Origin of the sequence: Cryobacterium adonitolivorans (assembly GCF_004402695.1) — a bacterium.
GTDB lineage: Bacteria > Actinomycetota > Actinomycetes > Actinomycetales > Microbacteriaceae > Cryobacterium > Cryobacterium adonitolivorans.
Genome location: NZ_SOFL01000029.1, coordinates 1 through 49,675, shown reverse-complemented (window position 1 = coordinate 49,675; position 49,675 = coordinate 1). Strand labels below are relative to the sequence as shown.

The window sequence follows — 49,675 nt, the reverse complement described above, 5'->3', positions numbered from 1 at the left end:
AGGGACGGTCGTTGTTGTACGACGGGCGGTCGGTGCGCGGGGCACGGTCGCCGTAGGACGGACGCTCGGTACGAGCCGGACGCTCGCTGTTGCGGTCGTTGTAGGCGGGGCGATCGGTGCGCGGGGCACGGTCCCCGTACGAGGGACGGTCGCCGCGAGCGGGACGGTCGTTGTTGTACGACGGACGGTCGTTGTTGTACGCCGGACGGTCGTTGTTGTACGCCGGACGGTCGTTGTTGTACGACGGACGGTCGTTGCGCGGGGCGCGGTCGTTGGAGGCCGGACGCTCGTTGCGGGCACCGTATGCGGGACGGTCGCCGTAGGCGGGACGGTCGGAGGAGGAGCGCTCACCGGAGCGCGCTGCGCGCTCGTCGGCGTTCCAGCGCTGCTTCTTGGGGGCGCCCTCGTCTGCGCGGTAGCCGCGGTGTCCGGGGCTCTTGCTGCCACCCTTGGGTGCGCCTTTGGGGCCGCCCTTTGAGTGGCTCGGGTCGAAGTTCTTGGCTGCGCGGCCGACGGCCGGCTTCTTGCTAGAAGGCATAGAAGTATTTCTGGGTTGTGTTGAGTACATGGCAGTAGTGCGTCGCACGGCGACGCAGCCTGAGAACCCGGGCAGTCTATGGCCGGGGCCGTTCACATACAGTGATTTTTCACCAGCGGATTACTGGGAAACCGGCCCATCCTGACTTACAAACCCATCCGCGCACACAATAAACCAGCGCGGTGTCAAGAGCCGACTTGTCTACGTTACCTGATCGAGTCCCAAATGTCACGGATCACTTTGTCCTAGGCTCGACCCATGGCCCTCACTGTGACCCGCGAGCCGCCCCGTCAGGGCGATGTCGACGCCCTGCTCACGCTCAGCGGCGAGTTCGCCGCGGCGCTGTATCCGCCGGAAAGCAACTTCCTGCTCAGCATCGACGAGCTCGAGGCTCCCGGCGTGTTGTTCTTCGTGGCACGTACGGCTGCCGGCGGGGCAGTCGGGACCGCGGCCGTTGTCCCGCTGCGCCCGGACGATTCGGGCGCGATAACCGCAGAGCTCAAGCGGATGTTCGTGCATCCAGAGGCCCGCGGCGAGGGCGTCGCCGGGCTGCTGCTCGACGCGGCGGAGGCGGCGGCGCTGGCCGGGGGCATCCGTCGGATGGTGCTGGAGACCGGACCGCTGCACGTGGCAGCCCTGGCCTTCTACCGGGCGCACGGCTACGTCGAGATCCCCCAATACGGCCAGTACGTGGGTGAAGAACTCAGCGTGTGCTTCGGCAAGGACCTCTAGCTGGAGGCTGACCCATCGCGGAGCCGCTACCCGGCCGGCGTTCCCTGAGCGACGCCGTCGAGCCACTGCGTGAAGGACTGGGCGCCCTGTTCGGTGCCGCGGGCCGGCAACAGGGCGCCGTCACGCATCGCCGTGCCCATTCGGCCGGGAAGCTTGAACTGAACGACGCGGGTTCGGATGCGCGTGGCCCGGGCGTAGGCGCGCACCATGTCGACGAGGCGCTCCTCCCTCGGGCCGCCGAGGTCTGGGACCTGCCCACGCGGTGTGCTCACGGCAATCTCAACGAGGCGCTCGGCAACTTCCCTTGCCGCTACGGGCTGTGTTCGCATGACGGGCACCAGGGTGAGGAAGCCGCGCGAGGCGCCCCCGAGGGTCTGGGCCGCGAACTCGTGGAACTGCGTGGCCCGCAGCATGGACCACGGCACGGCGCCACGTTTCACCCTCTCCTCCTGGAGGGCCTTGCCCGCGTAGTACCCGGCGCCGACCGTGCTGGCATTCACGATCGAGAGTGATACGTGGTGCCGTACCCCGGCGTCAGCCTCTGCCCGGAGCAGATTGGCCGTTGTCGTGCCGAAGAAGCGGGTGGACGCCGCAGCGGACAGGGTGGAGGTACTGACGACGTCGATGACTCCGTCGACACCCTCAAGGGCCGAGGAGAGGCCCGCTCCGGTGAGGAGGTCGAATCCGGTTGACCGGGCCAGGACCACGGGCTCGTGGCCGCGACGGCCGAGCATCTCGGTGACGTGGCGTCCGACGGTGCCGGTTCCTCCCGCTATCGCGATCTTCACGACGCCTCCTTTCCCGACCTCGCCCTGGTGGGCTCGGTCCAGGTGATGCCGCCATCCTATGCCGAAGGGGCCGGAACCTCCGGGCAGGGGGGTGCCACGCCGGATTGGGCAGGAGGCCGGGGATCGTGCAGACTCGTTCGATGCGCACTCCCGATCTCTCCCTGCGTGCCGCCGGCGGCCTGGTGAAGACCGCCATCGCACGCCCCCGCCTGCTGCAGGCGGTGAAGACAGCCGTCGCGGTGGCGATCGCCTGGAAACTCGCGCCCCTGATGCCCGGCGTCGCCGACGAATATCCCTACTACGCGCCGCTCGGGGTGATCGTTGCCAGCTTTCCGACCCTGATGGGGTCGGTCAAGAACGCCCTGCAGACCCTCGCCGGGCTCGTGATCGGCGTCGCCCTCGCTGCCGCGGTGATCATCTTCAGCGAACCCAGCGTGCTGACGGTGTCGCTCGTGGTGGGGATCGGAATGCTGTTCGGCGGCATCCGCCTGCTCGGCGCCGGACGGGACTACGTGCCGATCGCGGGACTGTTCGTGCTGATCGTGGGCGGTCCGAACGCCGACGGCTATTCCATCGGGTACGTCTCGCAGATGAGCCTGGGGATCGTGGTGGGGCTCGCGGTGAACCTCCTGGTCGCCCCGCCGCTTCGGGTGAGCGCCGCGGTGAAGGAGCTCTCCAGGCTGCGGAGTGCGCTCGGGTTGCACCTGAGTTCGGTTGCCGACGCGCTCGACGCGAGCTGGCCGCCCGAGGAGGGCGAATGGTCCAAGCAGGGTGCCACCCTGGCGAGCACCAGCACCGCCGTGCGTCGCGCGCTGGCGGAGGCGGACGAGAGCCGCCGGATCAACCCGCGGGCGCGCATCCGGCCGCATGATCTCAGCACGGACTACGACGACCTGGCGGCGCTCGAAAACGTGACCTTCTATGTGCGTGACCTCACCGACGTGCTCGCCGGGGCGGCGTGGGGTACGCCGGTGCCCGTCGAACTACCGGCCGTTCTGCGACCGGCGCTGAGTGCTACGGTACGGGCGACGGCCACCCTGGTCAACGAATGGGACAGCGGGGAACCGAGCCTGGACACCCTGCGGGCGGCCGAGGACGCCGCTGCCGCCATGACCCTGGCGATCCACGAGCACCGCGAACTGGGCGCGGAGACCATCGTCGCGGCCAGCGCGGCGAACCTTGACGTCACCAGGATGCTCGCCGCCCTGAGCCCGGGGATCACCCGCGACGCCCCGGCGAAGGCCTGACGATTAGCTGGCCGGGCCCGACCGATCTATTCTCGAGAGCACCCGCACCCAGCATTCAGGAGCATCCGTGAGAACCGGTCGCCGCATTATCGGACTAGGCTCCCGACGCTTTCTCGTTCTCTTCGTCGCTTATGCCGGCGGCATGGCCGTTGTGGCCAGCGCCCTGCTCGGCGGCCTGCACTGGAACCTGCGCCCCGTGGCCCCGGCCCAGGCCGGCGGGACTGCGAGCGAGGTCGACACCACGGCGATCGTGGGCATCCGCACCTACACGGCGCCCGGGGACGCCGTGATCGACGAAGACGTCGTCTACGCCACGCAGCCCGACGGAACCCAGCTCACCCTCGACGTCTGTTCCCCCCCGGAGGATGCGGGGTCAACCGCTGACGCGGACGGCAGCGCCGGGGAGGCTGCGACCGGCAAAGCGGCGTCGCCCGAGGAATCGGCCGCGCCGGATCCGGGGGCGATTCCTGTCGACGCCGCGTCCGCGGATCAGGCCGCTGGCGCCGCACCGGATGCGGAAACAGCCACCGAGACGCCCTCGGAAACCACTCTGCGCCCGGCCGTGCTGTCCATCCACGGTGGCAGTTGGGCCCGTGGCGACAAGGGCAACAGTGACTGGCGCAACGTCTGCGAATGGCTCGCGTCCGAGGGATTCGTGGCGTACTCGGTGAACTACAGGCTCGTGCCGGCGGTGAGCTTTCCGGCCGCCATCGAAGACCTGGGCCGCGCCGTCGAATGGATGCGCGCCAATGCCGAGCACTACGGCATCGACCCCGACCGAATCGGTGCCTTCGGCGGCTCCGCGGGCGGAAACCTGGCCACCCTGCTCGGTGCCCGCGGCAGCGGATCGCTCACCGATGGCAGCCGGGTTGCGGCGGTGGCCGAGCTCTCCGGACCCGTCGACCTGAGCTACGACGGAATCGTCGTGGCCGGGGGGTCCCCCGGGCTCGAGCAGATCGTGCTCGACTACCTGGACTGCGAATCGTTGCTGGACTGCCGGGCCGCACGGGACGCGTCAGCCGTCAGGTCGCTGGATCGAACCGATCCGCCCGTTTTCGTGGGGTCATCCACAGAGGAGTTCATTCCGCTGAGCCAGTCCACCGGCTTGGCCGCGGATCTCAACGACCTCGGCATCGTCAACCAGCTCGTCACCGTGCCGGGCAGTCTGCACTCCATCGGCATCCTCGATGCGGTCATGCGCGGCCACGTGTCAGCCTTCCTGCACGAGCACCTCGGCACCGATTGACCCGTGGCCCCGGACCCTCACGCACCCCAATACGAGTTGTTCACATCCCGAGATTCGCTCATACACAAATTCGACATCGGGATGCTTTCGCTGCATGCCCACCGTCGCAGATGTATCCGCCCCCGAGCCCGAGCACGACACCCCGGCCGCGACGGTGCCTGGCCGACTGTCAGGCGACAACGCATCGGCGGATGCGCTGGCGTTGGCCGTCGAAGCGGTTGAGGGTTGGGGGGCCTGCAGCCCCGACTACGACGCCCTGTCGAATGCCGAGGCTCTGACCGGCCAATGTCACCTCGCCAGGCTGCGGAACCTGGTCGAGACCCGGTCGGTATGGATGGCGAAGACTCTCGCGTATCGCTCCCGCCCTGAGCTGGGCCAGAAGGGTCTGGCCCAGCCACAGGGATTCCTCGCGCCGGAGGCACTGGTCCAAAAGATGACTGGGGCAACGAAGACAGACGCCCGCAAACTCGTCGACGTGGGCCGGAAGCTCGCCCTAACCGAAGCCGCCGAGGCCGAAGCGGCCGCCGCTCATGGGGCCGCCGAAGCTGGCGAGGCAGACGAGGCAGACGAGGCAGCACCAAGGTCGACCCGAACCACATGCTGGGCGGGCGCAAACCCGCCGTGCGCGTCCTCACGACCTTCACCCCGGCACAACGCATCGCCCTAGCCGCCCGCGATGGCGGCTGCCGGTGGGGCGACTGCGACAAACCACCCGCCATGACCGACGCCCACCACGTCGAACATTGGCTCCACGACCACGGCAGCACCGACCTGCGTCTGGGTATCCTGCTCTGCAATCCGCACCACCGACTGCTGCACAACCAGGGCTGGCAGATCCTCGAACGCCAGGGCCGCCATTGGCTGCGGCCACCGGCATCCGTCGACCCGGGGCAGCAGCTCGTCGAGATGCGCAGCAAGAGCCCCGCTGCGCTGGAGCAGCACCCCGTGCAACACGACCGAGACCAGCGGATTGGCGGACCAACGTGACCAGCGAGTTCAGCCTGACCTGCGGGACCAGCTTCGCAATTCAGGCCAGCTGGGCCGGCCGGACAGCCACCGGTTTGGACCGATGCGTTGCGGCCCCTTGCGGAGTGGTGGAATACTGGCGCCATTGCCGGTTGACCGGCCGACTCCCTACCGCTTGGGATGGAGAATGTACATGGCCACGACGTCGCACGGCCGCAGTGCACATCGCGTCGTGCGCGCACGCCACTTCCACGCACGCCGCCTGCGAACAGCAGTTCTTGCGGGTCTGCTTGTGCTGGGTTCTACGGTCCTCACGGCCGGCACAGCGACAGCCGCGGACGCCGCGTCCGCCCTACCAGCGGCCCCGGCCACACCCCCGCCAACCGACACGCCCACGCCCACACCCACGCCCACGCCCACGCCCACGCCCACCGATACTCCCCCTCCCGTTGAGACCCCACTTCCCACTCCAACGCCTACGCCTACGCCTACGCCTACGCCTACGCCTACGCCTACGGAGACACCTTCGGGCACACCCACGACGCCGCCGATGCTGCAACCGATCGACCCGCCTTCGGATCCAGGGGTGCCGCCAGAGCCATCTCCGCAGCCATCCACCGGGAACGCGGACCCGGTCAGCCCCAGCCCGTCAACGATGAGTGACCCGACGATCCCGGAGCCGACACCAACACCGACACCGACACCGACACCGACGCCAACCTCCCTACCCACGGACCCGGCCACGCCGCCGGCATCGCCCCCGACCTCACAAAGCGCACCGCCCTCTGGGCCAGGAAACGCGCCGCCGACATCGACGAGGCCGTTGTCCCAGGCCCCACGCCCGCCAAGTCGCCCGACGGTGCCGCCGAGAGCCAAGGCGGCTGCTCCTCCACTCGGCGCGGCCCGTGCCGCATTCGCTCTCGCGGCCGCGGAAAGCGCCCGAGCCAGTGCCCAGTCGGCCTACGACGCCGCCCGGCTCGACCTGGCGGCGACGATGGCCGACGAGGCCGCCGCGCTCACCCGGCTCGAGGAGGTCCGAGTGCTGGCCGACGCGGCCGCGCTCCGGGCGGATGTGTCGACCCGGACGTTGGCCGCCCTGGTGCGAACGATGGTTCAACACGGGTCAGGTACGGCGACGCTGGACGCCCTGCTCGGCGAGCAGGGTTCGGCGGGCCTGCTCTCCCGGCTGGGCACCGTCGAGCGGATCTCGATGCTGACGGGCAATATGAGCGAGATCCGAACCCTCGTCGACCGGGACACGCAACGTGCGGCGACCCTGAAGGCTGATCTCGCTACGGCGGAGGCGGCGGCGCTGTCATTTCCCCTGGCCGAGAAGCAGGACGCCCTCGCCACGGCCGAGGTTTCGCTCAGCCAGGCCACCGCGGCCTTCGCCTCCGCCAGCGGGAACGCCGAGGCTGCGCTGGCCACCTCAGCCCGGCCATCCGTGGACCGCGCCACCCGGGCGGCCAGCCAGCTGGCCGGCATCCTCGGCGCCCGGTTGAGCACCCAGGGCTGGGCCACCCCTGCCGTGGGAAGCGTGAATGATGGGTTCGGTCCCCGGCCTGACCTGCCGTTGCCCGGCGTCCTGCCGTTTCATTCCGGTACCGACCTCGCCGCCGCCTGCGGCTCCCCCGTGTACGCCGCCAGCGCCGGAGTCGTCGCCCAGACGGGTCTGTTAGGAAGCTACGGCAACTGGGTGTTGATCGATCACGGCGACGGGGTGACCACCGGCTATGCCCACATCGCTGACGATGCCACGCTCGTGGTAGCCGGCCAGAGCGTCACGGCCGGCCAGGTGATCGCCGGCGTGGGCAGCACCGGCGCCTCCACCGGCTGCCACCTGCACGTCGAGGTGCGGATCGACGGCACGGCTCTCGACCCTCAGCCCTTCTTCGCCGACCGCGGGATCGACCTCGGTGTCGGCTAGATCAGCGCCGTAAACGCCTGGTCCGACGGTTCTCCCGGCCGCCCTCGACCACCAGGTACAACACCGGCAACACCACCAGCGTGAGCACCGTCGAGGACACCAGGCCACCGATGACGACGAGGGCCAGCGGCTGCGAGATGAACCCGCCCTGTCCGGTGAGCCCGACCGCCATGGGCAACAGGGCGAAGATCGTGGCGAGCGCCGTCATCAGGATCGGCCGCAGCCGGCGTGACGCGCCGTGCACGAGGGCGTCGAAGACGCTTTGCCCGCGGCGCCGATACTGGTTGACCAGGTCGACGAGGACGATGGCGTTGGTGACGACGATGCCGATGAGCATCAGCACGCCGATCAACGACGCGACGCCGAGCGGGATGCCCGTGGCCACCTGCAGCGCGATCGCCCCGGTCACCGCGAACGGCACAGACACCAGCAGCAGCAGCGGCTGCAGCAACGACCGGAAGGTGGCGACCATGACGATGTAGACGATCAGGATGGCAACGAGCATCGCGATGCCCAGCTGCTGGAACGCCTCGGTCTGGTCGGCCGAGACGCCGCCGAGACTCGCGGCGGCGCCGGTGGGCAGCTCGGTGTCTGCCAGAGCGGTGTTGACTTGGGCGGTCGCGGTGCCGAGGTCGTCGCTATTGGGCGTGGCCGAGATCGTGGCCGTGCGCAGTCCCTTGGTGGTGGTGAGGGTGGACGGACCGTCGACCTGCTGCACCTCGGCGAGGCTGTCGAGCGGAACCGGTCCGGCACGAGTGGGGATCGACAGGGCGGCGAGCTCCGCCGTCGTGGCCGGTGACGACCCCGACTGCAGGTAGACCGACAGCGTGGCCTCGTCGATCACGATCGAGCCGATCGTGCTCGGCTGCATCGCCTGCGACACCAGGGTGCCCAGCGCCAGTTCGCTGAGCCCGGCGGCTGCCGCCTGGGTGCGGTCGATGGTCACGGCCACGTACGGGCGTGACGCGGCGAGGTTGCTGCTGGCCTGGGTGAGCGCATCGAGGTCCTCGACGGCCGCGAGAATGTCGTCGGATGCGGTCTGCAGATCGGCGCCGGACGCCGCCGTGATGTCGATTTCGATGTCTGACGAGCTGCCGAAGCCGCCTCCGGAGGAGATCGTGATCTCGCCGGCGTTGTCGATGCCGTCGAGTTGGTCGCGCACGTCGGCCTGGACCGCGTCGGCATCCGCGGAATCGTCGGTGGTCACCGAGTAGGTGACGGTGCTAGAGGACGACCCTCCCCCGGCGAAGGCCGCGAACGCGCTGCCACCACCGATGGCGACCTGCACGATGCTCACACCGTCGACGCCGCGGACGGCGTCTTCGACCGCGGTGGATGCGGCATCCTGGGCAGCGAGGCTGGTGCCCACCGGGAGCTCCTGGCTGACCCGGAAGGTCGACTGGCCGGTGGAGCCGAGGAAGTTGACCTTCATGAAGGGCAGCAGGGCCACGGTGCCGACCAGGACCAGGGCGGCAAGGAGCAGCGTGGCCACGTAGTGCTTGAGGGTCCAGTGGATGACCGGCAGGTAGCCCTGCTGCAGACGGCTGGGCTGTTCGCGGGCGTCACGCTCGTCGAAGCCGTCGGCATCCGGCGCGGCGTGCCTGTTGCGGGTGGCGAGCTCGGCGGTGGTCACCGGTGCGGGCGTGGGCTGGGCTGTGGCGGCTGCGGCTGGCGCTGAGACGGTGCCGGGGGACGTGGCGGTGGCGGGCGTCGTGGCGGTGGCGGCGGCTATGGCGGGCGCGCCGACGGCCTGGCCCGTCGGGGTCGGCGGGGCGGCGGGCTTCGGCGCGCGCAGAAACCAGTAGGCCAGCACTGGCACGATCGTGAGCGAGACCAGCAGCGACGCGAGCAGGGCGATGGTGACCGTGAGCGCGAACGGCCGGAAGAGCTCGCCCGTGGAGCCGCCGACGAATGAGATCGGCAGGAACACCGTGACGGTGGTGATGGTGGAGGCGGTGATGGCGCCGGCCACCTCGCGGACCGCGCGCACGATGGTCTCGGCGCGGTCGGCGCCCCAGACCAGGTGCCGCTTGATGTTCTCGATCACGACGATGGAGTCGTCGACGACCCGGCCGATCGCGATGGTGAGCGCACCAAGCGTGAGGATATTGAGCGAATAGCCCACCGCCTGCAGACCGATGAAGGTGATGAGCACCGAGGTGGGGATGGAGATCGCGGTAACCAGGGTGGCGCGCACCGACAGCAGGAAGACCAGGATCACCAGGACCGCGAAGACCAGGCCGAGGATGCCCTCCTGGGTGAGCGCGTCGATCGACTCCTGGATGAACGGGGCCTGGTCGAAGACCACGGTGATGGTGGTGCCGGGCACGGCGTCCTCGAGCTGCGGCAGGATGGCGCGCACGGCGGTCGAGACGTCGACGGTGTTCGCTGCCGGCACCTTGGTTACCGAGATGGTGAGGGCGGGTTCGCCGTCGACCCTGGAGATGCTCGTGACGGGGTTGTCGACCACCGCGACGGCGGCGACGTCGCCGATCGAGACCGGCCCGGCCGCAGCGGTCGACGGGCCGGTGGCAGCGGCGCCGCCGGCGATGAGGGGCAGCGCGGCGACGTCCTCGGCGGAGCCGAGCTTGCTGCCGGCCTGCACCGACAGGGTCGTGTCGTTCTCCGTGAGGGAACCGGCCGGGATGAGTGACCCGTTTTGCTGCAGCGCGTCCCGGATGGCGCTCGCGCTGAGACCGCGTGCGGCCAGGGCCGAAGCATCCGGTGTGATGGTGACGCGCTGGCCGATGTCGCCGACGAGGGCGGCATCGCGGACCCCGTCGATGTCGCGGATGTCGCCGAGGACGCTGCGGGTGAGCTGGTCGGCGACTGTGGCGGCGTCGCCGCCGGACACGGCCAGCGAGAGTACCGGGAAGTCGTCGATGCTGCCGCTGATCACCTGGGGGTCGAGGTCGGCGGGCAGGGTGGTCTTGATGCGGTTGATCGCTTGGCTGATCTTGGATTCGGCCTTGACCAGGTCGGTGCCGTAAGTGAACGTGGCGTTGACCAGCGACGAGTTCGTGCTACTGGTGGTGGAGGTGGTTTCCAGGCCCTCGATGCCCTGGATGGCGGTCTCGATCGGAGTGGACACGTCATCGTTGACGACCTCGGGCGAGGCGCCGGGGTAACTCGTCGAGATCAGCAGCGTCGGCAGCTGCAGCGAGGGAATCAGCTCCTGCTTGAGGCTCGTCAGCGCGAGGGAGCCGAAAATCGCCGCGACGATGGTGATGAGCGCAATGAGCGCCCGGTTCTTCATGCTCACGACCGAGAGAAAATACACCTGATCAGTATCCCATCGGGGCCGCGGCAACCGGCGGGCCGGCGGCCGCGAGATATGACGGTCGGTTTGCGGTCACACAACGTCGGCGAGGTAGCCGGTGTCGGGTAGCGGATGCCGCAGCAGCGTCTCCCAGGCCAGCGCGAGGGCGTCGAGGGCGCGCGGCATCTCGTCGGGACCGTAGCAGAACGGGATGCGCAGGAACCTCTCGAATGCCCCGTCGATGCCGAACCGCGGACCGGCCGGCAGCAACAGCCCCTGCGCGCGGGCCGCGAGGGCGAGCTGGGAGCTGACCGGCCGGCCGAGGTTGACCCATAGGGTTATGCCGCCGTCCACGTTGGGGACCTGCCAGTCGGGGAAGCGCTCGGCCAGGCCCGTCACGAGGCGGTCCCGTCCCGCCCGCAGCAGCACCCGGCGCGACTCGAGGATGTCGGGCAGCTGTCGCAGCAGCCGGGTGACGATGAGCTGCTCGAGCACCGGCGTGCCGAGGTCGTTGGCGAGGCGGGCCGCGGCCAGCTTGCGGATCAGGTTGGGGTCGGCCCGGACCCAGCCGACCCGCAGGCCACCCCAGACCGTTTTGCCCACCGACCCGACGGTGACCGCGAGGTCGGGCCGGTCCGGGTCGGCCGACGCGGCGAACGGGCCGAACTCACCGGCCCGGTCGATGTCGAGTTCGCCGATGGTCTCGTCGCTGATCAGCACGGTGCCCTGGCGGGCGGCCGCCGCCAGTACTCGTTCGCGTTGGGCAACGGGCATGCTCTGCCCGGTGGGATTCTGGAAGTCGGGCATCAGGTAGCCCAGGACCGGGTTGCTGCGGTGGATCGTCTGCAGCAACGCGGACTCGTCCCAGCCGGCGTCGGCGCCGGGTAGCGCGGCCGTGACCGACACCGGCATCAGGCGACCGCCTGCCGCCCGCAACGCCTCGTACGCGTGCGGATAGGTGGGCGTCTCGACCAGGACCCTGTCACCCCGGTTGATCAACGCCCGCGCGAGCAGGGCGATGGCGTGCTGGGCGCCGACGGTGACCATGATCTGCTCGGGCTCGGTGGGCAGCCCCCTGGCCCGGTAGCGGTCGGCGATGGCCCGGCGAAGCTTTGGCAGGCCCACCGGGTCGAAGCCAGAGCCGGTCAGGTGCGCCGGGAGGTCTGCCGCGGCGAGCGCGGCCACTTCGGCCAGGCCCGGCCAGGCGGGCAGCACCGCCTGGCCGAGATCGAGCACGCCGGCGGGCGCCGTGGCATCCGCGGCAACGGACGCCCCCGGCAGCCGGGCGACACTGCCGGAGCCCCGCACGCTGTGCAGGTAACCGGCCTCCCGCAGCTGCCGGTAGGCGGCCGTGACCGTGGTGCGGCTGAGGCCCAGCCTGGTGCCGAGGTCACGTTCGGCGGGCAGCCGGCTGTCGGTGGGGATGCGGCCGTCGAGGGTGAGCAGGCGGATGCGGTCGGCCAGCGCCCGGTAGGCGCTGCCCCCGGTGCGCCAGTCGCCCAGCAACGACTCCAGGCTGCGGGCGGTGAGCTGGCTCGACAACATGAAGCCACTCTAGGCAAATTGGCTACTTGAGTACAGGGTGCGGATGCAATTGGATTGACTCCTATGAAGCGTCGCGTGATTCAACTCATTATTGGCCTCTTCCTCTATGGAATCGGTATCGCGTTGATCGTGCGCGGCGCGATCGGCGTGGCCCCGTGGGACGTGCTGACCCAGGGCATCGACGGGCACCTGCACCTCGGTTTCGGGGTCATCACCACGATCATCAGCGGCATCGTCCTGCTGTTGTGGATTCCGCTCAAGCAGCGGCTGGGTATCGGCACCGTCCTGAACGCGGTGCTCGTGGGCCCGGCGGCGGACGTGGGACTGTGGCTGGTGCCCGAGGACCTCGCCCTCTGGCTGAGGGTGCTGCTGTTCGCGGCCGGGTTGCTGCTGCTGGCCATCGCCTCGGGCATCTACATCGGCGCGGGGCTCGGCCCCGGCCCGCGTGACGGCCTCATGACCGGGCTGCACGCCCGCACCGGCTGGCCGATCTGGGCCGTGCGCACCGGCATCGAGGGCCTGGTTCTGGCGACCGGCTGGGTGCTCGGCGGCAACGTCGGGGTAGGCACCGTGCTTTTCGCCCTCCTGGTTGGACCGCTCTGCCAGTGGACGCTGCCGCTGTTCGCCAGAAACCGGGACCGGCTATCGACGACGGCCCCTGCGCTGGATCCCGCCTGACCGCCCAGCCGCTCAGAGGGTGCGGTCGGCGTAGGCCGTCAGGGCGTCGCGTACGAACCCGGCGCCGGCCTGGCCACCGTAGTGGGCCGCGAACCTGTCGTCGGCGACGTACATCTCGCCGAGACCTCGAACGTAATCCGCTGAGGGGCGGCCGTTTTCTCGCGGGATACCCGGTACACCATCGAGCCATTCGACGTGCCGCTGGGCCAGCCGCTGGGCCTCGGCACCGTCGGGGGTGATCTGTCGCGCTGCGGCATCCTGCCAGGCGGCCTGGAGCGCGTCGGTCATGGCCTGCCACTGGGCGCGTTGCGCGGTGTTCATGCCCCGCCACCAGACGTCGCCGCTGGCATAGGCGTCGGCTCCCCAGCGTTGCTCGACCTCCTCTTTATGGGTGGTGTGGTCGAAGCCGTCGAACATTGCCTTTGCCATGAGTTGGTCCTTTCTTTCCACAGCGTTGATGGTGGTGTGCACCGACCGGATCTGTCGCTGCAGCCTCTGCTGTTCCTGCTCGAGCCAGCCCAGGTGTGCTCGGAGGGCCACCGCCTCGTCCGTCTCTCGGTCGAGCACCTCACGGATCGCCGGCAGCCCGAGGCCGAGCTCGCGCAGGAGCAGGATGCGTTGCAGCCGCACGAGCGCCCGGTCGTCGTAATAGCGGTAGCCGTTCGCGGCGATCCGGCTCGGCGGGAGCAGCCCCTCGGCGCCGTAGTGGCGCAGGGTTCGGCTCGTGGTTCCGGCCAGCCGGGCGATGTCCTGGATCGAGTGGTCCATCGGGCGGCCCTTTCGGTGGTGGCGTCGGGCGGGTGCCCGACATCGTCCACGATAATTCTTGACGTTACGTCAATGTCAACCGCGTTCGGCTGGTCAGCCGCAGAACGCCACGATGGCGTCTTCGAGGATCTCGGCGACCTGGTGGATCGACGTCTCCGTGGCCCACTCGAGCGGGGCGTGCGCTCCGGCGCCGTCGACGCCGAACAGCAGGCACGGGATGCCCGCCTCGAGCACGAGGGCTGCGTCGGTCCAGAACGGCTCACCTCGCTGCACGACCGCGTGACCGAGCACCCGCTCGGCCTGCTCGTCGAGCAGCCGCACGATGGGCCAGTTCGGGTCGGCCTGGAACGCGCCTCGGGCGACGAGCCGGATGAGGTCGTAACTGAAGTCGGCGGTGTCACGGGCCAGGTTGTCGAGCAGGCGGCGCAGCTCGGCTTCGACCGTCTCCGGGGTCTCGCCGGGCAGCGTGCGCCGCTCGATGGTGAGGGTGGCGCTCGCGGCGACGGTGGCCGCATCCGTGCCGCCGGCGATCGTGGCGACCCGCACGCTGCCGTGGCCCAGCAGCGGGTGCGCGGGCTTCTGCTCGATGCCGGTGCGGAGCTCATCAAGGCTCTGCAGCACCAGGCCGGCGTGCCGGATGGCGTCGACGCCCTGGCCGGGCATCGACCCGTGTGCCGCGCGCCCTTGCAGGGTGAGCTCGAACCAAGCGAAGCCGCGGTGGCAGACGGTGAGACTGAGCTCGCTCGGCTCCACCACGATCGCCGCGTCGGCGCTGAACCGCCGCAGCACCTCCTCGGTGCCGAGGCTGCCGAATTCTTCGTCGGCGACGAGCGTCACGAGCACATCGCCGGCCAGCGGCGTAAGGGTGGCCCGGTGCGCGGCGACCAGGACCGCGGCCAGGCCTCCCTTGGTATCGAAGGCGCCACGGCCGTGCAACCGGTCGGAATGTCGCGCGCCCGAGAACGGGTCGCCCTCGTAGCCGTCGACACCGACGGTGTCGAGGTGGGCGTTGAGCATGAGGGAGCTGCCGTCACCGGTGCCGCGCTTGATGCCGACGATCGACGGCCGGCCGGCTCGTTCCTCGAGCCGATGCACCTCGAAACCGCGTGCGGCCAGCCACCGGGCGCACCAGGCTGCGATCTCGGCCTCTCCGGCGCCGCCCGGTCCGAGGTCGGGGTTGGTGGAATCGATCGCGATCAGGCTGGCGGCCAGCGCGACGGGATCCAGGTGGCCGTCGTCTTCGGGGTCGAGGGCGCCGGGCCGGCCCGGATCGTGGGGAGGGTTCGTCGCCATTCACTGAACCTACTGCCCGATGACCCGACTCGTCAGGACCTCTCCCCGGCGGCCGGGCGGGACTCCTGTTTACCCGGGCGGCGACTTCGGCCAGAATTGACCGATGGGAGACGAAGCCGCCGTCGATTCCCCGGCAACGCCGGGGCGGGCATCCGCGAGCGCGCCGCTTCGCCTGCTGGCGGCGCTGCTGGTGTCGGCCTCGGCGGTGCTGCTGTTCGCGCTGCGGCTGCCGCTGCCCGGCTACGCGACGCTCGCGGCGGCACTGGTGGTGGCCATGCTGGTGGACCGGGCGCTGTTCCGCGACCTGCTCCTCATCGCGGTCGGGCTCCTCATCATCAGTTCAATCTCGGTCGAGGCCAACATCAGCTACCCCAACATGGCGCTGATGGGGGTGGTGCTCTCGGCCGCGGTGGCGGTGCCGTACCTCATCTCGCGGCGCGCGTTCGGGGATCGACAGGTGTGGTTCCCGATCAAGACCGGGCAGCGCTGGACCGCCCTCGAGCGCTGGTACCTGGTGGGCGTCTTGTTGCTGGGTTACCTGATTCTGCCGAGCTACTTCATCCGCTCAGGCGCCTACCTGAACTGGCCAAGCATCAGTGCGCCGGACGAGCTCGGCCGTCTCTTCGTGGGCGTGGGTTTCGTGGGGATCTGGGACGAACTGTTCTTCATCTGTACGGTTTTCGCGCTGTTCAGACGGCACTTTCCCTTCTGGACGGCGAACCTCTTGCAGATGGTGATCTTCGTCTCGTTCCTGTGGGAACTCGGCTACCGCAGCTGGGGGCCGCTGTTGACGATCCCCTTCGCCCTACTGCAGGGCTACACGTTCTCGATCACCAAGTCGCTCACCTACGTGGTCTGCGTACACCTGCTCTTCGACCTCGCGGTGTTCCTCGTGCTGGTGCACGCCCACAACCGCGACTGGCTCGCGATCTTCCTCTATTGACCGGGCTACCTTCGGGTTTGCCGTGAGGGCCTTGCCCCAAGCTGACACGCGATATATCTTGAGATGCATTGAACGCGATATATCGCGAAGGAGAAGACTATGACGCAAGAAAAATGGCTCGTCGCCCCCGGGCAGACGAAGGTCATCGATGTTGAGCTGGTTCGCTCACTCAAAGTGGGCCTGATCGGCGGAAAAGTTGACGTGATCGGCAGCGACGAACCCGGCGCGCGCATCGAGGTGCACAGCGTCTCGGGCAAGGACCTCAAGATCTCGGTGGTCGATGACACCCTCGAGATCGATCACCCCCAGTTGCGTTGGGACAACTTCATCGATGTGTTCGCCTCCTTCCGCGGCAGCGCCAAGGCCGAGGTGAGCATCACCGTGCCGCGCGATGTCGCGATGAAGTTCGGCGTGGTCACGGCCGACGCTCTCGTCACGGGGCTCCGTAGCGACGCCAAGCTCAGCACGGTCTCCGGCGACCTCGTCGTCGACGACATCGTCGGCGACCTCGAGCTCAACGGCGTGAACGGCGAGATGTCGGTGCGCAACCACACCGGCAACATCGTGGCGCACACGGTCTCCGGCGACGTCACCGCGAGCGGGGACATCGGTCGGTTCACCGTCGACGGCGTCACCAGCGCGGTGTTCCTCGATATCGACGGCGTGCCCGACCAGGTCTCCACCAATCTGGTCAGCGGCAGCCTGACCGTGCGCATCGGCGCCGACGTGCCGACCCGCTACAAGATCAACACGGTCTCCGGCACCCTGCAGCTGGACAACCAGACCATCCGCGGCACCCTCGGCAAGGGGTACGACGGCAGCACCGGCGACCTCGACGGCGCCTGGCTCGACCTGCGCGCGAACTCAGTGTCCGGGAACATCTCGGTGATACGGCGGCACGGCGCCAGCGTGAACGACGCGGGCAGCGCTGCCGGCAGCACCGACACCGCGGGCGACGGAGCGTCGTCATGACCCCGATCTTCGCCCACGGCAGCCTGCGCCTGTACCTGCTGAGCCTGCTGGCCGAGCGCCCCCGGCACGGCTACGAGCTCATCCAGGCGTTGAGCGACCGCTTCGGCGGCACCTACAGCCCCAGCGCCGGCACCATCTACCCGCGCTTGGCGAAGCTCGAGGAGGAGGGACTGGTCACCAAGACGGCCGGCGACCGCAAGACCGTGTATGAGATCACCGACGCCGGCCGCGCCGAACTCGCCGCCCGCGCCGACGACCTGGCCAACATCGAGAGCGAGGTCACCGACTCGGTGCGTCGTCTCGCCGATGAAGTCCGCAGCGGTGTCACCGAGGCGATGAAGAGCCTGCGGGCCGACCTGGCCTCGGCCGCGCGCCAGAAACCGCCTGAGCCGACCAAATCCACGGCGGATGCCCGCCCCACCGGCGACGCGAACCTGGCGCTCAGGGAGGCCGACATGGTGCTCAACGAGTTCCGGCAGCAGGTGCGCGCAGACCTGCGCCGCCAGGCCTACCGCTCGACGATGCCGGTTGAGACCGTGCCGGAACTGCGGCGCCAACTCGACGTCGTGCGCGCCAGCATCCGCGACTCGCTTAAGCGGTAACCTGCGCGGCAGCTGGGAGAGTCCGCGCGGCGCTCCGGAGCCCGGACTCCCCCGGCGGGGCCGCGCGGAACTGCGCGCCCATCAGCCGGAACGACCCGAACCCCCTGTCGGACCGTGGCTGCGCACACGCCCGGCTGATCCTGTCAATCTGCCGACAACTTGACAGGGAGGTGCATCGGAGTAGTGTCGTCCCTCGTGACACCAGAGGGGAACCCCCCAACACCTGAAGCCCGATCACCGAAACGGTGGATAATCGGCGAACCGCTTGCCAGCGAACACCTGGACGGGCAGCTGCTTCCGAAGCACCTGGCGCTCCCGATTTTCGCCAGTGACCCGCTGTCCAGCGTCGCGTACGCTCCGCAGGAACTGCTGATGATCCTGACGCTCGGCGGGCTCGCCTTCCTCAGCTTCGCGCCCTGGGTCGCGGCAGTGGTCGTGCTGCTCCTCGTGGTGGTGGTGGCCTCGTACCGCCAGCTCATCAAGGCGTACCCCAACGGTGGTGGCGACTATGAAGTCGCCTCCAAGAACCTCGGCGAGAAGGCCGGCCTCGTCGTCGCATCCGCGCTGCTCGTGGACTACGTGATGACCGTCGTGGTCTCGGTGTCCAGCGGGGTGGACAACATCATCTCGGCGCTGCCCGGGCTGGCACCGCTGCGCGTGGAACTGGCCGTCGTTTTCGTGATCGTGCTCGCCGCCGTCAACCTGCGCGGGGTCGCCGAGTCGAGCAAGGCCTTCGCCCTGCCCACCTACCTGTTCATCGGCAGCGTGATGCTGATGATCGTCGTGGGCCTGGGCCGCGTGGCCCTAGGCGACGCGCCGGTAGCCGAATCGGCGGGATTCGAGGTAGAGGCCCACAACCTCGCCCAGACGGCGTTCATCCTGCTGCTGCTCCGCTCCTTCGCCAGCGGTTGCAGCGCCCTGACCGGTGTGGAGGCCATCGCCAACGGCGTGCCGGCCTTCAAGCGCCCCAAGATCAAGAACGCCCAGATCACCCTGACCCTAATGGGCGGCATCGCCATTGTGCTGTTCGTGGGGCTCACCGCGCTGGCGCTGTTCTCCGAGGTGCACTACGCGGAGAACCCCTGCGACCTGATCGGCTGGGCGGAGTGCGCGACCCAGCCCCAGCGCAGCCTGATCGCCCAGATCGCCGCGGCCACCTTCGGCAACAACTCGCTGATGTTCTTCATCCTGCAGGGTGCAACGGCCCTGATTCTGCTGCTGGCCGCGAACACGGCGTTCAACGGGTTCCCGCTGCTCGGCAGCGTGCTGGCCCGCGACTCCTACGCCCCCAAGTCGCTGAGCACCCGCGGCGACCGCCTGATCTACTCGAACGGCGTGGTGCTGCTCGCGCTGGCCGCCATCGTGATCATCGTGATCTACCAGGCCAACCTCACGGTGCTGATCCAGCTCTACATCATCGGCGTTTTCGTGTCGTTCACCATCGGGCAGACCGGCATGGTGAAGCACTGGCTGACCCTGTTGAAGACGGATCCGCCCAACCGGGGCTCCATCATCCGAAGCCTCTCGATCAACGGTTTCGGCGCCCTGCTCACCGGCGTGGTGTTGATCGTCGTCACGATCACCAAGTTCACCCACGGTGCCTGGTTGGTGTTCCTGATGATGCCGATCCTGTTCGTGTTGATGCTCGGCGTCAACCGGTACTACCGCGACGTGGCCAAGGAGATCGAGGTCGACCCGATTACGACGTTCGGTTCGCAGGGCGACCACGCCATCGTGCTCGTGGGCAAGATGCAGAAGCCCGTGCTCAAGGCACTGGACTACGCCATCGCCGCCCGGCACGTGAGCCTCGAGGCCGTGCACGTGTCGATCGACGAGGAGGAGACCGAGAACCTCATCATCGACTGGGCAAAGCAGAACATCCAGGTGCCGCTGAACATCGTGGCCTCGCCGTACCGCGACATCAGCTGGCCGCTGATCTGCTACATCAAGGACCGCCGTGAGGAGTACGGCTCTGAGGTCGTCACCGTGTACACGCCGATCTACATCGTCGGGCACTGGTGGGAATCGTTGCTGCACAACCACAAGGCCCGCCGGCTGCGCCAGAAGCTGATGCTCGTGCACGGCGTGACCATTGCGCTGGTGCCGTGGCTGCTGGACTCCTCGGAGCTCATCTACGGACGCCGGTCCCGGCCGATCCCCGGCCAGGAGCGCCGCGGCGAGCCCGTGCGTTCACACCCGATCCCGCGCAAGCCCCTCGCACCGGCGGCCGTCGACACGACGAGCGTCGCAGTGCAGACAGAGGTTGCCGGCCCCAGGTCGAGCCCGGCCAGCCCGCCGATGAAGCCGCGGGCCCGGCCGGTCAACCCGAACCGGCGCAAGCGCCGGTAGCTGTTTCCGTCTCGTTGGACGAGCTTGTCGAAACTCCGTCGCGAACGCGGTCGGGTCGCGGGATCTCGACAAGCTCGATCACCGGTGGGGTTGCGACTGGTCTTAGAGCAGGGCGAGAACCTGCCGGGCGATGATCCGGCCGGCCCGTCTGGCACCGATGGTGCTCGCCTGCGGCCCGTAGCCGGCCAGGAAGATGCGCGGATCCGTCCAGGACGAGCCGGCACCGACCACGAGTCCGCCCGCCTTCTCACGCAGCTTGAGCGGTGCCAGGTGGCGCAGCTCAGGCCGGAACCCGGTCGCCCAGATGATCGCATCCGCTTCGGTGACGGAGCCGTCGGCCCAGCGCACCCCGGTCTCCTCGAGCCCGACGAACATCGGCCGTTCCACCAGGGTGCCCCTGTCAATGCCGCCCTGGATGCGTCGGGTGACGGGCACGCCGGTGCCGCGAACGATGCTCGGCAGCGCACGGCCGTTGCGGGCCGCTTCGTCCTGCATGGCCACCGCGGCAGACGCCCCCTCGAGATCGAGATGCTCGGTGCGCACCCAGTCGACCGGTCGCCGCGAGGCCCAGGTCAGGCTGGCCGCCACACCCTCCAGCTCGAGCATGAAGCCGATCGCGGAGGTGCCGCCGCCGACGACCACGACCCGCTGGCCGGCGAACTCGGCGGCATCCCGGAACCCGGTGGTGTGCAGCTGGCGGCCGGCGAAAAGCCCGGCGCCGGGGTAGTGCGGCACAAAGGGCGCGCCCCAGGTGCCGGTGGCGTTGACGAGCAACCCGGCGAGGGTCTCCCGCTCGCCGTGGGCCTGGGACATCGTCCGGACGACGAGGTCGGCACGCCTGTTGAACACCGACTGGACCGAGACCGGGCGCACGACGTTCAGTTCGAAGTGCTCCTCGAAGCGACGGTAGTACTCGCTCACAACGTCCCGCGCCGGGCGGGAGCGGTCGGCGGTCTCGAAGCTCAGGCCGAGCTCTGACAGGCCTGGGAGGTCGTTGACCCGGTGCGCGGCGCCGAGGCGCAGGGACTCCCAGCGGTACTGCCACGCCCCGCCGGCGACCGCACCGCGGTCGAAAATCACGAAGTCCCGACCCGCCGCGAGCCCGAATCGCTTGAGATGGTACGCCACGGAGAGGCCGGCCTGGCCGGAACCGATGATCACCACCGGCACAGCCGTGGCGTTCACCATGCGTCCTCATCCCCTGGGTTCTGACCGCGGAACCGCGTCATCGGGGCTACAGGCCCACCATGCTAAACTAGCGGCTAGATTTCACTATTCCGTTCGGCAACTCCCGGGTGACTCATCACTCACCCGGCCTGGCATCGTTAGGGGGTCACGCATGGGGCGCGGCCGTCAAAAAGCAAAGCACACCAAGGTCGCCCGCGAGCTGAAGTACTTCAGCCCGGACACCAACTACAACGCGCTCGAACGCGAGCTCACCGGGCATCCGGTGACCGACCCGCGGCTCGATGAGGACCTGGCCAAGTGGCCGGAGTACGAAGCGAACAAGACGACGTCGGACGAGTCGGACGACTACGTCGACCACTACGACACCGAAGACGAGAAGAAGCGCGCCTAGCCCGCCTCTCGATCAGCCGCGCACGTTCTCGTGCGCGGCTGTCGTTTTGGCGCGCCCGTCGACCGGTTCCCGGGCAACTCTCAGCGTCCGATCCGCCCCGAATGCAACGCCATCGGGGCGGTCCGTTGTCGTGCGCGCTTGACGGGTTGGACGGGGCTACGCTGCGTAGCCGCCGACGAGGCGCACGGCCCCGCCGTTGACGCCCTTGGCTCCCTGTTCGAAGCCAGTGAGGTCGTGCGGAGCCATCGAGACGCGGCCGGCGACCCAGGACGGGATTCCCTCGTTCTGCAGGCGGGCGATCACGGAGGACGCGGCGTGTGCCGCGACGACGGCGAACATGCCCACGCCGAGGTTCCAGGTGCCTTCCGCGCTCTCCAGCGTGGTGCCGGCCATGTCGCCGAGCACCCTGAAGACCGGAGCGGGCGACCAAGTGGACCGGTCGACCTCGACCCAGCTGCCCACGGGCAGCACCCGGGCCAGGTTGGCGGCGATGCCGCCGCCCGTCACGTGGCTGAGCGAGTGTACGACGCCGGCCAGTTCGGGGTCGGCCAGCACGCTGAGCAGCGGGCCGGTGTACAGGCGGGTGGGCTCCAGGAGGGCCTCGCCGACGACTCCACCGAGCTCGGCGGAGGTGTCGGTGTAGCCGATGCCGCGCTCGCTAAGGATGTGCCGCACGAGCGAGAATCCGTTGGAGTGCAGGCCGGAGGAGGCCATCGCGATGACGACGTCACCGGATTGGACGCGCTCGGCGCCGAGGACCTGGTCGGCCTCGACGACACCCGTCGCGGCTCCGGCCACGTCGTAGTCGTCCGGCCCGAGCAGCCCGGGGTGCTCCGCAGTCTCGCCGCCGACGAGGGCGGTGCCGGTGGCGGCGCAGGCCTTGGCTATGCCCTCGACGATCGACGCGATGCGCTCGGGAAAAACCTTGCCGCAGGCGATGTAGTCGGTCATGAACAGCGGGCGCGCGCCGACGACGATGATGTCGTCGACGACCATGCCCACCAGGTCCTGGCCGATGGTGTCGTGCTTGTCGAGCGCCTGGGCGATTGCGACCTTGGTGCCGACGCCATCCGTGGACGTGGCCAGCAGCGGGCGCGTGTAGCCGGTGAGGAACGACACGTCGTAGAGGCCGGCGAAGCCGCCGAAGCCGCCGAGCACCTCGGGACCGTGGGTGGCAGAGACAGCCTTTTTCATCAGGGACACCGCGAGGTCACCCGCCTGGGTGTCGACTCCGGCGGCGGCGTAGGTTGCGTTGCTCATTCTGGTCTTCCGGGATCGCCGAACGGGACCTGACCGTGTTCGATGAGCACGGTGACGCGCTCCGGTTCAGGGGTGAGCACGTTCTCGAACTCGGCGTCGGGACCTGGATCGCATCCGTCGGAGGTGGCGAAGTCGCGCTCGAGGAGGTTCTTGCCCAGGTGCTGGGTCTCGGGCAGCTTGATCGGGTACACGCCGGTGAAGCAGGCGGTGCACAGGCTCTCCCGCGGCTGCTCGGTGGAGGCGATCATGCCGTCCTCCGAGAGGTAGCCGAGCGAGTCTGCGCCGATGGCCTGCCGCACTTCGTCGACGCCGAGGCCGGTGGCGATCAGCTCGGCGCGGGAGGCGAAGTCGATACCATAGAAGCACGGCCAAGTGATGGGCGGGCTGGAGATGCGCACGTGCACCTCGGCGGCGCCGGCCTCGCGCAGCATACTGACCAGGGCACGCTGGGTGTTTCCGCGCACGATCGAGTCGTCGACGACGATCAGGCGCTTGCCCTTGATCACGGCCTTGAGCGGGTTGAGCTTGAGCTTGATGCCGCGCTGACGGATGGTCTCCGACGGCTGGATGAAGGTGCGCCCCACATAGGTGTTCTTCACAAGGCCCTGGCCGAACGGAATACCGGATGCCTGCGCGTAGCCGATCGCCGCGGGGGTGCCGGATTCGGGTGTGGGGATGACGAGGTCGGCTTCGACGGGGTACTCCGCGGCGAGCTGCCGGCCCATCTCGACCCGGGCCTCGTGCACGCCGCGCCCGGCGATGGTGGTGTCCGGCCGGGCCAGGTAGACGTACTCGAACACGCAGCCGGCGCGCTTCACCTCGGCGAAGTGCTGGGTACGCAAGCCGTTCTCGTCGATGATGATCAGCTCACCGGGTTCTACCTCGCGCACGAAGCTGGCGCCCACGATGTCGAGGGCAGCGGTCTCGGAGGCGACGACCCAGCCGCGCTCGAGCCGGCCGAGCACCAGCGGGCGCACGCCCTGCGGGTCGCGGGCGGCGTAGAGGGTGGTTTCGTCCATGAAGACCAGGCAGAATGCGCCGCGCAGGCGCGGCAGCACCTCCATGGCGGTGGCTTCGAGGGTGTGGTCGAGATCGCCGGTGAGCAGGGCGGTGATCACGGCGGTGTCTGTGGTGTTGCCGCGGGCGAGTTCGCCGTCGACCTTGGGGTAGCGCTCGCGCACCAGCTCGAGCAGCTCGGCGGTGTTGGTGAGGTTGCCGTTGTGGCCGAGCGCGACGGTGCCTGCTGCGGTGCGGCCGAGGGTGGGCTGGGCGTTCTGCCAGCTCGACGAGCCCGTCGTTGAGTAGCGGGTGTGACCCACCGCGAGGTGGCCGAGCAGGGTGCCCAGCGAGGCCTCGTTGAAGACCTGGGAGACCAGGCCCATGTCCTTGTAGATGAGGATCTTCGAGCCGTCGCTGGTCGCGATGCCCGCCGATTCCTGGCCGCGATGCTGCAGGGCGTAGAGCCCGAAGTAGCTGAGTTTTGCTACCTCTTCGCCCGGGGCCCAGACACCGAAGACTCCGCAGGCGTCCTGCGGACCCTTCTCGCCAGGAAGAAGATCATGATTCAGACGTCCGTCGCCACCGGGCAAGCCGCAGCCCCTTTACTTGGAATTCTCGTTGGAAGGTTGGGGGTCGGATCCAGGATCCGGAGCCTCGAGGGCGCGTGTTGAGATCGCGTCAAGTCTATCGACGACAACCGTGGTTGCGGAGCGCCCGACGATTCGATCGAGCACAATCGCGACGAGGCAACCGACCGCGACTCCGATCGTTACGCCGCCCAGCAGCAGGAATCCGAAGACCTGGGCCGGGTCGAAGTCGGCGTTGCGCGGGTAGGTCACCGTGAGCAGCAGGGCCAGAAGAGCGCCCGAGACGGCGCCGACGATCATGAAGCTGGTGTACTTCGGCGACCGACGCAGGACGAGCGTTTCCTCCGCGACGACGGTCTCGGAGGGCTCGATGGGCACCGGGGTGCCGGCGAGGACGGGCTGGTCGGGCAGGGCCGCGGCTGGCGGAACAGTGCCGGACGCTCGCGTCTCGGCGTCACCGTACTGATCTGCGGAGCTCACCTTCCTATTGTCGCACGCGCCATCCGACAGACTGGGCCGGTGAACGATTTCAGCAGCACCCACCGGATCGCCGTGCTCGGCAGCGCCAACATGGACCTCGTGGTGCGGCAACCCCGCCTGCCCAAGCCGGGCGAGACCATCTTCGGCAGCGGCTTCAGCACGGTGCCGGGCGGAAAGGGGCTCAACCAGGCCGTTGCCGCAGCCAGGCAGGGCGGCGACATCGAGTTCATCGGCGCAATCGGCGCGGATGCCTGCGGCCGTGACCTGAGGGACCTCGTGGCAGACGAAGGCATCGGTGCGGCCGGCCTGGCCGAGGTATCGGCGCCGACCGGCACCGCGCACATCTCGGTCGTGGACTCCGGCGAGAACTCGATCGTGGTGGTATCCGGAGCCAATGCCACCGTGACCACGCTCACGCCCAACCAGGAGAACCTCATCCGCACCGCTGAATTCCTCGTCATGCAGTGCGAGTTGCCGGTGCAAGCGCTCCTGGCCGGCATCGAGGTGGCTAGGGCTCACGGCGTTTTCACGGTGCTCACCCCGGCTCCCGTGGTGTCGCTGCCCGAGGGCTTCCTGGCCTCGGTGGACCTGGTGGTGCCCAACCAGCTCGAGGCCGCCGAGTTCACGGGCGAGCGCGACCCGGTCCGGGCCGCCGAAGTGCTCAGCACCGGTGGCACCTGGGCGATCGTGACGCTGGGTGCCGAGGGCTGTGTCGTCGCCTACGACGGCACCGTGCTCGGCCTGGCACCCGCACGGCCCGTCGCGGCCGTGGACACCACGGCCGCCGGCGACACCTTCGTGGGCGCCCTGGTGGCCCGGTTGGCCTCCGCCGATCTGGTCGCCGGGGTGGGCCGCGGCATTTCCGAGAAACGGATGATCGATGCCGTGCGCTGGGCCACGGTGGCGTCATCGATCTCGGTGACACGGCACGGCGCCACGAGCTCGATGCCGTCGCTGGAAGAGGTCGCCGCCATCCTGGCCTGACGGCCTCGCTCGATCTACCGGTCTAGGGGAACAGCGGCAGCTCCGCGCTGAGGTCGGCGCGCTGCCCGGAGGCATGGATGCGGCCGGAGGCGAGGCCGTCGCTCCAGGCCAGGGTGCCGGTGGCCAGGCGGAGCCAGGTGGCAACATCCGTCTCGACCACGTTGGGCGGGGTGCCGCGGGTGTGCCGGGGGCCGGCGATGCACTGTGTGGCGCCGAACGGAGGAACCCGTACCTCGACGGTGTTGCCCTCGGCCTGCTCGGCGAGCAGTTGCAGGGTGTAGCGCACCGCGAGCGCCCGCGTGTCGCGAGTCGCGCCCGCCTCGTCGGCCAGGTACGCCTTCACTGCGGTCCTGCCCAACCCGTCATCGATTCTCGCTCGCGCCATACTCCCAGTCTGCCGTCTCTGGCGCCCGTTCTGTGACCTGCGCGGTCGCGGCGGGTGCACGCCATCGTGTTCGCCGGGTAGCCTGATCCGGTGAGAATATTGGTCCTCGGTTCCGGTGCCCGCGAGCACGCCATCGTCACTGCCCTCCTGCGTGAGGAGCCGCGACCCCACGTGATCGCCGCGCCGGGCAATGCCGGCATCGCCGCGGATGTTCCCGTGGTCGATCTCGACCCCACCGACTCCGACGTGGTGACGAACTTCGCCCAGGAGCACAACATCGACCTCGTCGTGGTGGGCCCAGAGGCACCGCTGGTGGCCGGCGTCGCCGATGCCCTGCGCACCCGCGGCATTCCCGTGTTCGGCCCGGGCCAGGCCGCCGCCGCCCTCGAGGGCAGCAAGACCTTCGCCAAGCGCATCATGGACGAGGCCGGCGTGCCCACCGGCCGTGCCGTGCGGGCCGGCAACCTCGCTGAGGCGCAGGGCGCGCTCGACGAATACGGCGCTCCCTACGTGGTCAAGGCCGACGGCCTGGCCGCCGGCAAGGGCGTGCTCGTCACCAGCGACCGCGACGACGCCCTCGCCCACGCTGTGCGTTGGCTGCAGCACGGCGCCGTGCTCGTGGAGGAATTCCTCTCCGGCCAGGAGGTTTCCCTCTTCTTCCTCAGCGACGGCCACACCGTGCTGCCGCTCTCCCCCGCCCAGGACTACAAACGACTGGCCGACAACGACGAAGGCCCCAACACCGGCGGCATGGGCGCCTACTCGCCGCTGCCCTGGCTCGACGCCGGCTTCGGCACCGAGGCCGCGTTCGTCGATGAGGTCATCGAGACGATCGCGCTGCCCACGGTGCGCCAGCTCGCCGCAGAGGACACCCCCTTCATCGGGCTGCTCTACTGCGGGCTGATCCTCACGGATGCGGGCATCCGGGTGATCGAATTCAACGCACGCTTCGGCGACCCGGAGACCCAGGTGGTGCTGCCGCGCCTGGTGACGCCACTTTCCGGCCTGTTGCTGGCCGCGTCGACCGGCGAGCTGGCCGGGCTGCCCCGCCCGGAGTTCTCCGCCGACGCCGCCGTGACCGTGGTGATCGCCAGCGAGAACTACCCGGAGACCCCCGTGACGGGACGCCCGATCACCGGGCTGGCCGACGCCGCGAAGGTGCCCGGCGTCACCATCGCGCACGCCGCGACCGCCCTGGACGGTTCCGCGCTGGTGGCCACCGGAGGCCGGGTGCTCAGCGTCGTGGCCGTTGGCGCCGACTTCAGCCAGGCCCGCGCGCGTGCCTACGAGGCCATTGAATTGATCGGGCTCGAGGGTTCCCAGCACCGGGGAGACATCGCCGCCAAGGTCGCGAACTGAGAGAAAAGCCCCAACCGCCGCGGCGGGAAGGGGCAAAGCTCACGGTTCGCGAGGATGGGAGAATGAGGGCGTGACTTTCGACAAGAACCTCGCCCCGACATCCTCCCCCACCACGCTGCAGCTCGACGGCTGGCAGCACGTGTATTCGGGCAAGGTGCGCGACCTCTATGTGCCGGCCGGCGCGTCCGACCTCGCCTCCGCCGACCGGGTGCTCGTCGTGGCGAGCGACCGGGTGAGCGCGTTCGACCACGTGCTCGAGCCGGGCATCCCCGGCAAGGGCGAACTGCTCACCACCCTGAGCCTGTGGTGGTTCGACCAGCTCGACGGTGTGCCCAACCACCTCGTGCCCGACCACCGGATCGATGCGACGAGCCTGATCCCCGCCGCCGTCGCCGGCCGGGCGATGCTCTGCAAGACCCTGGACATGTACCCGATCGAGTGCGTCGTGCGCGGCTACCTCACCGGTTCCGGCTGGCTCGAGTACGTCGCCAGCCAGACGGTCTGCGGCATCCCGCTGCCCGCCGAACTGCAGAACGGCGACAGGCTGCCCGCACCGATCTACACCCCGGCCTGGAAGGCCCCGATGGGCGAGCACGACGAGAACATCTCGTTCGAGCGCACCGTGGAGCTCGTGGGGGCCGACGTGGCCGCTGAGCTGCGGGATGCGTCACTGGAGATCTTCAACCGGGCATCCGTGATCGCGGAGACCGCCGGTGTGATCCTGGCCGACACCAAGTTCGAGTTCGGTGCCGACCGCGCCACCGGCCTGCTCACCCTCGGCGACGAGGTGCTCACCAGCGACTCCAGCCGGTACTGGGATGCGGCGCGATGGCTGGACGGTGCCACCCCCGGTGAGCGCATGGCGAGTTTCGACAAGCAGATCGTGCGCGACTGGCTGGCCGCGAACTGGGACCAGACCGGCACCCCGCCCGAGCTGCCCGCCGAGATCGTGGCGCAGACTGCGGCCCGGTACCGGGAACTGCTCGGCCTGCTGGCAGCCGCGTAGCGGCGTCAGCAGGCGGCGAGTTGCCCCGGTGCGGTCGAGTTGCCCCCGCGGAACGGGGCAACTCGTCCGGAGGTGGGCAACTCGGCGTTAGTGACCGCCGCGGAGCGGGTCAGCCGGCGGAGCGGGATCCGCGGGCGGCGCGCTTGGCTCGGCGGGTGAGGCCGTGCACCGTGGCCTGGAATTCCTTGACGCTCAGGGGACGCCCTGGCAGCTTGGGTCGCGGCTTCTCTGGCATCCGCAGCCCATCGAGCACGAGGGAGAGCTGCCGGCGCCACTGGCCGGTGTAACCGCCGCCGAGGGTGCCCAGCGAGCCGATCATGGTGACGAGCACGGCCAGGTCCATCGAGTCGACGTCCGGGCGCAGGTCGCCGTCCTTCTTGGCTTGCAGCACGAGGGAGGCGATGAAGCTTTCGAACTCGACCGACGGCCGCGCCGTGGGATCGATGGTGGCCATCCGCTTGAGGATCGGCGGCAGCGACGGGTCGGCGACGAGCCATTCGGCGAGGCGTTCGGTGTAGAGCACCACGCCCGCCCAGGCCGACGGTGCCGCCTCGATCTCCCCGCGCACGGCGAACAGCTCGGCGAGGGCGATGTCATACAGGGCCCGCACCAGGTCGTCGCGGGTGGGAAAGTTGCGGTACAGGGTGGCGACGCCCACGTCGGCGCGGCGGGCGATCTCCTCGAGCGAGGCGTCGACGCCGTTCTCGGCGATCATGCTCCGGGATTCGTCGATGAGGCGCTCCCGGTTCTGCCGGGCGTCGCGGCGTCGCGGTTGAGACGCGTCCTGCGGGGGCCGGGCAGAGGTAGTCATGGGTTGATTCTAGATCCCATTCCTGCGAGGTCGCGGAGGGAAGCCTCCCCGGCCTATTGCACTCCAGGCCGGCATGGGCGGGTGCCGGCGTCGCCCTGGCGTGTCGGGCCCGGTGCTGGCCGGCGATGTTGCGCGTGCGCTCCCCAGCCCGCACAATTCACAGGAAGACAACCGGTGCACCATGCGCCCGGCGGAAAGGAACCCGTGTCAGTCGAGAACAACACCCGCGACCTCGAGCCTGAGATCGTGACCGATTTTCGGGAGCGGATGAGCTACGGCGGCTACCTGGACCTAGGCACCTTGCTCTCGGCGCAGATGCCCGTGAGCACACCGGAAAACCACGACGAGCTGCTCTTCATCATCCAGCACCAGACCACTGAGCTCTGGTTGAAGCTGGTGCTGCACGAACTGCGCGCCGCCGCGGAGCACCTGCGGCACGATCGCTTGCCGCCGGCGCTCAAGGGCATCGCGAGGGTCAAGCACATTCAGCGCACCCTCACCGAGCAATGGTCGGTGCTCGCGACGCTGACCCCCACCGAATACGCCCAGTTCCGGGACTTCCTCGGCAGCTCATCCGGGTTCCAGTCTTATCAGTACCGGGCGGTGGAGTTCGTGCTCGGCAACAAGCATCCGCGGATGCTCGAGGTGTTCGCAGACGACCCTGACGCACTCGCCCTACTCACCGAGGTCTACCAGGCGCCGAGCATCTACGACGAGTTCCTGCGTTACCTGCACCGGCAGGGCTTCGACATCCCCGCCACCGTGCTCGAACGCGACGTCACCGAGGCGTGGGTGCTGCACCCCGAGCTGGTGCATACCTTCCGTGGCATATACGAGAACGAGACCGAGAACTGGAATGTCTACGAGGCCTGCGAGGAGCTCGTCGACGTCGAGGACAACTTCCAGCTCTGGCGATTCCGCCACCTGAAGACCGTGCAACGCATCATCGGCATGAAGCCCGGCACCGGCGGCTCCAGCGGCGCCGGGTTCCTGCAGAAGGCGCTCGAACTCACCTTCTTCCCCGAGCTGTACGCCGTTCGCACCGAGGTGGGCCGGTGACGGCAATACTGCCCGGGTTCCTGGACGCGCACGTGCACCTGGCGTTGATCGACCCGGCACGGCTGGCCGGCGGCGGCATCGGCCGGGTGCTCGACCTCGGCGGCTGGACGCCCGCCGGTGACCCCGAGGGCCGTGCGCCCAACGGGACTGCCGGGTTTCCCGAGACGCGGTTCGCCGGCCAGTTCCTCGGTGCCCCCGGCGGCTACCCGAGCCGGCAGTCCTGGGCGCCCGCCGGCAGCTCCTGCCCCGTGGCGTCGCCGGCCGAGGCTGGCGGCGCCGTGCAACGCCAGGCCGCGGCCGGCGCCTCGGTGATCAAGGTGACGCTGAACTCGGCGGCTGGTCCGGTGCTCGCGGCCGACACTCTCGCGGCCATCGTGGCGGCGGCACACGAACGGATGCTGCCCGTCGCCGCCCACACCGAGGGCCCCGACCAGGCCGCGGCCGCTTTCATCGCCGGGGTCGACCTGCTCGCGCACACCCCGTTCAGCGAGGCCCTGCCGATCGAGCTGCTCGGCGCGATGGCCGGCCGGATCACCTGGATCAGCACGCTGGACATCCACGGCTGGGGCGCACCGACGGCGGCGTTCGCCGTGGCCTGCGACAACCTGGCCCGGTTCCACCTCGTGGGCGGCCGGGTGCTCTACGGCACCGACCTCGGCAACGGGCCGCTGCCGGTCGGGCTCAACCGGCGGGAAATCGAGGCGCTGCTGGCCTGCGGCCTCTCCCCCGACGACGTGCTCGCCGCGCTCACCGCCGACTTCCCTGGCCGGCCGGACGCCGCCGGGCCCGCCACCACGGGGCAGGTTACCGTTATACCCGGCGACCGCCCCGCCGACCCGCACGATCTGGCCGGTTTCACCGACTGGCTGCTCTCCGCCCATTCACTGCCCGCCCACTCACTGCCCGCCCACGCACTGCCCGCCCACTCACTGCCCACCCGCGCACTGCCCGCCCGCGCGCTCACCCGGCCCAACCTCGAGGACCTCCGATCATGACCCAGCACGACACCAGCGTTGCCGAGGGCCTCGACGCCCACCTCGCGTTCGCCCGGCGGATGGACCGCATCGACGGCCTCGGCCACTACCGTCGCCGGTTCGTGGGCCTCGACACCGCCGCCACCCCAGCCCCGGACGCACCCTCGATCGTCTACCTCGACGGCAACTCCCTGGGCCGCCCTACCATCGCCAGCGTCGAGCGCATCACCGACTTCCTCGGCACCGCCTGGGGCAGCCGGCTGATCCGTGGCTGGGACGACGAGTGGATGGCGTTGCCGCTGACCATCGGCGACGCACTGGGCAAGGCCGCCCTGGGCGCAGCCCCCGGCCAGGTGTACATCGGCGACTCCACCACCGTCACCCTCTACAAGCTCGCCCGCGCCGCCGTCGACTCACTGCCGGAGCGCAGCGAGATCGTGCTCGACACCGACAACTTCCCCACCGACCGGTACGTGCTCGCCGGCATCGCCGCCGAACGCGGCCTCACCCTGCGCTGGATCGAATCGGGCACCACCGGCGGCGTCACCGTCGACCAGGTGCGCGCCGAGGTGGGCCCGCAGACCGCACTCGTCGTGCTCAGCCACGTGGCCTACCGCTCCGGCTACCTCGCCGATGTGCCCGCCATCACCGCCGTCGCGCATGAGGCCGGCGCCCTGGTGCTCTGGGACCTCTGCCACTCGGCTGGCTCCGTGCCGGTGAACCTCGACCTCGATGGCGTCGACCTGGCCGTGGGCTGCAGCTACAAGTACCTCAACGGCGGCCCGGGCGCCCCCGCGTTCGGCTATGTGCGCGCCGAGCTGCAGCCCGACCTGTCCCAGCCGATCCAGGGCTGGATGGGTGCCGCCGACGTGTTCGCGATGGGACCGGGGTACGTGCCGGCCACGGGCATCCGCCGGTTTCTGAGCGGCACGCCCGCAATCGTTGGCATGCTCGCCATGCAGGACACCATCGCCATGATCGACGAGGTGGGCATCGACCAGGTGCGCGCCAAGTCGGTGGCGCTCACCGAGTTCGCTCTCGAGCTGGTGGATGCCTGGCTGGTGCCGCTGGGCGTGACCGTGGCCTCCCCACGCGAGCACACCCACCGCGGCGGCCACGTCACCGTGAACCACCCGGCCATGCGCCAGGTCACCCGGATTCTCTGGGAGCACGACGTAATCCCCGACTTCCGCGCGCCCGAGGGCCTGCGGATCGGGCTGTCGCCGCTGAGCACCAGCTACGTGGAAACCTATGACGGCGTCGCGGCTGTGCGGGACGTGTTGCGTGGCATCCTGCTCGGCCAGGCCGGACTCGGCTCGGCTGCTGGCCTGTAGAATCGACGCATCCGCCCCCGACGTCTTACGGAGTGAGCCATGCCAACCATCGTCGTAGAAGTTATGCCCAAGGCAGAACTGCTCGATCCCCAGGGCAAGGCCGTCGCCGGCGCCCTTCGCCGCCTCGGCAAGACCGAGTTCACCGGCGTGCGCGTCGGCAAGCGGTTCGAACTCACCGTGGAGGGCCCCGCGGACGCCGCGCTGCTCGCCGAGGTGCAGGAACTCGCCGACACCGTGCTGTCCAACTCCGTGATCGAGGATGTCACCAGCATCTTCGTGCTCGAGGCCGTCGCCGGGGAAACGCACTGATGCGCATCGGCGTCGTCACGTTCCCGGGCTCGCTCGACGACCGCGACGCCCAGCGCGCCATCCGCCTGGCCGGCGCGACGCCGGTTGCCCTGTGGCACGGCGAGCACGACCTGCACGGCGTGGACGCGCTCGTACTACCGGGCGGCTTCAGCTACGGCGACTACCTGCGCTGCGGCGCCATCGCCAGCCTCTCGCCGATCATGGCCGAGGTCATCGACGCCGCGAACAAGGGTATGCCCGTGCTCGGCATCTGCAACGGCTTCCAGATGCTCACCGAGGCACACCTGCTCGAGGGCGGGCTGATCCGCAACGAGGCCGGCGCGTTCATCTGCCGCGACCAGCGTCTGCGCATCGAAAACACCGACACCGCCTGGACCAACGGGTTCACCGCAAACCAGGAAATCACCATCCCGCTGAAGAACGGCGAGGGCGGCTTCATCGCCTCCACCGACACCCTGGCCCGCCTCGAGGGCGAGGGCCGCGTTATCGCCCGTTACCTCGACGTGAACCCGAATGGTTCGCTCAACGAGATCGCCGGCATCAGCAACGCGCGCGGCAATGTCGTGGGCCTGATGCCGCACCCCGAGCACGCCGTGGAACCCGGCTTCGGCCCTGACACCGCTCTGGCGATGCGCAGCGGCGTGGACGGGCTCGCGTTCTTCACCTCGGTGATCGAGCGTTCGCTGGTCAACGCGTAGGTCGTGCCTGCGCCGAGTTGCCCTGTTTCGGACGAATTGCCCCGGTGCGCCGGGGCAATTCGCCCGTTAAGGGGCAACTCGCGCTCCGGAACTAAACGGCGCTGGACGGCTCCCAGAGGTTGATGCCCAGGTCGACGGCGTGCTCGTCGATCGCGGTGACCTCCTCGGCAGTGAACGCGAGGTTGTCGATCGCGGCAATGTTCGTCTCCAGCTGCTTCACCGATGACGCACCGACGAGCGCCGACGTGACGGTGCCCCGCCGCAGCACCCAGGACAGGGCGAGCTGGGCGAGTGACTGGCCGCGCGCATCCGCGATCTCGGTCAGGGCCCGGATGCGCCCCACCGTCTGGTCGTTCACCATGTCGCGGCTCATCGAACCGGCCTGTGAGGCGCGGGAGCCCTCGGGCACCCCGTTCAGGTAGCGGTCGGTGAGCAGCCCCTGGGCCAGCGGGGAGAAGGCGATGCAGCCGACCCCGAGGTCGTCGAGGGTGTCGAGCAGGCCGTCCTCGACCCAGCGGTTGAACATCGAGTACGACGGCTGGTGGATGAGCAGCGGAGTGCCGAGGTCGGCGAGAATCGCGGCGGCCTGCCGGGTGCGCTCTGGCGAGTACGAGGAGATGCCGGCATACAGCGCCCGGCCGCTCGCAACCGCGGTGTGCAGGGCTCCCATGGTCTCCTCGAGCGGCGTTTCCGGGTCCGCCCGGTGGGAGTAGAAGATGTCGACGTAGTCCAGGCCCATCCGTCCGAGGGACTGGTCGAGGCTGGACAGCAGGTACTTGCGCGAGCCGAAGTCGCCGTACGGTCCCGGCCACATGTCGTAGCCGGCCTTGGTCGAGATGACGACCTCGTCGCGGTGGGCGGAGAAGTCTTCGCCGAAGATCTGGCCGAAATTCGTTTCGGCACTGCCGTAGGGCGGGCCGTAGTTGTTGGCCAGGTCGAAATGTGTGATTCCGAGGTCGAAGGCCCGCCTCAGGATCGCGCGTTGCGTCTCCATCGGGACGGTGCCGCCGAAGTTCTGCCACAGGCCCAGCGAGATCGCGGGAAGCTTGAGGCCGCTGCGCCCGGTGCGGCGGTAGGGCATGGAGTCGTATCGGGTGTCGTCGGGAAGGTGAGTCATCGTCTCATGCTGGCACAGTGCTACGGCGACGGGGTCCAACCTTCGACGGATGCTCTGCCCAGACTGAACTGTCAGGCTGAGACCCTACCTACCTGCCACCCAACGCCGTACGGAGTTCTCCCCGTGTCACCCCGCCTGCTCTATCGCATCCTGTCCATCGCCGAGGCGATCACCTGGACCATCCTGATCACCGCGATGCTGCTCAAGTACGTGTTCGCACCCGGCGCCTTCGGTGACGGCGCTGTGCGGGTCGGGGGCTTCGTGCATGGGCTGGTGTTCCTGGCCTACGGGATCACCGCGGTGCTCGTGGGAGTGAACCAGCGCTGGCGGCCCCGGCTGATGCTGCTCGCCGTGGCCACCGCCGTGGTGCCGTACGCCACGATCCCGTTCGACCGCTGGCTTGAGCGACGCGACCTGCTCGACGGCGGCTGGCGCCGGGAGGCCACGGACGACCCCCGTGACCAGACCGTCGCGAGCCGGTTGCTGCGGTTCGGGCTTGCCCGGCCGGTGCTGCTGGCATCCGTTCTCGTGGTGGGCCTGGTCGTGGTCTTCACGGTGCTGCTCACCATGGGCCCGCCCGGCGGCCAGAGCTAGCCGCCCGCGCCGCATCCGGCTTTCGGCTCGGGCGTTCGCCGAGCGCGGGTTAGGCGCCGTCAGTTGGTTGGTTGCGCGCACGGTAGCCGGCTACCGGACCGCCAGTGATGCGGGCCGGTAGACTTAGCGGGTCAAGCATCCGCTATCTCTGGGAGAACGCCACTCGTGACCGCTGTTTCCAATACATCCTCCCGCGGCGTCGCTGACACCGTGACAAATGCGATCAATACTCCCGAGAAGGAGCAGCCGTACGCTGCCCTCGGGCTGACGCCCGGCGAATACGCCGAGATTCGCACCATCCTGGGCCGCCGCCCGACGTCGGGTGAGCTCGCCATGTACTCCGTCATGTGGAGCGAGCACTGCTCCTACAAGAGCTCGAAGAAGTACCTGCGCCAGTTCGGCGACAAGGTCTCCCCGGCCATGAAGAAGAACCTGATGGTGGGCATGGGCGAGAACGCCGGCGTGCTAGACGTCGGCGAGGGCTGGGCGGTCACGTTCAAGATCGAATCGCACAACCACCCGTCCTACATTGAGCCGTTCCAGGGCGCCGCAACCGGCGTCGGCGGCATCGTGCGCGACATCATCTCGATGGGCGCCCGCCCGGTCGCCGTGATGGATGCGCTGCGCTTCGGCGACATCAACGACCCCGACACCGCCCGCGTCGTTCACGGTGTGGTCTCCGGCATCAGCTTCTACGGCAACTGCCTGGGCCTGCCCAACATCGGCGGCGAAACCTGGTTCGACAAGGTCTACCAGGGCAACCCGCTGGTCAACGCGCTGTCCGTCGGCGTGCTGCGCCACGAGGACCTGCACCTGGCCAACGCCTCGGGCGCCGGCAACAAGGTCGTTCTCTTCGGAGCCCGCACCGGCGGCGACGGCATCGGCGGCGCATCCATCCTGGCCTCGGACACCTTCAGCGAGGGCGGCCCGACCAAGCGCCCCGCCGTGCAGGTGGGCGACCCTTTCGCCGAGAAGGTGCTCATCGAGTGCTGTCTCGAGCTGTACCGCGAGAAGCTCGTCGAGGGCATCCAGGACCTGGGCGCCGCGGGTATCTCGTGCGCCACCAGCGAGCTGGCCTCCAACGGCGACGGTGGCATGTACATCCAGCTGGAGAAGGTGTTGCTGCGCGACCCCTCCCTCACCGCCGAAGAGATCCTGATGAGCGAGAGCCAGGAACGAATGATGGCCGTCGTCACGCCGGAGAAGCTCGCCGGCTTCCTCGCCGTGGTTCAGAAGTGGGACGTGGAGACCAGCGTGCTCGGCGAGGTCACCGACTCCGGCCGCCTGATCATCGACTTCCACGGCGAAGAGATCGTCAACGTCGACCCGCGCACCGTCGCCGTCGACGGCCCGGTCTACGACCGCCCGGTGGCCTACCCCACCTGGATCGACGCGCTGCAGGCCGACTCCGCGTCGGCGCTGCCCCGGGCGACGGATGCCGCGACGCTGCAGGAGCAGTTCCTCGCGCTGCTCGGCTCGCCCAACCTGGCCGACCCGAGCTGGATCACCGACCAATACGACCGCTACGTGATGGGCAACACCGCCCTGTCCTTCCCCGACGACGCCGGCATGATCCGCATCGACGAGGAGTCCGGCCTCGGCTTCGTCATCGCCACCGACGCGAACGGCCGTTACTGCCAGCTCGACCCGTACCGCGGCGCCCAGCTGGCCCTCGCCGAGGCGTACCGCAACGTGGCCGTCACCGGTGCAGTGCCTGTCGGCATCAGCGACTGCCTCAACTTCGGCTCGCCGGAGAACCCCGAGGTCATGTGGCAGTTCTCCCAGGCCGTCGAAGGGCTGGCGGATGGCTGCCTCGAGCTGGAGATTCCGGTCACCGGCGGCAACGTGTCGTTCTACAACCAGACCGGCGACCAGCCGATCCACCCGACCCCGGTCGTGGCCGTGCTCGGCGTGATCGACGACGTGGCCCGCCGGGTGCCCAGCGGTTGGCAGGACGACGGACACAACATCTACCTGCTCGGCATCACCCGCGAGGAGCTCGACGGCTCCGCGTGGTCCGCCGTGGTGCACGACCACCTCGGCGGCATGCCGCCCGTGGTGGACCTCGGCCGCGAAGCCGACCTCGCCGGGCTGCTGCACGCCGCGTCGATCGAGGCCCTTATCGACAGCGCCCATGACCTCTCGTCGGGTGGCCTCGCGCAGGCCCTCGCCGAGGCCGTGCTCCGCTTCGGTGTGGGCGCCCGGATCTGGCTCGGCGATATCCTCGAGCGCGACGGCGTCGACGCATCCGTGGCCCTGTTCTCGGAGTCGACCGGCCGCGTGCTGGTCTCGGTACCGCGTGAGGACGACGTGAAGTTCCTCGGCCTCTGCGAAGGCCGCAACTACCCGGTGCTGCGCATCGGCGTGACTGATGCGACCGCCCCGGTCCTGGAGATCCAGGATTACTTCACGGTGCCGCTGACCGAGCTGCAGTCCCGTCACCGCAGCACGCTGCCGAACGCGTTCGCGTAACTCGACCAGTCACACGAAACGGCTCTCGGAAGCGTCGCTGCACCTGCTGTGGCGCCATGCGCCCACTATGGAGGGCGCATCGGGCCATCAAGGGTGCACGGAACAGCATCCGGGGCGGGGCGCCACAGTCACCTACTCGGTGGCGCGGGCCAGAACGTAGTGCTCGATCACGTGCTCCGCGATCGCCATCGACGCCGTGGCCGCCGGTGAGGGGGCGTTCCGCAGCAGGGTGACCGGGCCCACCTGGTCGACCGCGAAATCGTCGAGGAGGGTGCCGTCCCGGCGCCACGCCTGGGCGCGCACACCGGCGGCGGTCTTCGTGCTGAGGTCGGCCATCCTCAGCTCGGGGATGAAGCGGCGGGCCTTGCGGTAGTACAGCGGTTTCAGCAGCGAGCCGCTGATCTCGTCCACGCCCATCCGCCAGTGCTGTTTCGCCAGGGTCCCCGCGCCCGGCCAGCGCAGCGACTCCCAGGTGTCCTTCGGTGAGACGGTCAGCCAGGTGTAACCCTCGCGGGCGAGCGCCGGCACCGCGTTGGGCCCCACGTGCACGTCGTCGTAGACGCCGCGGGTGAAGTGCACGCCGAGGAACGGGAACCGCGGGTCGGGCACCGGGTAGATCATGCCGCGCACCAGGTCGGTGCGGGCGGCATCCAGCGCCCAGTACTCGCCGCGGAACGGCAGGATCTTCGGCGACGGGTCCGCGCCGACCAGGCGCGCCACCAGGTCGGACTGCAGCCCGGCGCAGGCGATCACCCTGTCGAAGACCTGCTCGTCGGTAGTCGTGCGCACGTGCACGGTCGGGCCGTCGATCTGCAGAGCAACGACCTCCTGGCTGGTGAGGACGGTGCCGCCGTTGGCGCGGACATCCTGCGCCATCGCCTCGGTGATCGCGCCGTAGTCCACCGCCGCGGTGTGCGGCGAGTGCACCGCCGCGATGCCCGCCACGTGCGGTTCGATCTCGCGGATGCGGGCCAGGCCGTCGAGCCGGGCCAGACCGGGCACCCCGTTGGCAAGCGACCGCCGTTCGATGTCGGCGAGGGCCGCGAGTTCGGACTCGTCGACCGCGACGACGAGTTTGCCCACCTCGCTGTATGGCAGGTTCTTCTCGATGCAGAAGTCCCGGATGCTGAGGCGACCCGCAGCGCACAGCTGCGCCTTGAGCGTGCCCGGCTGATAGTAGAGGCCGGCGTGCACGACCCCGGAGTTGCGCCCGGTCTGATGCTTGGCAAGCTGGTCTTCCTTCTCGAAAACGGTGACCTCGCTGAGGCCACGCAGCGCCAGGGCACGCGCAATGGCCACCCCCACGATCCCGCCGCCGATGATCGCAATCCGCTCGCCCATGCCCGTCCGTCCCGTCGCACCGCCCGTGGCGGACCACCGGTTCGACGAACCGCACGGTTGCATCCTGCTCCCGGAGTGCCGGGTGGGCAATGCCTCGGCGTGTGTGGCGGGCCTGGCGGGGATGTCGGATCAGGCAGGCAGGGCGAAGGGCGCGTCGACGAGGGCCTCGGTACGGGTGAAGAGGTGCTCGGCGATGCCGCGGTCCAGAGAGGTACGGGTGGGGTGTTGCAGGGCCGGTGCGCCCCGGGTCAGGAACCGCGGGCCGTAGTACTGGCCGCCGACAGCGGAGGGGTCGATAGCCGCGCGCACCGTGGGCCAGGCGCCAGCGCCTTTGCCCTGGGCGCCGATGAAGCCTTGCAGGGTATCGGCGAAGCGCTTGGACCGGCTGACCTCGTTGACCCCGCGGATGCCGGGGGTGAGTCCCGAGATCGAGTAGCCGGGGTGCGACACCAGGCTCTGCACACCGTGGGGGCCGCCCTGGCCGGCGGCGCGCAGCCGACGATCGAGCTCGAAGCCGAACACCTGCATGGCGATCTTGGACTGCGCGTAGGCCTTCCAGTTGTTGTAGGTGACCTCCAGCTGCAGGTCGTCGAGCGAAGAGTCCATCAGCCGGGAGATCATCGAGCCGAGCGACACCACCCGGCTGCCCGGGGTGCGCTGCAGCACCGGCAGCACGAGGCTGGTGAGCAGGAAGTGCCCGGTGTAGTTAGTGGCGAGCACCAGCTCGGCGCCGTCCAGGCTCACTGAGCGGTCCTGCGGCGGGTGCACGATGCCGGCATTGAGGATGAGGCCGTCCAGCTGCGGGAATTCGAGCATCCGGTCGGCGGCGCTGCGCACCGAGGCGAGATCGGCCACGTCGAGGGCGAGGGCGGAGACGGATGCTCCCGGCACCCGCCCGCGGATCGCGGCGATCGCCGCGGCGACCTTCGCCGGGTTGCGGCAGGCGAGCACCACGTGGGCGCCGGCGCCGGCCAGCTGCTCACTCGTGAAGTAGCCCAGACCCGCGTTGGCGCCCGTGACGACGAAGGTGCGGCCGGACTGGTCAGGCAGCGCCCGCGGGTTCCAGCTCATGCGGAGGCGGCGGGGTGGGCCGGGTCGGTGGAACCCGCGGGGGCGTCGGTTTCCGCGGGAGCAGATGCCGTGGGAGGGGTTGCTGCGGCCGGGCGCGACGCGGACGTGCCCGCGGTCCTGGCGCCGCCGGAGTCGCCGGCGATCTTCTCGTGGTGGTGGATGACCTCCGCGATGATGAAGTTGAGGAACTTCTCGGCGAAGGCCGGGTCGAGCCTGGCATCCTCGGCCAGGCCGCGCAGGCGCTGGATCTGCAGGAACTCGCGGGCCGGGTCGGCCGGCGGCAGGCCGTGTTGGGCCTTGAGCCGGCCCACGCTCTGGGTGAACTTGAAACGTTCGGCGAGCAGGTGGATGAGTGCGGCATCGATGTTGTCGATGCTCTGGCGAATGCCCTGCAACTCATTGATCGCGTCCTGCCCCGCGTCAGCGGGCAATTCCTCGTTTACAGCCATGTCTTTACGATATTGCACCTACTTGGATGCCCGCGCCGCGTTGCCTCGTTCCGGTCGAACTGCCCCGGCACAGCGGGGCATCTCGTCCGCAGGTGGGCAACTCGCGAGTCAGGCGGTGCGGGGCAGCCCGATCGGCAGGCGCAGCCGCTTCTGGGTGAGCAGGATGCCGAGCAGCACGAGCACGGCTCCGGCCGGTTCGTGCCAGGAGAAGGTCTCGGCCAGCACCAGCACGCCGAGCATCACGCCGACCACCGGGGTGACGTAGGTCACCGTCGATGTCGTCGTCGGCCCCCAGGCACGCAACACGTTGATGTGCCAGATGTACGCGAGACCGGTGCCGAGCACCCCGAGGGTGAGCAGGCTGAGCACGATCGGCACGCTCAGGGTCATCGGCTGCCAGGCGAGAACGGGCGTGAGCACCAGCATCACGGCGCCGGCCAGGCCGATGTTCAGGAAGGCGAAGGTGGTGCCCGCGATGGGCCGGCCGCTGAGGTGCTTGCGAGTGTATCCGAAGGTGAAGCCGTAGCAGAGCGCCGCGCCCAGGCAGGCGAGTTGGCCCCAGAGGTCGCCGGTCAGCTCCGAGTACTGCCACGGCGCGATGATCACGACGACACCCATGATGCCGATCAGCACGCCGATCACCTGGTCGCGGGCGAGTTTTTCCACCCGGAAGACGGCGGTCACCATGAGCGCAGTCATGATGGGCGTGACGGCGTTGTAGATGCTGGCCAGGCTCGATGACACGTACTGCTCCGCCCAGGCGAACAGCAGGTGCGGCACCACGCATCCGGTGAACGCGATCACCAGGAAGTGCAGCCAGACGATGCCCTCCCGGGGCAGCACCGGACCGCGGTTCACGCGCGGGCGCGTGGCCAGCACGATGAGGCCCAGCGTGAGCCCGCCGAGCACCAGGCGCGACCAGGCCACCTGGCCGAAACTCACGCCGTCGAGGGCGACCTTCATGAACAGGAAGCTGGCACCCCAGACCACCCCCATCCCGAGGAATTGCGGGGCGACCCTGGAGCTGCGGGGGCTGGAAATGTCAGTCACTCGCTGACCCTAGCCCACGGGCGCGGTGGCCGGCGGGTGCTGTGACCGCCACGAACGGTGATGTCCGAAAATCGCGGGCGGATGACCGGAATCAGCTGGGCGTGACACGACGGCGAGGTGCCCGCGGGTCGCGGTATTCCACGGCGGTGCCGCCGAACACGTCGAGCCGCTTCTGCAGCCCGGCCTGTACCACGGGCCACTCGTCGGCGAGCACCGAGTAGACGGCAGTATCCCGCCAGGACCCGTCCGCCCGGCGCTGCACCCGCCGGTTGATGCCCTCGAACTGGGCGCCGATGCCCAGGATCGCGGCCCGGGATCGCGAGTTGAGCACGTCCGCCTGGATCTTGACGCGGCCGAAGCCGTTGTCGAAGGCGGCGCCGAGCATCAGCAGTTTGGTCTCCGGGTTCACCGCGGTGCCCCACACCTGCGGGGTGTAGGCGGTCCACCCCAGGTGCAGCGCCTCGTTGGGCAGGTCGACGTCGCCCAGCGTCGAGGTACCCACCAGGTCGCCGGCGTGCGGGCCGGAGACGACGCGCACGGCGTACGGCTGCGCATCCCACTGGTAGTACTTGACCGCGAACGCCACGAAGTCGTCCAGGGCGGCGGGCAGGCCGTGCGGGCCGCCGCCGTAACCGCCGGCGAAGACGGCCGGATGCGCGATGGCGCGGTGCAGCTCGGGTAGGTGGGCCCGGCTGAGCGGTTCCAGGCATACGAAACGCCCCGTCAGCAGTCTCGCGTCTGGTGCTTGCGCAGTCACGTGGGCTCTCCATTCGCCGAACTGTGAGCTGAGCCCCAAAAACTCGGGGTTTTCGGGGCTTTGCTCACGGTTCGCGGGCCGTGCAGGTTAATCGATGAGGTCGTGGCGGGTGAGGATGGCCTCGCGGTCGGGGCCCACCCCGATCGCGGAGATGCGGGCGCCGCTCATCGCCTCGAGGGCGAGCACGTAGTCCTGCGCGTTCTTGGGCAGGTCTTCGAAGTGGCGCACCATGGTGATGTCCTCGGTCCAGCCGGGGTACTCCTCGTAGACGGGCTTCGCGTGGTGGAAGTCTGACTGCGACACGGGCACCTCGTCGAAGCGCACACCGTCGACCTCGTAGGCGACGCAGACCGGGATGGTCTCCAGGCCCGTAAGCACGTCGAGCTTGGTGAGCACGAAGTCGGTGACACCGTTGATGCGGGCCGTGTAGCGGGCGATCGGGGCGTCGTACCAGCCGCACCGGCGCGGGCGGCCGGTGGTGGTTCCGAACTCGAAGCCCTTGGCGCGCAGGAACTCACCGGACTCATCGAACAATTCGGTGGGGAACGGGCCGGCGCCGACACGGGTCGTGTACGCCTTGACGACCGCGATGATGCGGTCGATCCGGTTCGGGCCGATGCCGGAGCCGGTGACGGCGCCGCCGGACGTGGCGTTCGACGACGTGACGAACGGGTAGGTGCCGTGGTCGACATCCAGCATCGTGGCCTGGCCGCCCTCGAACAAGACGGTCTTGCCCTCGGTGAGGGCCTGGTGCAGCAGAAGCGCGGTGTCGGCGACCATGGGGCGCAGGCGCTCGGCGTAGCTGAGCAGGTCGTCGACGATCTCGTCGACCGTGATGGCGCGGCGGTTGTACACCTTGACCAGCATGTGGTTCTTCTGGCCGAGGGCACCCTCGACCTTCTGGCGCAGGATGTTCTCGTCGAACAGGTCCTGGATGCGGATGCCGACCCGGTTGATCTTGTCGGCGTAGGTCGGGCCGATTCCGCGGCCGGTCGTGCCGATCTGGCGCTTGCCCAGGAACCGCTCGGTGACCTTGTCCATGGTGCGGTGGTACTGCGTGATGACGTGCGCGTTGGCGCTCACGCGCAGCTTCGACACGTCGACGCCGCGGGAGCTGAGGGCATCGAGTTCCTCGAACAGCACCTCGATGTCGACGACGACGCCGTTGGCGATCACCGGGGTGACGCCGGGCGTGAGGATGCCGGAGGGCAGCAGGTGCAGTGCGTACTTCTCGTTGCCCACGACCACGGTGTGGCCGGCGTTGTTTCCGCCGTTGAACTTGACGACATAGTCGACGCGGCTGCCGAGGAGGTCGGTGGCCTTACCCTTACCTTCGTCGCCCCACTGGGCGCCGATCAGAACAATTGCTGGCATGGGGTTAGTTGTCTCCTCGGATAACAAAAGCGGCGGTCGGCGGGGCCGGGTCGTCGCCGGGTGAAACGGCGGGCTGAATCGCCGGGAATATCTGGGTCTCGGTGTGCTGCGAGCGCAGCCGGGTGATGACGGTGGGGTCTGCGCCCTCGAGGAACGCGGTGAGGCGTTCGAACTCGTCGGTCTCGCCGATCTCGGCCGCGGCGCGGCGGAGGGCGAACAGCGCACGGAGCACGCCTCGGTTGGGTTCGTGTGCCCACGGGATCGGTCCCTGGCCACGCCAGCCGGCCTTGCGCAGCGCGTCGAGCCCGCGGTGGTAGCCCACCCGGGCATAGGCGTACGCCTCGAGCAGGCGACCCTGGCTGTGCGTGTAGTCGGCGAGCGCCGACCATGCCAGCGATGACTTCGGATACGCCGCCACCACCGTCGCAATATCCTGCGTTGCGGTTCGGCTGAGCGCCTGGGTCACCTCCGGTTCCGCGGGTAGGAGGGTCTCGGGCTGTTCGATCAGATTTGCGCCGGTCACACTCGATACTACCGCGACCCGAGATTCAGCCCCGCGAGCAGTGACTTAAGCACCAAAAATCGCGAGATTCTGGGGCTTTACTCACAGTTCGCGGAAAGCGGGACGAGGGTCAGGCGAGCAGGCCGCCGGAGAGGGACTCGAGGATGGCCGCCGAGACCTCGTCGCGGTGGCGGTTCGGCTCGAAGACCAGCCATTCCAGGCCGGCCATGAGCACGGCGCCGAACACGCTCGACGCCATCAGCCCGCTGGTGCCCGCCGCCGCGGTGGCCGGCTTGGCCTCAGCGATCGCCTCGGCGAAGACCGCGAGGGCATCGTGACGCAGGGCGAACAGGGTCTTCTGCCAGGCCCGGTCGGTGCGGAAGATTTCGGCCGCCATCAGCTTGGCCAGGCCGGCGTTGGCCTCGATCCGGTCGAGCAGCACAGTGATCAACGCCTCCAGCGCGGCACGGCCGTGCAGGCCGGCGCGCGCCTCGCGGAGGGAATCGGCAAGCGCGCCGACCCCCTCCTGCAACAGGGCCTCGAAGAGGTTGTCCTTCGAGCTGAAGTTGTAATACAGGCTGCCCTTGGCCACCCCGGCGAGCTCCGCGACGTCATCCATCGTGGTGCCGGTGATCCCGCGGGTGGCGGCCAGCTCCAGCGCGGCATCCAGGATCGCTCGTTTTGTTCCAATCGCGCGGGGCATGGCCGGTCCTCTCAGTGCACTCGGTGCGGGCTACAGGCTAGATGGTCAGCTCGGGGTGCAGCCGGGTGATCGTCCACATCCGCTGTCGCGACGCGCTCCAGGCGCTGATGGCGATCGAGCCGACCAGGATGCCCACGAGCACGAGCACGGAAAGCCACAGTCTAGAGTCGATTCCTCCGGTGATGAGCTGTCGCAGGCCGGTGACCACGTACGAGGCGGGCATCCACGGATGCAGGATCTGGAAGAACTGCGGCGTGGTCTCGACCGGGTAGGTTCCGCCCGACGAGCTCAGTTGCAGCATGAGCAGCACCAGGCTGACCACGCGGCCGGCGGCGGTGCCGAACAGGATGATGAACATCTGTTGCAGCGCCAGGAACGCCAGCGTCGTGAGGTAGATGAACGCCGACATGCCCAGCCAGTGCGCGGGGGTGAGCCCGATGCCGTAGACCAGCACCAGGACCATAATCACGACCTGGCTGAGGCCGATCGCCATGGCCGGCAGGAACCCTGTCATCGTGGCGCGCAGCCCGGAGGCGGCGCTGGCCAGCGCCCGGGTGGGCAGGGCCCGCAGGATCAGCCAGGTGATCAGCGCACCGACGAAGGTGGCCAGGGCGAGGAAGAAGGGTGCGAAGCCCTCACCGAAGCTGTCGGAGGCGTTCTCCCAGGTCTGCGTGAGGTCGACCGGGTTGGCGATCACCGAGGCCTTCGTGGCGATCTGCGCGTCGCTGTCGTCCGGCGCGGCGGCCGCGCCGGTCGCGAGGGCGTCGGCGAGCGTGTGGCTGCCGTCGGCGAGTCGCACGGTTCCGGACTGCAACGCGGTGCCGCCGTCGACCAGCTTGGTGCTGCCGTCGACGAGCGTGCCGGTGCCGTCGGCCAGGCTGCTCGCGCCGTTGGCGAGAGTGGCCGAGCCGGTGGCCGCGGTCGCCGCTCCGGTGGCGAGCCGGCCGGCTCCGGCCGAGAGTGCGCCGGCGCCGGTGGCGACGTCGCCGGCACCGGATGCCACCTGGGCGGCGCCGGGGGCGCCGGCAGTGAGGGCGTCGGAGAGTTGGCCGAGACCGGCGGCGAACTGACCGCTGGAGGTCGCGTAGCCGGAAATCTGGGTCGCGGCGCCCTGCGTCTGGGTGTTGAGGGTGTCGGCGCCGCTTGCGAGCTTCGTCACCGAGGGCAGGAAGGCGGACGCTGGTGTGCCGGCCGGGGCCGCCGCGATGGCTGCCTCGAGATCCGTCAGGCCGCCAGAGAGCGTGGTTGTACCGGCGGCGAGCTGACCGGCGCCCGTGGCGATCGAGGTCGCCCCGGCGGCAAGCTGGTCGGAGGAGTCGGAGAGGGTCGCTGCCCCCGTGGCGGCCTTGGCAAGGCCGTCGGACACCTTGTGGGATCCGTCGGCGACCGCCGTTGCACCATCCGAGAGCGCGACCGACGAGTCGGACAGGGTGGTCGCGCCCGTGGACAGCGTGCCGAGCCCGGTTGCCAGGGTGGATGAGCCGTCGGCCAGGTGCGCGGCGCCGTCGTTCAGCGTCACGGCGCCCGCGGAGAGGTCGCCCAGCCCGTCCACGAGGGTGCCGGTGCCGGTCTCGGCCGTCCCGAGGCCATCGGCGAGGGTGCCGGCGCCCTCAGCGGCGCTGCGGATGCCGTCGCCGGCCTCGTTCACGGCCACGAGCATCGCGTTGACGGTTTGGTCGCCGATGTTCAGGGACACGGCGTCGCGCAGCTGCACCATGGCCTGCTTGCCCAGGGTTGAGGCGAGGAAGCTGTTGCTGTCGTTGTAGTCGACCTGCACCTCGGCCGGGGTGGGGGTGTCGGTGCCGGCCGAGACCGCGTCGGTGGAGAAGTCGGCGGGGATGGTGACGGAGAAGTAGTAGTCGCCGTCGGTGACCCCGGTGGCAGCATCCGCGGCGCTGGTTTCGACCCAGCCCAGGTCATTGCCGTCGATGAGCTTGTCGACGAGGTCGTCGCCCGCGGTGACCGCTTCGCCGTCGCGGGTGGCGCCGGTGTCGGTGTTCACCAGGGCGACCGGGAGATGGCTGAGCTCTTTGTCGGGCGCCCAGAATGCCCACAGGTACAGGGCGCCGTAAATCAGGGGAATGAACATCAGCACAACCAGAGCGATCTTGGGCAGGGTGCCCTTGCCGAATCGGCGCAGCTCCGTGCCCGTAGAAAGGAAGGCGAACATCTAACGAATCTCCTGGTTCATATACAGGACGGTCGGGTCGATGCCCAGTTCCGCCCACATTTCGCAGTCCGGTGCGATCGCCGAAGCGATCACGGGGGTGCCGGACTGTACTATCGCGCCGAGCCGGTGCCAGAGCTGGCGGCGGGCCTGGGCAGAGTGCACCTGCTCGACCTGGTCGAAGAACAGCACGTCGGGTCGGCTCATCATGGCCAACGACGCGCGCAGCAGCACCATCTCAACCTCGTCGAGGTCCCAGATCATGGTGCTCGCGGCGGGCACGGGGATGTCGCCGAAGATGGGACCGCAGACGCGGGTGACCTCTGCGTCGTCGACCGCGCGGATGAAGGACCACCACGGGGCGAGCCAGGCGTGGCGTTCGCGGATGGCCGCGGCCACACTGACCGACTCCTCGAGGGTGTCGATGCCGTGGAATCCGGACACGCCAGTGCGGCGCTGAACCCGCCGGGCATGGCGGGGCAGGTCCTCTCCGAGCACGGACAGGCTGCCGGAACTGGGCCTCATGCGCCCGGCCAGGGTGAGGAGCAGGCTCGTGCGGCCGCTGCCGGCCGGACCGCAGATCACAGTGAGGCCGTCGTCGGCGCTGAAGCTCAGCGGCCCGAAAACCACGCCTCGCTTGTAACTCACGGTCAATTCATCCGCTACCAGTGTCGCCTGCACGTCGATCCTTTCTCGCCGGTACTTTTGTACCGACCAGTCAGTATAGATCGGTTCACCGGAAGGATGCAACCACGCCGCTGATCCGGGTCGTACCTGAGAGATTTAAGAGCTCATACTGACTAGTCAGCACAAAGCGGGTTGGGTGAATTAGAGTGTGACCCTGTCGCAGCGCCGCGATTCCTCTTTCCCCCAGGATTCGGTCCGGCGTCGGTCGGGCTCCCCTCTATTACTGGAGGCGCTCGCATGCGCGTTACCCTCACCGCCGTCACCAAAGGACCGAAGGACTCGGCCCTCCCCGAAACGACCCTGGAATTCACCAGCGGCGCCGTCACCTTCGCCCGAGCCGAAACCGAACGCCGCCCCACGGTCCTGGGCCTGATCGCCTCGGGCCGGATGCGACCGGATGCCGGAACGGTCACGCTCGACGGACACACCGACTATGCGGGCCTGCGCCGCCAGATAGCCCTGGTCGACGCCCTCGGCGTCTCCGAGCCGGCCGCGGACGTGAAGGTCGACGAAGTCGTGGCCGAAGAGCTGATGTTCGCCGGCCGTCTCGGTCGGCGCCGCACGGTCACGAGGGTTCTCACCGAGCTCGGACTCGCCGACCAGGCACGCTCCGACATGGGCGACCTCGCGCCCGATGACCGCATCCGCCTGCTGACCGAGCTGGCCGTGCTCCGCGACGGCGTTCTGGGCCTCGTGCTCACGTCGCCCGACCGCCACGGCGGCGACCCGCTGGGCTGGTGGGACGTCGCCGGCGGCCTGGCCGCGCGGGGCTATGCGGTGCTCGTCATCGCCGGCGATGCCTCGGCGCACGCGATCGCCGACCTGGAACTGGCCAACCTCGAGCCGGCCGGGGAATTGCCCGCCGGACTCGTCCGCTCACCCCTCACCCCCGTTGGAGCCGACGTCCTGTGAAGATCTTCGCCATGATCCGCGCCGAACTGGCGCGCCTGACCGCCACCACCATGTCCCGCGTCGCGCTCGTCGCGCTGATGCTGGTGCCCGTGCTCTACGGCGGCCTCTACCTGTGGGCGAACCAGGACCCGTATGCGGGCCTGGACCGGGTGCCCGTTGCCCTCGTGGTGTCCGACACCGGTTCGGAGCTGGACGGCGCCGCCACCAATTACGGCACCGACGTCGCCGAACAGCTCATCGACGACGGCACCTTCGACTGGCACACCGTGACGGCCGCGACGGCGAGGGCCGGCGTCGCCGACGCCAACTATGACTTCAGCGTGACGATTCCCGCCGATTTCTCCAGCTCGATCGCCTCCTCGTCGACCGATACCCCGCGCCAGGCCACGATCACCCTCACCACCAACGACACCAACAGCTACCTCGCCTCCACGATCGGCAGCCAGGCCGCGCAGACCATTCGGGATGCCATCGTCGAACGGGTCAACGAGCAGGCCGCCGACACCCTGCTCATCGGCCTGTCCGACATCCGTTCGAGCCTGGCCGACGCCGCCGACGGCGCCACCGAACTGACGGATGGCGCGTCGACCGCTGTCGACGGCGGCGGCAGCCTCGCGGACGGGGCGGGTCAGCTCGCCGACGGCACCGGCCAGCTGGCCACGGGAGCCGGCGCCCTCGCCGAGGGCACCGGGCCGCTCGCCGACGGCGCCGGGCAGGTCGCCGACGGCACAGGCAAGGTCGCCACAGGCTCCGACAGCCTGGCCGCCGGCGCCGCACAGCTCAGCACGGGCGTGGGCAGCCT

The 49,675-nt window shown here is 69.2% G+C and carries 46 protein-coding genes and 1 pseudogene; 24 read left to right on the top strand and 23 right to left on the bottom strand.

Annotated features, from left to right (window positions below):
* Positions 1 to 538: pseudogene (locus E3O42_RS08950) on the bottom strand (DEAD/DEAH box helicase); the annotation flags it as partial.
* Between the two features lie 258 nt (positions 539 to 796).
* Here E3O42_RS08950 and E3O42_RS08945 point away from each other — a divergent pair.
* Positions 797 to 1,270, top strand: a complete 474-nt coding sequence (locus E3O42_RS08945) for a GNAT family N-acetyltransferase (protein ID WP_134453608.1) — start codon at positions 797 to 799, stop codon at positions 1,268 to 1,270.
* A gap of 26 nt (positions 1,271 to 1,296) precedes the next feature.
* Here the strand turns inward: E3O42_RS08945 and E3O42_RS08940 are convergent, their stop codons facing one another.
* Positions 1,297 to 2,058 (bottom strand): SDR family oxidoreductase, encoded by a 762-nt coding sequence (locus tag E3O42_RS08940; RefSeq protein WP_134453607.1) that lies wholly within the window; start codon positions 2,056 to 2,058, stop codon positions 1,297 to 1,299.
* A 140-nt stretch (positions 2,059 to 2,198) separates the two neighbouring features.
* On the opposite strand from E3O42_RS08940, the gene E3O42_RS08935 reads away from it, so the two are divergent.
* The 5 genes from E3O42_RS08935 to E3O42_RS17985 all read left to right on the top strand — a co-directional run bounded on the left by E3O42_RS08935 (position 2,199) and on the right by E3O42_RS17985 (position 7,444).
* Complete coding sequence (locus tag E3O42_RS08935) at positions 2,199 to 3,305, top strand: FUSC family protein (protein WP_134453606.1); 1,107 nt, start codon at positions 2,199 to 2,201, stop codon at positions 3,303 to 3,305.
* Positions 3,306 to 3,372: 67 nt separating this feature from the next.
* A complete protein-coding gene (locus E3O42_RS08930) occupies positions 3,373 to 4,551 on the top strand; it encodes an alpha/beta hydrolase (RefSeq protein WP_134453605.1) in 1,179 nt (392 codons plus the stop codon).
* A 94-nt stretch (positions 4,552 to 4,645) separates the two neighbouring features.
* A complete protein-coding gene (locus E3O42_RS08925; RefSeq protein ID WP_134453604.1) occupies positions 4,646 to 5,218 on the top strand; it encodes a hypothetical protein in 573 nt (190 codons plus the stop codon).
* Between the two features lie 50 nt (positions 5,219 to 5,268).
* Entirely contained in the window at positions 5,269 to 5,538 is a 270-nt protein-coding gene (locus E3O42_RS08920) for a hypothetical protein (protein WP_134453603.1), read from the top strand.
* Positions 5,539 to 6,376: 838 nt separating this feature from the next.
* Positions 6,377 to 7,444, top strand: coding sequence for a M23 family metallopeptidase (locus E3O42_RS17985; RefSeq protein ID WP_166787940.1), 1,068 nt, complete (start codon positions 6,377 to 6,379; stop codon positions 7,442 to 7,444).
* Between the two features lies 1 nt (position 7,445).
* Here the strand turns inward: E3O42_RS17985 and E3O42_RS08910 are convergent, their stop codons facing one another.
* Positions 7,446 to 10,724 (bottom strand): efflux RND transporter permease subunit, encoded by a 3,279-nt coding sequence (locus E3O42_RS08910; RefSeq protein WP_134453601.1) that lies wholly within the window; start codon positions 10,722 to 10,724, stop codon positions 7,446 to 7,448.
* A gap of 72 nt (positions 10,725 to 10,796) precedes the next feature.
* Positions 10,797 to 12,248: a MocR-like transcription factor YczR gene (gene yczR / locus E3O42_RS08905; RefSeq protein WP_134453600.1), complete on the bottom strand. Its 1,452-nt coding sequence runs from the start codon at positions 12,246 to 12,248 to the stop codon at positions 10,797 to 10,799.
* Between the two features lie 75 nt (positions 12,249 to 12,323).
* Between yczR and yczE the strand changes: the two genes are divergently transcribed.
* On the top strand, positions 12,324 to 12,926 hold the full coding sequence (gene yczE / locus E3O42_RS08900) for a membrane protein YczE (protein ID WP_241984736.1): 603 nt from the start codon (positions 12,324 to 12,326) through the stop codon (positions 12,924 to 12,926).
* Positions 12,927 to 12,938: 12 nt separating this feature from the next.
* Here yczE and E3O42_RS08895 read toward each other — a convergent pair whose 3' ends face one another.
* Positions 12,939 to 13,694, bottom strand: coding sequence for a MerR family transcriptional regulator (locus tag E3O42_RS08895; RefSeq protein ID WP_134453598.1), 756 nt, complete (start codon positions 13,692 to 13,694; stop codon positions 12,939 to 12,941).
* A 93-nt stretch (positions 13,695 to 13,787) separates the two neighbouring features.
* Positions 13,788 to 14,987 carry a M20/M25/M40 family metallo-hydrolase gene (locus tag E3O42_RS08890; protein ID WP_134453597.1) on the bottom strand — a complete coding sequence of 400 codons (1,200 nt, stop codon included), beginning with the start codon at positions 14,985 to 14,987 and terminating at the stop codon, positions 13,788 to 13,790.
* Between the two features lie 103 nt (positions 14,988 to 15,090).
* Between E3O42_RS08890 and E3O42_RS08885 the strand changes: the two genes are divergently transcribed.
* The 4 genes from E3O42_RS08885 (at position 15,091) to E3O42_RS08870 (ending at position 19,853) form a co-directional block, all read left to right on the top strand.
* Positions 15,091 to 15,930 (top strand): CPBP family intramembrane metalloprotease, encoded by an 840-nt coding sequence (locus tag E3O42_RS08885; RefSeq protein ID WP_241984735.1) that lies wholly within the window; start codon positions 15,091 to 15,093, stop codon positions 15,928 to 15,930.
* Positions 15,931 to 16,029: 99 nt separating this feature from the next.
* Positions 16,030 to 16,902 carry a DUF4097 family beta strand repeat-containing protein gene (locus E3O42_RS08880; RefSeq protein ID WP_134453596.1) on the top strand — a complete coding sequence of 291 codons (873 nt, stop codon included), beginning with the start codon at positions 16,030 to 16,032 and terminating at the stop codon, positions 16,900 to 16,902.
* On the top strand, positions 16,899 to 17,504 hold the full coding sequence (locus E3O42_RS08875) for a PadR family transcriptional regulator (protein ID WP_134453595.1): 606 nt from the start codon (positions 16,899 to 16,901) through the stop codon (positions 17,502 to 17,504). Before E3O42_RS08880 ends, E3O42_RS08875 begins: the two co-directional genes overlap by 4 nt.
* 372 nt (positions 17,505 to 17,876) lie before the next feature.
* Positions 17,877 to 19,853 carry an APC family permease gene (locus tag E3O42_RS08870; protein ID WP_420897876.1) on the top strand — a complete coding sequence of 659 codons (1,977 nt, stop codon included), beginning with the start codon at positions 17,877 to 17,879 and terminating at the stop codon, positions 19,851 to 19,853.
* Between the two features lie 102 nt (positions 19,854 to 19,955).
* On the opposite strand, the gene E3O42_RS08865 is transcribed toward E3O42_RS08870, so the two are convergent.
* Positions 19,956 to 21,041 (bottom strand): NAD(P)-binding domain-containing protein, encoded by a 1,086-nt coding sequence (locus tag E3O42_RS08865; protein WP_134453593.1) that lies wholly within the window; start codon positions 21,039 to 21,041, stop codon positions 19,956 to 19,958.
* Between the two features lie 151 nt (positions 21,042 to 21,192).
* On the opposite strand from E3O42_RS08865, the gene E3O42_RS08860 reads away from it, so the two are divergent.
* Positions 21,193 to 21,432, top strand: a complete 240-nt coding sequence (locus E3O42_RS08860) for a DUF3073 domain-containing protein (RefSeq protein ID WP_088457376.1) — start codon at positions 21,193 to 21,195, stop codon at positions 21,430 to 21,432.
* A 156-nt stretch (positions 21,433 to 21,588) separates the two neighbouring features.
* Here E3O42_RS08860 and purM read toward each other — a convergent pair whose 3' ends face one another.
* Genes purM through E3O42_RS08845 form a run of 3 tightly spaced genes read right to left on the bottom strand, consistent with a single transcriptional unit; the run spans position 21,589 to position 24,758 of the window.
* Complete coding sequence (purM, locus tag E3O42_RS08855) at positions 21,589 to 22,692, bottom strand: phosphoribosylformylglycinamidine cyclo-ligase (RefSeq protein ID WP_134453592.1); 1,104 nt, start codon at positions 22,690 to 22,692, stop codon at positions 21,589 to 21,591.
* Positions 22,689 to 24,281 carry an amidophosphoribosyltransferase gene (gene purF, locus E3O42_RS08850; protein WP_134453591.1) on the bottom strand — a complete coding sequence of 531 codons (1,593 nt, stop codon included), beginning with the start codon at positions 24,279 to 24,281 and terminating at the stop codon, positions 22,689 to 22,691. Before purF ends, purM begins: the two co-directional genes overlap by 4 nt.
* Before the next feature lie 12 nt (positions 24,282 to 24,293).
* Positions 24,294 to 24,758 (bottom strand): hypothetical protein, encoded by a 465-nt coding sequence (locus E3O42_RS08845; protein ID WP_134453590.1) that lies wholly within the window; start codon positions 24,756 to 24,758, stop codon positions 24,294 to 24,296.
* A gap of 39 nt (positions 24,759 to 24,797) precedes the next feature.
* Between E3O42_RS08845 and E3O42_RS08840 the strand changes: the two genes are divergently transcribed.
* Positions 24,798 to 25,742, top strand: coding sequence for a ribokinase (locus E3O42_RS08840; protein ID WP_198414093.1), 945 nt, complete (start codon positions 24,798 to 24,800; stop codon positions 25,740 to 25,742).
* Between the two features lie 22 nt (positions 25,743 to 25,764).
* On the opposite strand, the gene E3O42_RS08835 is transcribed toward E3O42_RS08840, so the two are convergent.
* Positions 25,765 to 26,127, bottom strand: coding sequence for a sterol carrier family protein (locus tag E3O42_RS08835; RefSeq protein WP_134453589.1), 363 nt, complete (start codon positions 26,125 to 26,127; stop codon positions 25,765 to 25,767).
* 90 nt (positions 26,128 to 26,217) lie between these two features.
* Between E3O42_RS08835 and purD the strand changes: the two genes are divergently transcribed.
* The gene (gene purD, locus E3O42_RS08830; protein WP_134453588.1) at positions 26,218 to 27,486 is read left to right on the top strand and encodes a phosphoribosylamine--glycine ligase; all 1,269 of its coding nucleotides are present in this window, start codon (positions 26,218 to 26,220) and stop codon (positions 27,484 to 27,486) included.
* Positions 27,487 to 27,556: 70 nt separating this feature from the next.
* Positions 27,557 to 28,492 (top strand): phosphoribosylaminoimidazolesuccinocarboxamide synthase, encoded by a 936-nt coding sequence (locus tag E3O42_RS08825; RefSeq protein ID WP_166787939.1) that lies wholly within the window; start codon positions 27,557 to 27,559, stop codon positions 28,490 to 28,492.
* Positions 28,493 to 28,601: 109 nt separating this feature from the next.
* Here E3O42_RS08825 and E3O42_RS08820 read toward each other — a convergent pair whose 3' ends face one another.
* Positions 28,602 to 29,303, bottom strand: a complete 702-nt coding sequence (locus E3O42_RS08820; protein ID WP_134453587.1) for a TetR/AcrR family transcriptional regulator — start codon at positions 29,301 to 29,303, stop codon at positions 28,602 to 28,604.
* Positions 29,304 to 29,507: 204 nt separating this feature from the next.
* Here E3O42_RS08820 and kynA point away from each other — a divergent pair, with 204 nt between their 5' ends.
* Genes kynA through purQ form a run of 5 tightly spaced genes read left to right on the top strand, consistent with a single transcriptional unit; the run spans position 29,508 to position 33,677 of the window.
* Positions 29,508 to 30,362: a tryptophan 2,3-dioxygenase gene (kynA, locus tag E3O42_RS08815; RefSeq protein ID WP_134453586.1), complete on the top strand. Its 855-nt coding sequence runs from the start codon at positions 29,508 to 29,510 to the stop codon at positions 30,360 to 30,362.
* Complete coding sequence (locus E3O42_RS08810) at positions 30,359 to 31,357, top strand: amidohydrolase family protein (protein ID WP_134453585.1); 999 nt, start codon at positions 30,359 to 30,361, stop codon at positions 31,355 to 31,357. The genes kynA and E3O42_RS08810 overlap by 4 nt, the downstream gene beginning before the upstream one ends.
* Positions 31,354 to 32,670, top strand: coding sequence for a kynureninase (locus tag E3O42_RS08805; RefSeq protein WP_134453584.1), 1,317 nt, complete (start codon positions 31,354 to 31,356; stop codon positions 32,668 to 32,670). The genes E3O42_RS08810 and E3O42_RS08805 overlap by 4 nt, the downstream gene beginning before the upstream one ends.
* Before the next feature lie 39 nt (positions 32,671 to 32,709).
* Positions 32,710 to 32,979: a phosphoribosylformylglycinamidine synthase subunit PurS gene (gene purS / locus E3O42_RS08800; protein ID WP_104162566.1), complete on the top strand. Its 270-nt coding sequence runs from the start codon at positions 32,710 to 32,712 to the stop codon at positions 32,977 to 32,979.
* Positions 32,979 to 33,677 (top strand): phosphoribosylformylglycinamidine synthase subunit PurQ, encoded by a 699-nt coding sequence (purQ, locus tag E3O42_RS08795; RefSeq protein ID WP_134453583.1) that lies wholly within the window; start codon positions 32,979 to 32,981, stop codon positions 33,675 to 33,677. Before purS ends, purQ begins: the two co-directional genes overlap by 1 nt.
* Positions 33,678 to 33,768: 91 nt before the next feature.
* On the opposite strand, the gene mgrA is transcribed toward purQ, so the two are convergent.
* Positions 33,769 to 34,794 carry an L-glyceraldehyde 3-phosphate reductase gene (gene mgrA / locus E3O42_RS08790; RefSeq protein ID WP_134453582.1) on the bottom strand — a complete coding sequence of 342 codons (1,026 nt, stop codon included), beginning with the start codon at positions 34,792 to 34,794 and terminating at the stop codon, positions 33,769 to 33,771.
* A gap of 123 nt (positions 34,795 to 34,917) precedes the next feature.
* Here mgrA and E3O42_RS08785 point away from each other — a divergent pair, with 123 nt between their 5' ends.
* Complete coding sequence (locus E3O42_RS08785; RefSeq protein ID WP_241984734.1) at positions 34,918 to 35,388, top strand: DUF3817 domain-containing protein; 471 nt, start codon at positions 34,918 to 34,920, stop codon at positions 35,386 to 35,388.
* Positions 35,389 to 35,553: 165 nt separating this feature from the next.
* On the top strand, positions 35,554 to 37,860 hold the full coding sequence (gene purL, locus E3O42_RS08780) for a phosphoribosylformylglycinamidine synthase subunit PurL (protein ID WP_134453580.1): 2,307 nt from the start codon (positions 35,554 to 35,556) through the stop codon (positions 37,858 to 37,860).
* A gap of 132 nt (positions 37,861 to 37,992) precedes the next feature.
* On the opposite strand, the gene lhgO is transcribed toward purL, so the two are convergent.
* The 10 genes from lhgO to E3O42_RS08730 all read right to left on the bottom strand — a co-directional run bounded on the left by lhgO (position 37,993) and on the right by E3O42_RS08730 (position 47,955).
* Positions 37,993 to 39,201 carry an L-2-hydroxyglutarate oxidase gene (gene lhgO, locus E3O42_RS08775; RefSeq protein ID WP_134453579.1) on the bottom strand — a complete coding sequence of 403 codons (1,209 nt, stop codon included), beginning with the start codon at positions 39,199 to 39,201 and terminating at the stop codon, positions 37,993 to 37,995.
* Between the two features lie 129 nt (positions 39,202 to 39,330).
* A complete protein-coding gene (locus E3O42_RS08770; RefSeq protein ID WP_134453578.1) occupies positions 39,331 to 40,272 on the bottom strand; it encodes an SDR family NAD(P)-dependent oxidoreductase in 942 nt (313 codons plus the stop codon).
* Positions 40,269 to 40,721: a chorismate mutase gene (locus E3O42_RS08765; protein WP_134453577.1), complete on the bottom strand. Its 453-nt coding sequence runs from the start codon at positions 40,719 to 40,721 to the stop codon at positions 40,269 to 40,271. The genes E3O42_RS08770 and E3O42_RS08765 overlap by 4 nt, the downstream gene beginning before the upstream one ends.
* 108 nt (positions 40,722 to 40,829) lie before the next feature.
* On the bottom strand, positions 40,830 to 41,771 hold the full coding sequence (locus E3O42_RS08760) for a DMT family transporter (RefSeq protein WP_338144942.1): 942 nt from the start codon (positions 41,769 to 41,771) through the stop codon (positions 40,830 to 40,832).
* A 91-nt stretch (positions 41,772 to 41,862) separates the two neighbouring features.
* Positions 41,863 to 42,528, bottom strand: coding sequence for a GNAT family N-acetyltransferase (locus E3O42_RS08755; RefSeq protein ID WP_134453576.1), 666 nt, complete (start codon positions 42,526 to 42,528; stop codon positions 41,863 to 41,865).
* Positions 42,529 to 42,615: 87 nt separating this feature from the next.
* The gene (locus tag E3O42_RS08750) at positions 42,616 to 43,902 is read right to left on the bottom strand and encodes an adenylosuccinate synthase (RefSeq protein WP_088457403.1); all 1,287 of its coding nucleotides are present in this window, start codon (positions 43,900 to 43,902) and stop codon (positions 42,616 to 42,618) included.
* 4 nt (positions 43,903 to 43,906) lie between these two features.
* Positions 43,907 to 44,425 (bottom strand): DUF3151 domain-containing protein, encoded by a 519-nt coding sequence (locus E3O42_RS08745; protein WP_134453575.1) that lies wholly within the window; start codon positions 44,423 to 44,425, stop codon positions 43,907 to 43,909.
* 109 nt (positions 44,426 to 44,534) lie between these two features.
* Positions 44,535 to 45,107 (bottom strand): TetR/AcrR family transcriptional regulator, encoded by a 573-nt coding sequence (locus E3O42_RS08740; protein ID WP_134453574.1) that lies wholly within the window; start codon positions 45,105 to 45,107, stop codon positions 44,535 to 44,537.
* Positions 45,108 to 45,144: 37 nt separating this feature from the next.
* A complete protein-coding gene (locus E3O42_RS08735) occupies positions 45,145 to 47,277 on the bottom strand; it encodes a YhgE/Pip domain-containing protein (protein WP_134453573.1) in 2,133 nt (710 codons plus the stop codon).
* Complete coding sequence (locus E3O42_RS08730; protein WP_166787938.1) at positions 47,278 to 47,955, bottom strand: ATP-binding cassette domain-containing protein; 678 nt, start codon at positions 47,953 to 47,955, stop codon at positions 47,278 to 47,280.
* A gap of 243 nt (positions 47,956 to 48,198) precedes the next feature.
* On the opposite strand from E3O42_RS08730, the gene E3O42_RS08725 reads away from it, so the two are divergent.
* On the top strand, positions 48,199 to 48,873 hold the full coding sequence (locus tag E3O42_RS08725) for a hypothetical protein (RefSeq protein ID WP_174844241.1): 675 nt from the start codon (positions 48,199 to 48,201) through the stop codon (positions 48,871 to 48,873).
* Positions 48,870 to 49,675: YhgE/Pip family protein (locus E3O42_RS08720; protein ID WP_194092316.1), on the top strand; the 806-nt coding region annotated here is incomplete at its 3' end. The genes E3O42_RS08725 and E3O42_RS08720, both read left to right, overlap by 4 nt.

Excerpts from the sequence above, each read along its gene's own strand:
- E3O42_RS08725 (WP_174844241.1), top strand. The coding sequence starts at position 48,199 with ATGCGCGTTACCCTCACCGCCGTCACCAAAGGACCGAAGGACTCGGCC.
- E3O42_RS08925 (WP_134453604.1), top strand. The coding sequence starts at position 4,646 with ATGCCCACCGTCGCAGATGTATCCGCCCCCGAGCCCGAGCACGACACC.
- E3O42_RS08890 (WP_134453597.1), bottom strand. The coding sequence starts at position 14,987 with ATGGCGACGAACCCTCCCCACGATCCGGGCCGGCCCGGCGCCCTCGAC.
- yczR (WP_134453600.1), bottom strand. The coding sequence starts at position 12,248 with ATGTTGTCGAGCCAGCTCACCGCCCGCAGCCTGGAGTCGTTGCTGGGC.
- E3O42_RS08865 (WP_134453593.1), bottom strand. The coding sequence starts at position 21,041 with ATGGTGAACGCCACGGCTGTGCCGGTGGTGATCATCGGTTCCGGCCAG.
- E3O42_RS08740 (WP_134453574.1), bottom strand. The coding sequence starts at position 45,107 with ATGCCCCGCGCGATTGGAACAAAACGAGCGATCCTGGATGCCGCGCTG.
- E3O42_RS08750 (WP_088457403.1), bottom strand. The coding sequence starts at position 43,902 with ATGCCAGCAATTGTTCTGATCGGCGCCCAGTGGGGCGACGAAGGTAAG.
- purQ (WP_134453583.1), top strand. The coding sequence starts at position 32,979 with ATGCGCATCGGCGTCGTCACGTTCCCGGGCTCGCTCGACGACCGCGAC.
- E3O42_RS08875 (WP_134453595.1), top strand. The coding sequence starts at position 16,899 with ATGACCCCGATCTTCGCCCACGGCAGCCTGCGCCTGTACCTGCTGAGC.
- E3O42_RS08805 (WP_134453584.1), top strand. The coding sequence starts at position 31,354 with ATGACCCAGCACGACACCAGCGTTGCCGAGGGCCTCGACGCCCACCTC.
- purM (WP_134453592.1), bottom strand. The coding sequence starts at position 22,692 with ATGAGCAACGCAACCTACGCCGCCGCCGGAGTCGACACCCAGGCGGGT.
- E3O42_RS08895 (WP_134453598.1), bottom strand. The coding sequence starts at position 13,694 with ATGGACCACTCGATCCAGGACATCGCCCGGCTGGCCGGAACCACGAGC.
- E3O42_RS08885 (WP_241984735.1), top strand. The coding sequence starts at position 15,091 with ATGGGAGACGAAGCCGCCGTCGATTCCCCGGCAACGCCGGGGCGGGCA.
- E3O42_RS08860 (WP_088457376.1), top strand. The coding sequence starts at position 21,193 with ATGGGGCGCGGCCGTCAAAAAGCAAAGCACACCAAGGTCGCCCGCGAG.
- E3O42_RS08920 (WP_134453603.1), top strand. The coding sequence starts at position 5,269 with ATGACCGACGCCCACCACGTCGAACATTGGCTCCACGACCACGGCAGC.
- E3O42_RS08870 (WP_420897876.1), top strand. The coding sequence starts at position 17,877 with ATGATCCTGACGCTCGGCGGGCTCGCCTTCCTCAGCTTCGCGCCCTGG.
- lhgO (WP_134453579.1), bottom strand. The coding sequence starts at position 39,201 with ATGGGCGAGCGGATTGCGATCATCGGCGGCGGGATCGTGGGGGTGGCC.
- E3O42_RS08735 (WP_134453573.1), bottom strand. The coding sequence starts at position 47,277 with ATGTTCGCCTTCCTTTCTACGGGCACGGAGCTGCGCCGATTCGGCAAG.
- E3O42_RS08765 (WP_134453577.1), bottom strand. The coding sequence starts at position 40,721 with ATGGCTGTAAACGAGGAATTGCCCGCTGACGCGGGGCAGGACGCGATC.
- E3O42_RS08835 (WP_134453589.1), bottom strand. The coding sequence starts at position 26,127 with ATGGCGCGAGCGAGAATCGATGACGGGTTGGGCAGGACCGCAGTGAAG.
- E3O42_RS08945 (WP_134453608.1), top strand. The coding sequence starts at position 797 with ATGGCCCTCACTGTGACCCGCGAGCCGCCCCGTCAGGGCGATGTCGAC.
- E3O42_RS08770 (WP_134453578.1), bottom strand. The coding sequence starts at position 40,272 with ATGAGCTGGAACCCGCGGGCGCTGCCTGACCAGTCCGGCCGCACCTTC.
- E3O42_RS08880 (WP_134453596.1), top strand. The coding sequence starts at position 16,030 with ATGACGCAAGAAAAATGGCTCGTCGCCCCCGGGCAGACGAAGGTCATC.
- mgrA (WP_134453582.1), bottom strand. The coding sequence starts at position 34,794 with ATGACTCACCTTCCCGACGACACCCGATACGACTCCATGCCCTACCGC.
- E3O42_RS08820 (WP_134453587.1), bottom strand. The coding sequence starts at position 29,303 with ATGACTACCTCTGCCCGGCCCCCGCAGGACGCGTCTCAACCGCGACGC.
- E3O42_RS08935 (WP_134453606.1), top strand. The coding sequence starts at position 2,199 with ATGCGCACTCCCGATCTCTCCCTGCGTGCCGCCGGCGGCCTGGTGAAG.
- purS (WP_104162566.1), top strand. The coding sequence starts at position 32,710 with ATGCCAACCATCGTCGTAGAAGTTATGCCCAAGGCAGAACTGCTCGAT.